Below are 48,381 nucleotides of genomic sequence, written 5' to 3'. Positions count from 1 at the left end.
ACGAATTACCGATTTCTGTCCCACTCTCTTGCGGTTTATTGATTATGTTTCCAATTGCTGTAAATCCCAAAAAGAATGATCCAGATGGTTGCTCCAATCGCTCCAATGTATGTTGATTCTTGCAAGAAGAGACAAACGAATACAAAGAGGAAGAAAACAATGGTCAATGGATTCAACACTTTATAGGCTGGCATGACAAAACCATCTGGCATAAATTCTTTCGATTTACGGTACTTAAGATGGGCAAGCATAGTCAAAATGTAAATAGCAATGTAGACACCAGAAGAAGATGCCGTAATCAAGGCAAAGGCATCTGAGACACCTGGCAAGACATTGATAAAGGCTGAAACAGCAACCACAATCGCAGAAAAAATAATCGCCCGACTTGGAATTCCCATACGAGATAAGCTATTCAGTTTCAAACGATTCATCACTTTACTGTTTGGTGTTTCTTTTGCAATCTGGTACAAGTGACGCCCTGTTGAATAGAGAGTAGAATTCAAGGAAGATGCCGCAGCTGTCAGTACAACAAAATTAATCAATCCTGCTGCCCACTTGATTCCTACCATCTGAAAGACTGTTACAAACGGTGACTTATTGACAGGAAGCTGTTGCCAAGGGAAAATAGCCATAATCGCCAACAAAGCTCCTACATAAAAGATCACAATCCGGATTGGAATTTCTTTAATAGCTTTTGGCAATACTTGTCGGGGATTAGCTGTTTCAGAAGTAGTAATTCCGACAAACTCGATCGCTTGATAAGCAAAGAAGACCATTTGGAAGGCCATGACGAACTTGACCCAACCATTTGGAAACATTTGAAAACCATTGGTAATGTTACTTAAGCTAGCGTGTCCAGCTGGTGTTTCAAAATTCGTCGTCACCATAAAGATTCCTGTTGCGATCAAGGCTAAAATAGTGACAATCTTGATCATTCCAAACCAGAATTCAACCTCTCCAAAAACCTTCACAGCGATCAAGTTTACACAACTTAAGAGCGCTAAAAAGATAATTTGAATCTGCCAGGCTGGCCAATTTGGAAACCAAAGCTGGACATAGTTGGAAACAGCGGTGATCTCTGCCATTCCCAAAAATACCAAGGAGACCCAATAGGACCATCCTGAAAAATAACCCCAACCTTTTCCTAGATACTTGGTGATAAAGTTGATAAAGGTGTGTTGATCAGGATCCATATAGAGCATTTCTCCGATCGCCCGCATCATCAAGTACATGAAGGTGCCAGTCAGCATATAGACTAAAATAATAGAGGGACCTGTCAAAGAAAGGGAACGACCAGCTCCAAGAAAGAGCCCTGTCCCGATGGTTCCTGCAATAGCGATCAGCTGAACATGCCGATTTTGCAGACCACGAACCATCCCATTTTCGGTTTCTTCACCAGGATGATGTTTTTTTGACATATGATTACTCCAATTCTTTTTCTGTACATTTTCAGAAAAGTATACTTCAAATTTTCACACAATCTACTATACCATGTTTTTAAAAATTGGTCAATCTAGTCCAGAATATTCTGAATTTTATAGATTAAAAAGAGTTCTGGAGTCTCTTCCAGCACTCTTTTGCTTATGAATTAGGGTCATCGAGGCTACGGCCATGCAAACCTTTTTCACGTTGCACTTGGCGTAGTTTCTCAGGTGTTACATCGTTACCTTCTTCATCCACAATTTTGATACCTTCAATGTGGTGACGAACCGAACGACGATAACCTTCAATGTATTCTTCACGAAGTTTTGCTTGCTCCACTGTTTCTTCTGGAGTCAAACCTTCTGTTTTTTTCTTTTTAGCAAGCTCATTGATTCGAGCGATTTTTTCAGGTGTCATAATAAAACCTACTTTCTACCCGTCATCAGGTACTTATTTTGTGTTCAATTGGTTGAAGGCTGCAACAGCATTAGCTTTCGCTACAAGGCCTGCAAGAAGGGCCAAACGGTTGTTTTTAACAGCCTCATCTTCTGCCATTACCATAGTATTGTCAAAGAAAGCATCAATGACTGGGCTAAGAGCAAAGAGTTGAGCCAATTTGTCACTTGCTGAACCAGTCAATTCAAGCTCTTCAATCGCTTTAGAAAGGGCTTTTTCTTGATCATTTTCAAAGAGACTAGCGTCGACTTCTACTGAAGCATCTGCTTTTTCTGCCAAGTTGAAAGCACGAGAGAGGGACTCAACAGCCGCCTTGTAACCATCCGTCTTCGCAGCTTCTGAAAGAGCTTCAGCTGCTTCCAGCATATCAGCCACGACAAAGTTTGAACCAGCAAGAACAGCGTCTTTGATATCTTTTGGTGTGCGTCCCATCATCTTGTCCACACGCGCCTTGATGAAGTTGAGCACTTCTGCTTGATTGTCATAAGAAAGACTATCAAACGACAGACCGTAAAGGCTGTCAATCAACTCATCCATAGGGATATGCCAACCAAAGGCATCCAAGATACGAACAATCCCTTGTGTTGCACGACGAAGTGCATAAGGGTCATTGGAACCTGATGGAATCAAGCCAACTGAGAAGAAGGAAAGAAGGGTATCCAATTTATCTGCAAGGGCAAGAATGGCACCAACCTTAGTCTCTGGAAGGGCTCCGTCTGCTGAATCAGGAAGGTAGTGCTCACGGATAGCTGTCGCAACCGCAGCATCTTCACCAGCAAGGAGGGCGTATTTTTCACCCATGATTCCTTGCAATTCATCGAACTCTCCGACCATACCCGTCAAGAGGTCAAATTTGTAGATTTCAGCTGCACGAGCGACGGCTGCCGTTTCTTCAGCAGTCAAACCAGCTTGCTCAGCTAGTGACGCTGCAATGACACCCGCACGCGCCATGTGTTCTGAAAGAGAACCAATTTTTTCATGGAAGGTCACGTTGGCCAATTTAGCAACGAGGTCTTCAATCTTAAGTTTTTGGTCTTCACGCCAGAAGAATTCACCATCTTCGAGACGCGCCACCAATACTTTTTCATTTCCTCGGATAACATTTTCCAAGTGCTCAGCGTTCCCATTACGAACTGAGATGAAGTTTGGTTTCAGCTGACCATCAAGGTCACGTACAACAAAGTAACGTTGGTGCGTTTCCATTGAGGTCACCAAAACTTCTTCTGGAACATCCAAATATTTAGTGTCAAAACTTCCCATAAAGGCAGTTGGGTATTCGACCAAGTTCAAGACTTCATTCAAAAGTCCTTCTTCGATTTGGACTTGAACACCTTGTTCTGCTTCGATGGCTTTGATTTGCTCACGAATCATGTTTTCACGTTCTTTGCTATCCGCAATCACGTAAACGGTACGAAGGTCTTCTTCATAAGAATCCGCATTGGTAATTTCCACTTCATGTCCAAGGAAACGGTGGCCACGACTCACACGACCTGAATGGATATCCAAGAAATCAAGGTCGAGCGCTTCGTCGCCCAAAAGAACGATCAAGGTGTGAACTGGGCGAATGTATTCAAATGTGTTGTTAGCCCAGTGCATGCTGACAGGGAAGGTCAATGAAGCAAGCACTTCTGGAACGCCAGCCAAGACTTCTTTGGCAGGTTTACCAGCTTCGTGTTTCGTGACATAAACGTACTCTTCACCTTTGACTTCACGGAATTCGATATCATCAACCGTCAAGCCTTTCCCACGAACGAATCCTTGAGCCGCTTTTGAGAAGTTTCCATCTGCATCCAAGGCGATTTTCTTAGAAGGTCCTTTAAAATCTTCAGTCAAATCCGATTGTTGATCTGCTAAACCAATCACACGGACAGCCAAACGGCGTGGTGTTGAGAAGGTTTGAATGTCTTCGTATGAAAGTCGGTTGTCATCCAAGAAGGCTGCCATTTTTTCACCGAGTTGTTTTTCACTTGGTGTGACAACGTAGGCTGGTAACTCTTCAAGTCCAAGTTCTACTAATAAGTTTTTTGTCATGTTTTTTCCTTTACAAAATTCTTCTTTTTGATAGGCACCTTAGGTACCGGGGACGTCGCTAACTAACTTTGTGAGGCTGTAGGGAAATCTTCTGTCTTCTTGACATCGATTTCCAACGGTCTCATCAAAGTGGATTTAGCCAACTGATTTTTGAACCTCACGTTTCAAAAATCCCCATATAGCAGTACGGCGGTGCCTATCCCTTTAGCAAGTCTCCGACTTGCCTCTGGGTTCCATATGGGCTCACTTTGTTTGCCCATTTTCCATTCTTGTAACTCTTTTTATTCTTCCTCTTCTGCTAGGAGTTTTGCGCGTGTGGCTTCGTCGAGAAGTGGGTAACCAAGTTTTTTACGTTCTGCGACGAAGGTTTTGGCTACGACACGAGCCAAGTTACGGATGCGGGCAATATAGCCGGCACGTTCTGTAACGGATACAGCTCCACGTGCATCAAGCAAGTTGAAGGTGTGTGAACATTTCAAAACGTAGTCATAGGCTGGGTGAACAAGGCCCAATTCCAAAGCACGTCCTGCTTCTTTTTCAAATTTTTCGAAGTTTTCAAGAAGCATATCTTGGTCAGAAACTTCAAAGCTGTATTTTGAGTGTTCATATTCTGGTTGAAGGAAGATTTCTCCGTATTTAACGCCTGGAGCCCACTCAATATCGTAAACAGAATCGACTTCTTGGATGTAAGAAGCCAAACGTTCCAATCCGTAAGTGACCTCAGAAGTTACCGGACCAGTTGCCAATCCACCAACTTGTTGGAAGTAGGTGAACTGAGTGATTTCCATACCGTCAAGCCAAACTTCCCAACCTAGACCAGCTGAACCAGTCGATGGGTTTTCCCAGTTATCTTCAACGAAACGGATATCGTGCTCCAAAGGATTGATCCCCAATTTTTCCAATGACTCAAGGTAGAGTTCTTGGATGTTTGATGGTGATGGTTTCATGACCACTTGGAATTGGTGGTGTTGGTAAAGACGGTTTGGGTTTTCCCCGTAACGACCGTCCGCTGGACGACGAGATGGCTCTACATAAGCCGCATTCCATGGCTCAGGACCAATGGCACGGAGGAAAGTATATGGACTCATTGTTCCCGCACCTTTTTCATTATCATAAGCCTGCATGAGCATACAACCCTGGTCATTCCAGTATTGTTGCAAAGTCAAAATAATTTCTTGAAATGTTAATTTCTTAGACATTAAATACTCCTTGATTTAAATGATTTCTTGCGACACGAGTCTGCCTCGTCGATCATACGAGGCAAGACGAGTTAGTACTGCGTTTAGCTCAGGCACCCTAGTGCTGAGCGTGGGGCAGTCCGACTGTATGGAGGTCTCTGCCACTAACGCAGTGAAAGGTTAGTTTTTTAGACATTGCATACTCCTTTTTCATAAAGTTTCTTGTGACTCAGGATACAAAAAGAACCGTGTCTTCGCTCCTAAGTCTGTGACCTAGGGGCGTCAGAAACGCGGTTCCACCCTAATTTATTACTTCATTTTATCTTACTTTACTCAGCTTTTTACTGAGAGAAAGCGCCACTTGCTTACTTTGCTCTACTTGGCTCTCACTATCCCAAGCTCGCTAGAAAAACGCCGTAAGCCCTTCTTTCTTGACTAGTATTATAGCAGATTTTTAGTGACTTGTAAATTAAAATCCGCATGAAACAATCGTTTCATACGGATTTTAGGCTAACAAACAATAATGTTTTTCTTATGGACGTCTTGCAGCTTTTGGTTTTTTACCATGGAGTTTTTTCTTGGCATTTTTCAAGGCTGTCAAAGCATCTTTCACATCTTGTTGGCTTGCTCCTGGATTTGAAAGGATGGTTTGTGCATCCTTGAAGGCTGCTAGGTAAGCTTCTTTTTCTTCATTTCCAGCATAGATGAATTTCGCATTCTTTTCTTGGAACTTCAATTCTTCCTTGATGTATTTTTCAAGGCTTGAAAAATCAGTTGCTTTCCCGTTTAATTTTCCTTCCGCACGGCTAAGCTCAGCAAGTGCTTGATTGATTTGTTCTTGTTTCACAGTTGGATCAACTGCAAGCAAGGCAACTGTTTGGAAAGCACGATCGTAGTCGCGACGTACTTTTTCTTTGGCATTGGCATAACGACCAGTTTTAGTCGTAGCATCGTAAGCCTGCATGGCTTCTTTCAAGGCCGCAACGTTTGAATCTTTCCCATCCAAAGCTTGGCTGGCAGCTTCAAGACTAGCTAGAGCTTGGTTGACTTGCTCTTGACTAACCTTGTTGGTCAAGGCTGCTTGGGCAGCTTGCAAGGCTTGATCATAGGCTTCCTTCTTATCCGCACTGGCATTGAAGTATTGCGCTGTCTTTGTAACATCTGCTTGCTTGTTCAAAGCAGCTAAGAGATCCACTTTTGAGATCACTCCAATACGATAATTGTTGTTGCGCCCTGCGACAACTGAGATCACTGGCGCTTCCTCAGCTAGTTCATAGCCTGTAGGAAGAGTTGCAATCAAGGTATATTGACCAGTTGCTACAGATTTACCAAAGCCATTTTTACCATATTTTTCAGCAGGCAAGACAAAGTTTTCACCATCTGCCCCTTTTAATACGATCGTAGCTGCTTTTGAAACCGGTTGATCAAAGCTGATGCTAACTGGTGCATATTCTAAAGTATTGGCAAGAAAAGCAATCGTTTGGAAACTATTATCCTCTGTCAAATCAAATTCTTGTGTCAAGCTGCTGACAAATTTCACTTCTGTACGATCATACGTAAAGATTTCTGCAGTATAATGACCAAAGTTCAAGAAGTTAATATCTTTTGTCTTATCAACTGACACGTATTGGCCGTTGCTATCTTTGATTCGGTAAACATACATAGTATCCAAATCTTTGTTGGTTTTAGCGTCACGAACTGCAATTTGAACCCGACCACTATTTTGATCCCGAACTAAATCAGCTAGTGAAACATAATCTACGTTCCCCGCAAAGTCTTCTACATAGTAGTAGATATTCTTCTTATCGATGTTTTCAGGAAGATCGAAGCTACCATCTGCATTGGCCTTGATCACATGATAATTTTCAAGCACACGTGTACCATTCTTATCTTCACTGGTTTGGACCATTGTCCCCTGATCATCGAATGGAGTCACGTAGACGAGTTTTTCAGTTAAGATACCACCATCGCCAACATCTTTGGCTTTACGTGCTACAAACTGTTGAGCCCCATCTTTGAAACGGATATATCCAGATGTGATCACTGGTTTTTGAGTATCGACTTGAACCTTGAAGGTCGTTGACTGCTCCTCAGCTCCAGGAACCATTGGTGTGTAACGAATGACATAATCATATACACCATCTGCTACTGCTTTCCCATTTGCATCGGTACCATTCCAAGCAGTATTATCTAACGTGTAGCTACGTGGGTTCTTTTGATCACCGTTGAAGAAGTTCTTACGATGGTCAGATGGAGTTCCTTCCCACAGTGGATTTTTATGTTCCGTATCACTTGCTGCGTAGACGGTTGCACGAAGATTTTCAATATTCCGAAGAGCAACTGTCTTGTATTCGACCAGGTCTTTATTTCCATCTTCATTTGGTGAAATGGCAATGCGAACATTTCCATTCTCATCTAGTTGAAGAGAGTGAGTTCCTTCTGCATTTTCTTCAATACCAAGGACTGTAATGCGACGTCCATCTCGTTTTCCTTGTGTGAGGAGAAGGTCATTTTGAAGGGTGACGAGGGCAGAAACATTGGCACTAGAGGAGATATTCAAATCTTTTGGAACATGATAGTAGAAGCCATCTTTTCCTTCGCGAACCAAATCATAGATTGGTTTTTCAACTGCTGGAAGGTTTTGGAATTCTCCCTTGAATCCCATAAATGGCAAGCTAACCACATCCCCATCATCTGCTGGATCTACAAAACGAACAAATCCTTCAAGGAAATAGCCATTTGGCATTTCTTTGCTCAATTCTTCTGTGAATTTACTTGTATCAACTTTAACCGTTACCGTTTCAGAGCTGTGCGCTTTCACAGTTACTTCAGGCCAAGTAGTTTCTGTTAATTTACGTGGACGTAGGGTAAATTTTCCATCTTTTACTTCATCTGTATCAGTATTCACCAACATTTTCAAGGTACGATCGGTATCTGAAATATTGTGAACCGTCACATCAAAGGTAAAGCTATCTCCAACATTTCCAAGAGTGACACTTGGATAGTTGTTTTCACCAGTTACATACAAGTCTGTTGAAACCGCTGCTGCTGTATCGACAACCCCTGCACCTTGTTGACGTGGAGAAGTATAGACACCGGTTTCTTTGTCAACATGTGGTTTAGCTGTAGACATAATCAAGGCTTTGACAGTTGCAGAAACTTGTTCAGGAGTCAATTCTGGATGGTTCTTCACAAGGTATTCTTTAACCAAGGCTGCAACACCTGCTACGTGAGGTGAGGCCATACTAGTACCACTCATATCCCCGTAGGTATTGTCATTCAAAGAAGAGAAGATATTCCCACCAGGTGCTGTGACATCTGGTTTCAACTGACCATCTGTTGTCACACCCCAGCTTGAGAAATCAGACAATTGGTCTGCTTCTGGAGATGGACGGTTAGCCATGGTATTGTTAAAGACAACTTTGTAAGATCCAGCTTTAAGAGCTTCCCCATAGCGTTTTGAAATGAAGACAGATGGAATTTTCTTAGCATCTCCATCAATTGCCATTCCAAGATTAGATCCTTCTACATTATTGTAAACCATGGCCCCTACTGCACCATGATGGAGGGCATTGGCAATCTTTTCTGAGAATGGAATTTCCCCGCGTTGGATAAGCGCCAATTTACCGGTAAGATCTAGATCTTTGAAATCATCTTCTTTCCCAAGACCAACTGATACATACTCATATTCTTTACCTTTTTCAAAGTCTGTATCTGTTGCAGATTTACTGTAGTCAAACTTCCCGTTATCTACTTCTGCATTACCTTCCAAACCTTTGACTTCGAAAACCTCTGTGGTAATGATTTTATTATTGATTGAAGCAACAGAAATGGAGTCCTCTACCGTTGATGGGTTTCCGACCAAGCCGTAATCTGGATTTTCTGCAGCTGGTCTTGAATAGCCATTCCCAAAAGTATTGCTATTTCCTGCAGAGATTAGGACAGATACACCTTTAGCACGCGCCCGTTTGATGGCGTCAATGATATCTGAACCTGCATTGACCGTAGAACCAGTAGAAGATCCAAGACTCATATTGATGGTATCTGCACCAAGAGCTACAGCATCATCAATTGCTTTTACATAAAGAGCAGAACCCGTTGTTTTTTGACGATCTGAAAAGACACGCATAAACATAACTTGCGCTTCTGGTGCTACACCATAAATCTTTTCTCCGTTTCCTGCTTCTTTATCAGGATTCCCTGTTGCAATCCCTGTAACGTGCATCCCATGAGAATCTCTTTCGGCCTCTTTGATATTGTCGGTCCCATCAAAGTAGTCATAAGCGTAGACAACCTTGTCGTTGTACCATTTACCATAATCGATTCCTGCCGCTTTCTTAGCAGCTTCGATTTCTTCTTGGTTTTTAAACTTAGCTTTTGAAGGATCGGTAATCCGAAGAACCTCGTGGTTCACATCCAAGCCAGAGTCGATGACGGCGACAACCATCCCTTCCCCTTTATAGCCTTGCTTCCAGGTTTGGGGAACAGTAATAATTTCGTCACTTTCGATGCTTTGAGGTTTTTCAGCTGCCTCATGGCGATTCGTTGTTTCAGAACTTGTCGCAGTAGCCACTTCTGCTGCTTTTTCTACAGGTTTTTCCGCTACTTCCGGTTTTGTTTCTGGAACAGTAGCTGCCTCTTTCGGAGCTTCTGTTTTTTCAACAAGAGCTGCTTCTGTTGCATTCGTTGTCTTTTCAGCAACTGTTGCTTCTTTTGCAACTTCTACTTTCTCACTAGCAACTGCTGTACTTGCTTCTGTTGCTTGTGAATGCTCTTCTTCAGCAGGTGCCTGTTGAGTAGTGGCTACAAGCTGTGTTCCAGCACTCGTTTGGCTGGCCGCTTGTTCTTCTGCACTCGCTTGTGCAGATCCAAATACCAAAACAGCCCCTAATAAAACTGAGGCTACACCAAATTTGTATTTTCTTAATGAAAAACGTTCTTGTCTATTCATAGAAACTCCCCTTTTATTTTAATAGTAACTATTATAACGCAAAATTATCTGAAAATTCATTCAAAAAACAAAATGTAACACAAATGTAACATTTACGAATATTACTAACTATTAATTTATTTTCGTTCGGAAAAATGTAAATTAGTATGGGAAAGTATTATAGAACATCTGTTTTTATTGGATTTTTAAAATTATTTAATCATTGAAAGGATCTTAAAAACCGAGAACGAAACTGTCCTCGGTTTTCATTAATAAATAGAAATTCTCTCTTAAAAATCTTTGTTGTCCGGATCTGGTGCACCTGCTTCAACCGGAAGATGGCGAAGGAGTTCCATATCATCTGCCGTCAATTCAAAATCAAAGCAATTTAAATTACTCGCAATCCGCTCAGGCGTAACCGATTTGGGCAATGGAAGGAAACCTTCTTGTAAACTCCAAGCCAGGGCTAGTTGGGCGACGGTCTTTCCATATTTAGTAGCCATTTCTTTTACTTGTTCATTTTGGAACAATTCTCCTTGGCCAAAAGGTCCCCAAGCCTCTAGTAAAATGCCATGCTTGCGACTCGCTGCGATGGCTTCGCTTTGGTAAACCCCAGGTGCTAGACGAATTTGGTTCACAGCCGGAATGACCCGAGCTGTTTCAAGGAGGGCTTCCAAATGATGAGGCAGAAAATTGCTAATACCAATAGCTCGAACCTTGCCAGCAGCTAGCATATCTTCCATTGCCCGCCAAACCTCAGCATTGCGTTGTTTCCAAGCATCATTTTCTCGAAGAGGTTTTGGATTTGGCCAATGAATCAAATAAAGATCTACATAGTCCAAGCCTAGTTTTTCAAGAGACTCTTCCAAAGCAGCTTGAGCGTCTTCATAAGTGTGGTGAGTATTCCAAAGTTTGGTGGTAATAAACAGGTCTTCACGCGCAAGACCACTGTCTTTAATGGCCCGACCCACACTCTCTTCATTTTGATAAATCGCAGCTGTATCGATATGGCGATAACCTGCTTTTAAAGCAGCTAAGACAGCTTGATAGGCTTCTTCTCCATCCGCTGCTTTCCAGGTTCCAAATCCCAATACAGGAATCTCCACCCCATTATTCAAACGATAATTGTTCATTTTTTCTTTCCTTTCTTCGATTTCGGTTTCTTAGGCCCTCGAAGCTTGAGCTCTGGCTTAAAAATATTCTTCTTGGTTGGCTCCATCTTCTTGCTATAAAAACTATAGAGTAAAAATGCCCCACCAACGATCACAATAAAGATATTTTTTCTTACAATCCCATAGAGCAAGAAAAAAATTCCCATCAATAAAAAACGTATATCAATTGCCTTCATAAGCTACCTCACATTTCAATTCCCATTATAGCATGAAAAGACAGCATTCACAAAATTGCACTACCATCGGTAAACAAAAACCTCTCTAGGTATGACCTAGAGAGGAAGTATTCTATCTTCGTTTCTTGAATCTAGTTAGTTGCCTGGTAACGTTTGACCCCATCGAGATAGGTCGCAACCAGATCCAAATTTTGATCAAGCACGATGAAGTCCGCATCATACCCTTCTCGAATTTGACCACAAACATCATCAATATGGACTGATTTTGCCGGATTGAGGCTGGCCATCATCACTGCTTCGTGAGGGTTAGCAATTCCCCACTCTACAACATTTTTTAATCCATCTTTCAATTTCAAGATTGAGCCAGCTAGATTACCAGTTGATTTCAAGCGAGCCGTCCCTTCAGCGACCACAACCGGGAATTCCCCAAGCATGTAGTCCCCGTCTTCTAAGCCCCCAGCTGTCATACAGTCCGTAATCAAGGCAACATTTTCTTTTCCTTTTTGTTTCATCAGGATATCACACGCTAGCGGATCCACGTGATGGCCATCACAGATCAACTCTGCTGTAGTATGAGGCAACTCATACATGGCACCAACCATACCGAGTTCACGGTGCGTCAAACCACGCATACCATTGTAGGCATGTACCCAGACACTCGCACCTGCATCAACCGCTTTTTTAGCTTCTTCAAAAGTAGCATTGGAGTGTCCCAGAGCGACAGTCACCCCTTCTCCTGTAATGGTCCGAACAAATTCTTCTACCCCTTCACGCTCAGGAGCAAGAGCAATCTTATTCAACAGACCATTGGCAGCTTTTTGCCAAGCCCGGAATTCTTCCATACTTGGATCCTTCATATAAGATGGGTTTTGAGCTCCCTTGTATTTTTCTGTAAAATAAGGGCCTTCAAAATAAATCCCGCGAATCTTAGCTCCTGTTGCTTCTTTGTATCGTGCACCGATATTTTCCGTTACTGCCAAAAGTTGTTCATAAGAGGAAGTCAAGGTCGTAGGCAAAAAGCTCGTAACCCCTGTACTCAAGAGACCTTCACTCATGGTATGGAGAGTGCCTTCGATATTATTATCCATCACATCTACCCCACCAAAACCGTGAATATGGGTATCTACGAGGCCAGGCGCAATACTGTAACCTGAATAATCCAACACATCCGCACCTTCTGGTAAGCTTTCCACATGTTTTCCAAACTTGCCATCAACAAGCTCCAAATAGCCTCCGCGGCGAACCCCATGTGGATAATAAAATTGATCTGCTTTAATATATGTAGACATAAAATCGTCCTTTCCATTGTAGGAACTGTGTTCCATTTATATTCATACATATTATAACGCTTTCACTTTCATTTGTAAATGGTCTAGACCTATTTTTGAATAGAATCCAACAAAAAAACAGAGTAAGCTTCCTACTTACTCTGTTTGACGTTCCTTAAATTTGCTCGATTTGTACTTTTTCAGCGAGATTCATGGCATGGTCTGCAACACGTGTATAGTGAGAAATGATATCAATAAAGTTCACTCCAGCTTGAGGTGTACATTCACCATGGTTCAAACGACGAATATGGGTTTTCCGAAGTCTTTTCTCCAACTTTTCAATTGCCTCGTGACGTACTACCAGTTGGTTTGCAAGACTCACATCATTGTTCTCAACAGCTTTCAAAGCATCCTCTACAAATTGATGGGTTTGGTTGTAAATATCTTCCAATTCAGCCAAGGCCGCTTCTGAAAAGACCACTTTCTTACGAATTAAATAATCGGTCAGATTGATCAAGGCTTCCGCGTGATCTCCAATCCGCTCCAAATCTCGTGAGGAATCTAGGATGTTGGTGAGAACTTCACTTTCTCTCGGACTCAAGGCTTCACTTGACAAACGAATCAGGTAGCGAGTCAAATCATCATCAATGGTATTGATGGCTTCTTCTGTCTTATGACCCTTTTCAGCTGTTTTCTCATTTTGATGAACAATATAATCATAAGAAAGATTAAAAGCTTTGTCTGCATATCCACCTAAATGAAGCAACTCTTTTTTCGCATTTCCAAGAGCAATCGAAGGCGCTTGGGTGATCAAGTTTTCATCCAAGTAGAGCGGTTCATATTTGACAACCTCATCCTCACCAGGAATCAGCTTGGTCACAAAGTATGCCAAAGCTCCAATGAATGGGAACTGGATGATGGTATTGGTTATATTAAAGGTTCCGTGAGCAAAGGCTATGGTCATTTCTGGGGATAAATGAAGAGTCGTTTCAAACCATTGAATCAAAGAGGTAAACGGAACAAGGAAGACAAGACAGATAATGGTTCCGATAACATTAAAGGCTACATGGGCACCTGCCACACGTTTGGCCGCAATATTAGCTCCCAAGGAAGCAATGATAGCTGTAATGGTCGTTCCGATATTATCACCAAAGAGAACTGGGAGGGCTCCTTTCAGGTCAATCAAATGACTAGCATAGAGATTTTGCAAGATACCAATGGTTGCAGAAGAGGCCTGAATCAAAAGTGTTAAGCCTGATCCAACAAAGACACCCAAGATAGGACTTTTACTTAACTGCACCATATAGTCACGAAAGACTTGCAAATCTTTAAGAGGTTCCATAGCCCCACTCATCAAGTTGAGGGCAAAGAAGATACCACCGACACCAAAAACGATTCGTCCAACATTATTAACCAAACGATTTTTGGTAAAGAAGAGACAAACCGCTCCGATAAAGAGCATGGGAAGAGCGTAGTCTCCTAATTTAAAACCAATGATAAAGGAGGTAATAGTCGTTCCAATATTGGCCCCCATAACAATACCAATAGCTTGACGGAGGGTTAGAAGTCCTGCACTCACCAGACCGACCGTAATCACTGTAACCCCTGAACTCGACTGAATCAAGGCAGTCATCCCAATCCCTACTAAGACTCCAAGAAAGGGATTGCTGGTATATTTATCAATATAGTAGCGAAGACGGTCCCCTGCAGCTTGTTGCAGTCCTTCTCCCATGGTTTTAATACTATAGAGAAAGAGACCTAACCCTCCCAAAAAGTTAAACAAAATTTCCTGCCAGTTAATGGACATGATCATTCCTCCAAATATGAGATCAGAAATAAAACTCCTCTCCTATTGTAAAGGATAATTTCCAATCACACAAGAGATTTCTGTAAATTTCTATTATTTTTTGAAACCGTTTTTTTCTTTTTGTTTTATTTTCCTCATTTTAAGAGCCAAAAAAGAGGTTGGAAATTTCCAACCCGAGACTGTAGACAAACTATTCTTTTTTATAAATCTAATAAATTCTATAAAAAGAAATGTTACTCGTTAGAGTGATTCAATCATCAACTGAAACTTTTCGTCGTGAGAAAAGTACCTGAAACTTAATAGTTTCAGGTACTCGGAATTATTGAGACCTTAGGCTCAATAATTAGTCATGGAACTTCAAAGAAGTTCGCTGACGTCCGTACTCACCTAAGGAAAGTTTCTAAGAAGACTTTGTCTTTCAATCTGGGCGTGGAAAATTTCCAACCTCTCTAGTCTTTGTTCAAATTGCGCAACATCTCATCGATCTTATTCCCGTATTCGATGGATTCGTCTTTCACAAAAGTAAGATCTGGAATCTTGTACAATTTCAGATTCCGACCTAATTCACGCTTGATGGTTCCTGTTGCTTTTTCAAGGCCTGTCTGAGCCTTTTGATTGTCTGAAGCCAAATCACTCATAATTGAATAATACACTTTGGCCATAGACAAATCACCTAGCATTTGAACATCCGTAATGGTAACGCCTTGAACACGCGGGTCACGGACTTTCTTTTGTAAAATCTCGTTGACTTCACGCTTGATTTCCATCCCTACTCGGTCTGTCCGAAAATGACTTGCCATAGGAACTCCTTTCTGCTCTGTGTTTAAAAACTAGGAAATCAGAGGGAAGCCTCTTTTTTCCTAGTCAACCTCTTATTTTTTAATTTCTTCCATAATGTAGGCTTCGATAGTATCATCTGTCTTGATATCATTGTAACCTTCAATCATCAATCCACCTTCACGACCATTTGTGATCTCTTTGACATCATCTTTGAAGTGTTTCAAGCTTGCAAGAGCTCCGTCATAGATCACGACACCGTCACGAATGACACGGACTTTGGAATCACGTGTAACCTTACCACTGAGGACCATAAATCCACCGATGGTACCCACTTTAGAGACCTTAAAGGTTTCACGAATAACTGCTTCCCCGATGACTTTCTCTTCGAACTCAGGATCCAACATACCCTTCATGGCATCTTCCATTTCTTCAATCACTTTGTAGATAATTGAGTGAAGACGGATTTCCACCTCGTCAGCTTCAGCTTGTTGACGTGCTTGTGGAGTAGGACGGACGTTAAATCCGATGATGAAGGCATTTGAAGCTTCTGCAAGGGTCACGTCTGATTCGTTGATCGCACCAACTGCTGAGTGAACGATGGTCACTTTCACACCTTCTACTTCAATCTTTTGAAGGGAAGCAGAAAGAGCTTCAACCGAACCTTGTACATCGGCTTTAATGATGACATTAACAGATTTCACTTCCCCAGCCTTCAAGGTATCAAAGAGATTTTCAAGGCTGACACGGTTGGTTGCTTGACGTTGTTTCATCAGAGCACGTTTGGCACGTTCTTCACCAGCTGCACGCGCAGATTTTTCATCTTCGTAAACCGCGAAGTGGTCACCCGCCATTGGGGCTTCGTTCAAACCAGTGATAGAAACCGGAGTAGATGGTCCAGCCACCTTCACACGACGGCCAAGGTCATTGGTCATGGCACGGACACGTCCAAAGGTATTTCCGACAACGATTGGGTCTTGAACATTCAAGGTCCCTTGTTGAACAAGGAGGGTTGCCACCGCACCTTTTCCTTTATCCAAACGCGCTTCGATAACCGTACCGATGGCACGAACAGTTGGATCTGCCTTGAGTTCTTGAATTTCAGCCACAAGAAGGACCGTTTCCAAGAGTTCATCGATATTCTGGTTGAACTTAGCTGAGATTTCTACAAACTCAGAATCGCCACCCCAGGCAGTTGACATAACTCCATGCTCTGCTAATTCACCGATGACACGCTCTGGATTAGCTCCTGGTTTATCGATCTTGTTGATGGCCACAATGATTGGAACATTGGCAGCTTTTGAGTGGTTGATGGCTTCGATGGTCTGTGGCATCACCCCGTCATCTGCTGCTACAACCAAGATGGTAATATCGGTAACAGATGCACCACGCGCCCGCATAGAAGTAAAGGCCGCGTGTCCAGGTGTATCCAAGAAGGTAATCTTCTTGCCATTTTCCACGATTTGATAAGCCCCGATGTGCTGAGTGATTCCTCCCGCTTCACCTGTTGCTACACGTGAATTACGAAGGGTATCCAAAAGGGTAGTCTTCCCGTGGTCAACGTGTCCCATGATGGTGACAACTGGTGGACGCTCTACCAACTCATCTGGATTCAAATAACCATCTTCAACGAAGAAGCGTTCGATATCGGCATTGTCCACTTCAACCTTTTTCTTGGCTTCAATTCCATAATCCACCATCAAGAGTTCAATCGTATCTCCATCCAGCGATTGATTTTGAGTCGCCATGACTCCCATCATAAAGAGTTTCTTGACGATTTCAGCCGGTTCACGCTTGATGCGTTTTGCGATTTCGGCAACCGTCATTCCATCCGTATACTCAAATTCACTTGGTAATTCATGGAATTTACGCTCTGTTACTGGTTTTGGAGCATCATTACGGTTGTTCTTTCCTTTTTTATTTTTCTTATTGTTATTCCAGTTACTATTTCTCTGATTTCTCACTTGATTTTGACTATTTCGATTCCTTTGTTGTTTTCTTGGACCATCTTCTTCACGATCAAAATCATCGCGTTTCTTATCTGGTCGCGCTTGTTTCTTCCGACGTGTATCGACTTGAGCTGGAGCAGCAGCAACAGCTGGTTTTGTATGGTTCTCAACAGCTGGCTCCTGTACAGGTGCTTTCACTTCTGGTGCTTCTACCCGTTTCCGGCGCTGTTGACGTTCTTGTTCTGCTTTTGCAGCTTGTTGTTTGTAGCGATCTTCACTTCCACGTGCGTATTCAGCATTTTGTTCAGCTTTCAGTGCTGCTGCACGCGCTTTGAAATCAACTTTTGGTGCCACTTGGGGTTGTGCACTACGTCTTTGATCTGGTCGGTTATTACGACGCTCAGAACCTTGATTTCGCTGTTCATTTCGCTCTTGTGGTCGTTGATTTCGGTTGTCACCATGACGCTGATTATCTTTGCGATCACGTTTTGGACGATTGTCTTGTTGTTTCCTACGTTCAGCCTGTTCTTTTGCACGCGCTTCTCGTTCCGCTTTAAAGTTACGACTCTTTGGTTTAGCAGCTGGCGTTACTGATTTTGTCTCAGTTGCTCCTTCTTTTTTGACAGGCGCTGCTTCTTTTTTCTCTGCGACAGCCGTTGTCTTGGCAGCCACTTCTGCTACTTTCTTTTCGACTGTTTCTTTTTTCGCTGCAAAGCTCTTGATCAGCTTTTCAGCAACATCAGTATCGACACTAGATGCATGACTCTTGACGTCAAAACCTAATTCTTTCGCACGAGTGACGACTTCCTTACTTTCCTTGCCCAATTCTTTGGCAATTTCGTATAATCTTTTCTTAGACAATTGCTGTCCTCCTCTTCTATTCCATAAGAGACCTCATTTTCTTTGAAAATCCAGCATCTACAACAGCGACGACCTTCCGGGCACGTCCAATTGCAGTGCTTAATTCTAGTGTTGAAAACACGGTAGATACTTGAACCTCATAATAGTGACCCTTATCTGTCACCTTTTTTGTCAGGTTACTAGCTGCATCATTTGCCAGAAAAACTAATTTTGCTTTTTCTTCCTGGATTGCTTTGATCACGAGTTCTTCTCCAGAAATGAGTTTTCCTGCTCTTTGCGCCAAGCCTAACAAATTACTTATCTTTTGCTTATTCAAGGCCTAACTCTCTTCTCTTCACCTTATGATCTACATAAGCAATCAATTCATCATAGAAAGCTTCTTCCACTTCCATATTAAAGCTACGATTAAAAACTTTCTTTTTCTTAGCAAGTGCCGCTTCTTCATTGTCTAGCTTGATGTAGGCACCTCGACCATTGGCTTTGCCAGTTGGATCGATAAAGACTTGTCCTTCTTTATTTTTGACAATCCGGAGCAAATCGCGCTTATCAATAATTTCATTTGAAACGACAGATTTTCTTAAAGGGATTTTTCTTGTTTTTACCATTTTCCCTCCCTCTCTTAATCGACTTGCTCTTCGCCACTTTCTACTTGGTCTTCAAAAGTTTCTTGAGCTGCTTCCATTTCTTCAAACTCACTAGCAGATTTGATATCGATGCGGTAACCAGTCAAATGAGCCGCTAAACGAACGTTTTGACCACGACGACCGATGGCAAGAGATAACTTGTTATCAGGGACCACAACGAGAGCATGTTTGCTATCTTCATCATCAAAAATAACTTGGTCCACTTCTGCAGGAGCGATTGCATTGTAGATAAATTCAGCTGGATCTGGAACCCACTCGATGACATCGATATTTTCTTCTGTCGGAACCATACGGTCTAATTTTTGATCGTATCGAGCTGGGTGGAACTTGCTGGTAATCTTTTTAATGTTCGATCCACCACGACCAACGATCGTTCCAATCGCGTCTACGTTTGGATTATGGCTACGAACCGCAACTTTTGTACGATCTCCAGCTTCTCGCGCGACACTCATAATCTCAACAGTACCATCATAAACTTCAGGAATTTCTTGTTCCATCAAACGTTTGATCATTTCAGGATGGCTCCGACTAACAAAGACATTGACGCCACGAGGGTTATCTTCTACCTTGTAGACAAAAACTTCGATCCGGTCATGGGATTGGAAGACTTCTCCTGGAATTTGGTCTTGTTTAGACAATTGTGCTTCAATCGAACCAAGATTGACATAGATAAAACGATTGTCAAAGCGCTCCACCGTTCCACTCATGATTTCATTTTCATGTTCTTTATAAGTGTTATAGGTGATGGTGCGCGTTTGCTTCCGCATTTTTTCCATGATGGTTTGTTTGGCAGATTGAGCTGCTACACGACCAAATTCAGCTGGTGCTTCTTCAAATTTGATCTTGTCACCCAACTCATAAGCAGAGCTAATGGCTAAGGCATCCTTCAAGCTGATTTCTAAACGGCTATCAAAGACTTCATCCACCACTTCACGAACCGTATAAACACGGAAATCTCCAGTTTTTTCATTGAATTCAATCGCTGCACTTTCTGATTGTCCATAACGACGGCGATAGGCTGAACGCAATGATTCTGTGACGGCTTCGATGATATCTTCTTTTTTGATCCCTTTGTCTTCTTCCAAAATGCGGAAGGCTTCTAGCATTTCTTTACTCATGTTTTTCTTGCCTCTTCTATAAAGGCATCCTTTCTTTCATTCTGTTACAATTTTACAGCCAACCTTGCTTTGGACACAAGGTTATAAGGAATATCCACTGTTTTCTTTCGTGTTTTATCCATATATTCAATGGTCAAAACATCCTCTTCAAAACCTACCAGGTTCCCCTCAAAGACCTTTTGCTTTTCAACAGCCTTGTACAAGCTGATATTGACGTACTTACCAACAGCTCCCTCGAGTGCTTCCTTGGTTTTCAATGGTCTCTCCAGGCCAGGACTGGTGACTTCTAAAAAGTACTGTTCTGGAAATGGGTCTGGTTTGATTTGATCCAATAGCGGACTGATGATTTCTGTCAAATCCGCTGTATCATTCAGTGTGATTCCTTCTGGTTTGTCTACGAAAATGCTTAAGACGTAGTCACCACCCATTTTGCCATATTCAACATCAACCAATTCAAATGGTTCCTTTATAGCTGGCTGAATCACTTCTGTTACTAAGTCAACAATCGTTGCGATGGTTGCCACCTCCTCATAGATAAGAGGCGAAGATATTTCCCCGCCTCTCCTTTTCTATTCATTTAATGTATTATAGCACGATTTCCCAATGATTGCAAGGAATATGCTAAAACTGTGCTTCTACACGGTAAATGACCTGGCCTTTACTTGAGAACTTCTTCTCATATTCCGTCATGACATTGCCCTCAAAGTCACTAGCATGAAGGTCTAACCAGACTCCCTTCAAAGTCATTCCATATTGCGAAAAACTCACCAAACTGTATTCAAACAAACCTCGGTTGTCTGTTTTAAAGTGAATCTCCCCATGTTCTGGAAGAATTTGCTTGAAGGTGTCTAGGAAGGTCTTGTAAGTCAAGCGACGCTTCTCATGACGTTTCTTTGGCCATGGATCTGAAAAATTCAGATAGAGCTGATCAATTTCTCCATCTTCAAAATAGTTAGTCAAGCTATCTCCGTCTACCCAAAGCAATTTAATGTTAGGAACATCAGCTTCTAAGACCTTATCTAAAGCATAACTCAAGACCGATTTTTGAATATCAATTCCGATGTAGTTGATCTCTGGATTGGCCTTGGCCATCCCAGTAATAAAGGCCCCTTTTCCGCTACCTACTTCGATATGAATAGGATGGTCATTCCCGAAAATCTCATGCCACTTTCCCTTGGCATCTTCTGGATTTAGGACCACATATTGCGGGTTCGCTTCTAATAATTCAGTCGCTCCCTTGCGATTTCTAACTCTCATATTTCCTTTCCATATTTCAACCGGAAATTGCGCAGAGCATAGATCTCGCGATTGACATTTTCTAAATCATTATTTTCATAGTATTTAGCAATTTGGCACAAGAAAGAGTATTGACCAAACCAATAGAGTTTATCAAATACTTTTTGATTGTACTTGTAGCCATAATAGCCTAACCAATCGCGCCAATTAGAATCTGGGATATAGTGACTCAAGATATGCGCCACATCCAACATCCGGTCTGTCAAACGAACAGAGTCCCAATCGACTAGATAAATCAAGCCGCTCTCTGTCTCAATCCAGTTACTATGACGGACATCCCCATGAACGATCGTCGCATAATCCTCCCGAAAGGCAGGCACTGTCTTACGTAAATTCTTTACGACTGATTGGATATAGTGGTTCTGACGTAGGGCAATTGGCAACCGATTGCTCCAAGAATTGAGCAGTTCTAATGGAGATTCCACAGGATAGCCAAGTTTTTTCAATTGGGTCATCAAAGGTCTAGAACGGTGCAATCTCGTTAAAATATTGACGACTTGTTTTTTCGACATCCCATTAGGCGTGAGAATTTCCCCATTCAACCATTCTTGGGCACTCATCACATTTCCATCTGGCAAACGTCGACTCCATAACAATTGAGGAGCAATCTGTTCTTTTGCTAGACCCGCAAGGATTGGGGTCGTATTCATTTTTACAAAAACGCGCCCACCATCTGGGTAGGTCCCCATGTAGGCCTTCCCACTCTTCCCAGGAATTGGGGTGAGGCTTAGCTCTTTTTCATTCGAGTCCATCTTTTCCTCCGTAAAAAGTTTCCAATCTATTTTACTAATTTTAACGACTTTCGTCAACCAAGCGCGCCATCTTAAATGGAAGATAGAGTAGGATTAAAGCAACTGTATAAGCCAATAAGCCTAACAACAGGACTTTATCTGAAATAAAGACCAGGCCAATTCCCCCTTCTATCACCGTTATCATCCCCATGACCAGCTGAATCGTTTTGTTCGACCCTGCCTTTTTACTGCCCTTTTTCATTGGGAAAAGGAGGGTCAACGGTTGGTAATCAAAAGCACTGTAAAGCCCCAGTAATTGAAAAATAACCAAGTAATTGAGCAAGGCTACAAGGGCAATCACTACGAGGGGTTGGGGAATAAAGATGATAGCGAGAAGGGAAAGAGCCAAGAGTCGGAGAGTCATAGAGAAAAGATCTCCATTCCGTAGGAAGGAGCGCATATATAAGTGAAACCACGTATTGCCATGTGTTTTAGGAAGAAGCCCTAAGAAACCATCCAAGTAAGCTCTTCTTTTGACACTGTTGGAAATACCTTTTACCGTTGTAAACAAGGCAAAGAAACGAAGAATCAATTGTTTCCTTGCATTCTCACGAGCAATGGCCAAGTTCCAATTCAAATTTCCATCCTGGTAGAAGCGCGCTTCCTTCCAGCTAAAAACAGCCCCTTTAGCCACCCCTAAGACAAGGATATAAGCTACAATAGCAAGTTTATCCAGCCCCGTTGCCAGAAGAAGAGGCACAAATAATAGAAGGACAAAACTTTGAATCAAAAACCAAAACACAAAAGACTTCTTGGCCTGCCCTTTGATATAACGTTTCACTTCCTCTTCCTTTACCAAAAGGAATAAAGCATCGGGCTTCTCTAAGTAGGTCGCAATAGAGCCTATCGGAACCAAGAGGAGCAAACTAATCATGAGACTCCAGCGGATCAGGCTTGTATCTTTGGGGAGATCTTGTAAGAATTGGCTGTATTGAACCGCCAAAAATCCTATGAAAATCAGCATAAAGAGGACGAAATGATCATTGAGAACATAGCGGCTATATTTGACACATTGAGTTCGAAACGTTTGTTGCCGTTTTTTCATCAACTCTTTCATGCTGTTTCCTCTTCTGTCAAGGTCATGTAGATATCATTTAGACTTGCTTTCTCATCCCCAAAAGTTGAACGCAGCTCGTCCAAGGTCCCTTTTGCTCGGATCTGACCCTTATGGAGGATTACAAAACCATCACACATCTTTTCAGCCGAATCCAGTACGTGGGTACTCATCAAAATCGATTTTCCTTTTGCTTTCTCATCGGCCAATAACTGAATCAAATCTGCAATTGCAAGAGGATCCAATCCCAAAAAGGGTTCATCGACAATATAAAGACTTGGATCCACTGCATAGGCGCAAATAATCATGACCTTTTGCTTCATCCCTTTTGAAAACTGGGTCGGGAACCAATCTAATTTTTCAGCCAAACGAAATCGTTCCAACAAAGGCTGGACGCGCACCATGACCTGATCCATGTCTAAATCATAGGCCATAGCTACTGTCTCGATATGCTCTCTCAGGGTTAATTCTTCATATAGGCTAGGGGTTTCTGGAATATAGCCGATTTTTTTACGATAGTCAGTTGGAGCTTCTGGAAGACTCAAGCCGTCAATCCGTACTTCCCCAGCATAAGGATGCAGGAGACCAATAATTTCATTAATCGTGGTTGACTTCCCAGCTCCATTTAGTCCAATCAAACCAATCAGTTGGCCATCCGGAACTGAAAAACTCACCTCTTTCAGGACAGGGATGTTGACATAGCCCCCTGTCAACTTGTTGATTTCTAACATATTTTCTCCGATTTCTGGTATAATGTTCTTATATTATAACAAAATTTAGTCTAAATGAGGTGTATTTATGGTTGACGATTGTATTTTTTGTAAGATTATAGCTGGCGACATTCCTTCCTCCAAAGTCTATGAGGACGAGGAAGTCCTCGCATTTTTGGACATCTCTCAGGTTACACCAGGTCATACGTTAGTGGTTCCAAAAAAACATGCTCGCAACCTATTAGAGATGGACGAAACCGCCACAGCTCAACTATTTGCACGTGTCTCTAAAGTTGCTAAAAAAGTAGAAGCTGCTACCCAAGCTAAGGGAATGAATATCATCAGCAACATGGAAGAGGTTTCTGGACAAACCGTTTTTCACACACATGTCCACATTATCCCTCGCTATTCCGATCAAGATGAACTGGCCATTTCATTTACTGAACACGAGCCTAATTTTGAACAACTAGCAGTTCTCGCAGAAACCATCAAAAACAGTTAAAAAGGAGGCCATATGAAACTCAAAAATCTCTTTTGGTTTGCAACAGGAGCTAGCGTTAGCTACCACCTAGTAAAAAACCGCAAAGAAATCAAAACAGAGGTGACTGAATCCAGCCAATTGGTCAAGGGAATTCAAGATAACCTAGCAAAAATCCAACGCAATCTGGATATTATCCAAGACCAAAAGACCAATCTTCAAGAATTGGTAACGGATTTCCAATACAAGACCAAACTATTTAGTCAACAAGCAACAGCCTCTCTAAAAGAAATTCAAGACATCTGGCAACCAAGTAAAAACGATTGAGAAAACTCAATCGTTTTTTTCTTATTCTGAAGGTACCGTAGGTGTCACACTGCTCGACTCTGTAGCTGCAGGAGCAACTGGTGTCACTGGTGCAACAGAACTTTGAGGTGTCACCACTCCCGTATCCTGGGTCGATGGTACAACTGGTAGTTGGTTAAACTCTTGGTAAACAGGTGCTTCCTCAGATGATGCCGCTGGCGTATCATTTTGAGAAGAAGTATTCTTCAACTCTTCATCTCCATCTAATAGGTAAGCATTGGTTTTCAATGTTTTGATTTCTTTCAGCCCCAAAGCTTTGCGGATGATATTTTGAATTTTCAAGAGATGTTTTGAAGTGACAATCTGATAACTTCCGCCATCTGCTAAGGTGGCATCTTCTCCTTTCAGCTGGTACTGATGAATCGTTGAAAGGGCGTCTTTATACCCTAGCAATTGAAGAAGACTATTACTGTCAAGCGCTATGTTGGTTTGCATATTGTCACTAACAGACTCAATGATTCCTTTGTAGTGACTCAAACTATTGAGGCTTAAAACTTTCTCAACAATCTTTTTGATCACTTCACGTTGGCGTTTTTGACGTCCGTAGTCTCCTTCTGGGTCTTGGTAGCGCATGCGTGAATAAACGAGAGCTTGGTCCCCATTAATCTCCTGACGTCCTGGTGCGATCTTAGCCGTATATTCTGGCTCATTTTCCTCGATCGAGATATCGAAGTCAAATGGATTGTTGACCGTGATGCCACCAACCTTATCCACTAATTGAACCAATCCCTTCATATTGATCATGACATAGCGGTCAATATGGATATTCAAAAGATCTTGAATGGTCTTAATGGCTAACTTGGCACCGCCTTGAGCATAAGCCGAATTCAATTTTGCTTGGACCGTTTCGCCATCTGAAGTAATATTGGTTAGGATATCTCTTTCCAAGCTCGTCATGGTTGTTTCTTTTGTTTGAGGATTGACAGTCACCAAAATCATGGTATCACTATTTCCGGCCCAAGGATCTTCCCGAGAACCACTACCTGTATCAACCCCCATCAAAAGGATGGTCATCGGCTTGTTTTCTGCAATGACATTGGTCTCATTTCCAAAGCCCTTATAAGTCTTACTGAGAGTCCCAGTCGTTTGGTTTAGGATGGTAAGGCCATAGGCCCCGATCCCAATCACTGTTACCGTCAATAAGCTCAAAAACATCAAAATAATTTTTTTAACCATATAGAATCTCTCTCTAATCTATCAGTTTGCCCATAAGGTAAACATCTAAGAATTCTCCTTCAGCTGAACAAGCTCCACGAGCTTGGCAACCTTCGATCTCAAAACCTAACTTTTTATACAGGTGAACCGCTCGTTCATTGCGCACTTGGACATTCAAGACTAGTTTGCGAAGAACACCGGTCGAGTGCGCCCACTCGATCCCTTCTTCCAACAGGATCTGTCCAAGCCCTTGATTCCAATAAGCTTTTTGAACCACAATAAAGACATCACCAATATGCCGAATGGACCGTTGAGAAGCTGCAGTGATATTTAACAAAGCTGCCAGTTCCTGATCTAGAAATAGCAAGAGGCAAATCCGGTTTTCCGCCATCTCTTGCACCATCAGAAATTGCTCCATGTCTGCTGGAGACATGCCAATTCCAGCTTCATCTAGTGTCATGTAATCTGACTCTTTCCCAACTTGATTTAAGAAATCAACGACAAGAGCCGCATCTGCACTGTCAGCTTGCCGAATTTCTACTGTCACTTCCTTTTCCTTAGTCATCCGTTTTTTCCACCTGCTCAAAGGATGTCAGTAAAGCTTCTGCACGCGCTCCATGAGCTTCAAAAGCTAACTCTCGCCCATCTTCTAATTTTCGGATAAAAATTTTTAGATAAGCATCCGAAAGACTCGGCTCAATCAGCTCTCCCCATTCAATAATGGTAGCACCATCTCCAAATAGAAAATCATCTAAATCAATAGAATCTGGATCATTCCCAATCCGGTAAACATCCAAATGGTATAAAGGCAAGTGACCTTCGTATTCACGAACAATGGTATAGGTCGGGCTTTTAATCATCTGATCAATCCCTAACCCCTTTGCAATTCCTTTGGTAAAGGTCGTTTTTCCTGCTCCTAGATCACCTGATAAAATGATCACGTCTTGCTTTTCTAAGAGTTTTCCTAGCTGTTTTCCTAGAGCGATCAGCTCCGTTTCATTGTGACTAATCATTTCTCTATTATACCAAACTTTTTAAAAATCTGCTCTTTCTTTTAGAAATTGTTCGACTCAGGTTTGCTTTTTAGATAGATAGACAAACTATTTTAAAGTAAAATAAGTTAAGTGATTCTGCAAAAAAAAAATAAATTTGAGTTCCAATTTTTAAATCGATTTAAGAAAATACTGAAACTTTCCGCTGTGAGAAAAGTGCCTGAAACAATAACGTTTCAGGCACTCGGAATTATTGAGACCTTAGGCTCAATAATTAGTCATGGAACTTCAAAGAAGTTCGCTGACGTCCGTACTCACCTAAGGAATGTTTTTGGTATAACTTTGTCTTCAATCTGAAAGGAATGGGAGACAACTCCCATTCCTTTTTGGCACTTTCCTGATGCTTAATTCAAGGCCATGCTAACGTAGTTTAAAATAAAGAGAACATCTAGGATCCAAATCATGCTGTGCACTTCTTTGGCTTGTCCTTTAACCACTTTCACCAAGCTATAGGTGATAAATCCAGCAGCGATCCCTTGTGTAATCGAGTAGCTGAAGCCCATAAAGATAGAGGTGAAGAAGGCAGGAACTGCTTCTGACATATCTTCCCAATGGATATTTTTTAAGCCACTCAACATCATGATCCCAACAACAATTAAAATTGGTGCTGTAGCAGCGGTCGGTACAATCGCTAACAAAGGACTAAAGAGACTTGAAATAGCAAAACAGATTGCCACAACCAAGGCTGTCAAACCAGTGCGTCCACCAGCTCCAATACCAGCTGCAGATTCAACATAAGTCGTTACGTTTGAAGTTCCTGCAATGGCTCCGACTGAAGTCGCTACAAGGTCTGAATAGAGGGCCTTATCTAATTTCGCTGATTGATGGTTTTCCCCATTTGTCGCAACAATCCCAACTTTTTCACCCGTACCGATTAAAGTTCCAATTGTATCAAAAATATCCGTCAAGGAGAAGGCTAAGATTGCCATTAAGGTCTCAGGCAAACGAGACGTATTGGAAATCAAAGAACCCAATCCTTTTGATCCCAAAGCTTGACCAAAGATCTTGCCTAAATCATTAAAGGCAGCTCCTAGATGATTACTTGCAAAGTCGATTTTAGTGATATCAACCACATGGATGAGAATTCCAAGCACAGTCGTTGCTAAGATAGAAAGGATAATCCCTCCCTTAATCCCTTTGACAACAAAGAAAATAGTAATCGCAAGACCAACAAGAGCCAAGAGGACAGCCGGATTGTTAAAATCAACCAATCCAGGAACAGCAGATGCATTGGCTGAGATCGTTGCATTCGCCTTATCTGCTCCTTCTCCAACCACTGTATAGGTATGAGGGTCAATCGTGAATTTCAAAAATCCCGCATTCTTAATTCCAACATAGGCCAAGAAAATCCCGATCCCAGCTGAAATAGCAGAGCGAAGAGCGGTCGGAATCGATTCGATGATCATCTTCCGAACATTTGTCAATGTGATAATCAATGAGATCACACCACAAATGAAGACCATTCCCAAAGCTTCCTGCCATGAGTAGCCCATACCAAATACAACGGTAAAGGTAAAGAAGGCATTCAAGCCCATCCCAGGTGCTTGTGCATAAGGTAAATTGGCATAAAAAGCCATCATCAAGGTTCCGACAACGGATCCAATAATCGTTGCAAGGAAGACTCCTTGAGCTGGCATACCTGTTTGTGACAACATTTGAGGGTTTACGAAGAGGATATAACTCATCGCAAAAAAGGTTGTCAAACCAGCAAGAACCTCTGTTCGAACAGTGGTTCCATGTTCTGAAAGTTTAAAAAACTTATCCATTTCAGAATAAACTCCTTTTTCATCATTCTCGCTCCCAATCAATTTGCGAACGTTATTTCTATTTTACCAAAAGATCTTTCGCCTTTCAAGAAATCCTACTTCTCTTCTCGATTTTTGAGCGCTTTTCCGATTTTTCTGATATAATGGTCTCATTCTTCTCGAAAGGAACTGAAATATGCATAAAAAGATGATCGCTCTAGATCTAGACGGCACTCTCTTAAATTCCGAAAGCAAATTGAGCGACTTTACCATTGATACGATAAAAAAAATTAGTGCTCTTGGCCATAAAGTCATTATTACAACAGGCCGCCCCTACCGCATGGCACATACCTATTACAAACAACTAGAGCTAGATACTCCGATGATCAATTTTAACGGCTCCCTTACGCATCTACCTGAGAAAAAATGGGGGGATGAACAATGTTTGACTTTAGATAAAAAATACCTGCTAGATATGGTCGCTAACCGGGATACCATCCAAGCGGACTTTATAGCAGGCGAATACCGCAATAAATTCTTTATTACCGATCCAAATGAGCACGTTGCAGACCCTAAATTATTCGGTATTGAATCTTTCCAACCAGAAAATCAATTCAATCCCGAGCGGGTAACGAGCGACCCAAACTGTATCCTCTTTCAAACGAAAGCGGAAGACAAATATGCTCTGGCAGATGAAATGAATCGGCATTATGACTACAATCTGTCTATCAATACTTGGGGTGGTCCCTTAAATATTTTGGAATGCAATCCAAAAAATGTGACCAAAGCATCCGCTCTAACCTACCTTCTGGATAAACTCAATATGGATCAGAAGGATTTGATTGCCTTTGGAGATGAGCACAATGATACTGAGATGCTAGCTCTTGCTGGTTATGGATACGCCATGAAAAATGCCAGCTCCATCCTTCTCCCCTATGCAGACTCCATCACTGATTTCACCAATAATGAAGATGGTGTCGCGCGCCAACTCATTCAATTATTCTTATAAAACTAACAGACATGAGTTATCCCCTCATGTCTTTTTCTGCGCCAAATCCTTAATCGGTTAATCAATACCGCCCCTTTTTTCCATTTTTTTCATTGCCTCGTCATCTGGTTTGTGATATTATTAACATAGTTATTAAAGAAGCGCTTTCAAAAATTTTAAACCGCTTCTCGTTCACTTAAGGAGGAACAAAATGAAAGCTGTTGTTGTAAATCCAGAAGGTACTGGTGTTGAAATCGTTGCAAACAAAGACATGCGTCCACTTGAAACAGGGGAAGCTCTTGTTCAAATCGAATACTGTGGTGTCTGCCACACTGACTTGCACGTTGCTCACGGAGACTTCGGTAAAGTTCCAGGCCGTGTTCTTGGACACGAAGGAATCGGTATTGTTAAAGAAGTTGCTCCAGATGTCAAGAGCCTAAAAGTTGGGGATCGTGTCAGTGTCGCATGGTTCTTCGAAGGATGTGGAACTTGTGAATACTGTACAACTGGTCGTGAAACTCTTTGCCGTACTGTAAAAAATGCTGGTTACTCTGTTGATGGAGGGATGGCTGAACAATGTATCGTTACTGCAGATTACGCAGTGAAAGTACCTGAAGGATTAGATCCAGCCCAAGCATCTTCTATTACGTGTGCAGGTGTTACCACTTATAAAGCCATCAAAGAAGCCAAAGCTGAACCAGGACAATGGATTGTTATCTATGGAGCTGGTGGACTAGGAAACTTGGCTGTTCAATATGCTAAGAAAGTCTTCAACGCACATGTCATCGCTGTCGATATCAACAATGATAAACTAGAATTGGCGAAAGAAGTTGGTGCAGACTTTGTCATCAACGGTCGCGAAGTTGAAGATGTCCCAGGATTGATTAAAGAAAAAACAAATGGTGGAGCTCACTCTGCTGTCGTAACAGCTGTTTCTAAAGTAGCTTTCAACCAAGCAGTAGATTCTGTTCGTGCAGGCGGCCGCGTGGTTGCAGTTGGTCTTCCTTCTGAAATGATGGATCTCAGCATTGTGAAAACTGTATTAGATGGTATCCAAGTCATTGGTTCTCTTGTAGGAACTCGTAAAGACTTGGAAGAAGCCTTCCAATTTGGTGCAGAAGGCTTGGTAGTCCCTGTCGTTCAAAAACGTCCAGTAGAAGATGCTGTCAAAGTCTTTGACGAAATGGAAGCCGGAACCATTCAAGGACGTATGGTACTTGACTTTACAAACTAAACAACTGAACCTACAGGACTAGCCCAACTGGGCTAGTCTTTTTGAGTGCTCTCAATCACTCTCATATACAATTTGTTATATATTTATTTTTGTTTTCGAGAATATCGTTTGATTCTCGGAAACTTTTCATTGAGAACAAAATCCTATAAAACATATCTATTATTGATTTTTTAAGCATCAACAAGTAATAAACAAAATTCATTCAAGAGCATTCTTTTTCTATCTAACGATGATTTAATATAATAAATCAATGTTTTTACATCGAGATTTTGATAGAAAAATTGACTTAAGTGTGGAAACGATTTATAATAAAGTAGCTTAAAGTTTTCTTAAACTGAAAGTCAAACAAATTTTATAAGGAGGAATGTCAATAATGAGTATTGGTATCATTATTGCTAGCCACGGTGAATTTGCAGCTGGAATCCACCAATCCGGCTCGATGATCTTTGGGGATCAAGAGAAAGTTCAAGTGGTTACGTTCATGCCAAGTGAAGGCCCGGATGATCTCTATGCTAAATTCAATGCAGCTGTTGCCGCATTTGATGCAGAAGATGAAGTCTTGGTTTTGGCTGACCTTTGGAGTGGTTCTCCATTTAACCAAGCAAGTCGCGTCATGGGAGAAAATCCAGATCGTAAATTTGCGATCATTACAGGATTAAACCTTCCGATGTTGATTCAAGCTTATACAGAACGTTTGATGGATGCAAATGCCGGCGTTGATCAAGTCGCTGCAAACATCATTAAGGAAGCAAAAGACGGTGTCAAAGCTCTTCCAGAAGAATTGAATCCTGTTGAAGAAGCTAGTACAGCCGCTGCTGCTCCTGTAGCCCAAGCTGCTATTCCAGAAGGAACGGTTATCGGAGATGGAAAACTCAAGATCAACCTTGCCCGCTTAGATACACGTCTTCTTCATGGACAAGTCGCAACTGCTTGGACACCTGATTCAAAAGCCGATCGGATCATTGTTGCTTCAGATTCTGTTGCCAAAGATGAACTCCGTAAGGAATTGATCAAACAAGCGGCACCAAATGGTGTGAAAGCAAACGTTGTCCCAATTCAAAAATTGATCGACGTTGCAAAAGATCCACGTTTTGGAAATACCCATGCTTTGATCTTATTTGAAACACCTCAAGATGCTCTTCGCGCCATCGAAGGTGGTGTTCCGATTAAAACCTTGAACGTTGGTTCAATGGCCCACTCAACTGGTAAAACCATGGTTAACAATGTGTTATCAATGGATAAAGATGATGTGGCTACATTTGAAAAAATGCGTGATCTTGGAGTTGAATTTGACGTCCGTAAAGTGCCAAATGACTCTAAGAAAGATTTGTTTGACTTAATTAACAAAGCTAACGTTCAATAATCGATTACTTACGAAAGGATTTTAAACATGTCTATTATTTCTATGGTATTAGTGGTCGTTGTTGCCTTCTTAGCAGGTCTTGAAGGTATCCTTGACCAATTCCAATTCCACCAACCCCTTGTTGCTTGTACCTTAATCGGTTTGGTAACAGGTAATTTGACTGCTGGCATTATGCTTGGTGGTTCACTTCAATTTATTGCACTTGGCTGGGCAAACATTGGTGCCGCAGTTGCACCCGATGCTGCCCTTGCATCTGTCGCTGCTGCCATCATCATGGTACTTGGGGGAGACTTCAGTACAAAAGGAATCGCTGTCGCTCAAAGTGTCGCTATTCCACTTGCAGTTGCTGGTCTTTTCTTGACCATGATCGTCCGTACCCTTTCCGTTGGTTTGGTTCACACTGCCGACGCTGCTGCTAGAAAAGGGGATATCAAAGGTGTAGAACGCGCTCACTTTGTGGCCCTTCTTCTTCAAGGTCTTCGTATCGCCATTCCTGCAGCCCTCTTGTTGATGATTCCTGCTGAAACTGTCAAAACTGCTCTTGAACAAATGCCAAAATGGCTCTCTGATGGAATGCAAATCGGTGGTGGTATGGTTGTAGCCGTTGGTTATGCCATGGTTATCAACATGATGGCGAGCCGTGAAGTATGGCCATTCTTTGCCATCGGTTTTGCTCTTGCAGCTGTTAGCCAATTGACCTTGATTGCCCTTGGAGCAATTGGTGTTGCCCTTGCCTTGATCTACCTTACTCTTTCTAAGAAAGGTGGCAATGGAGGTGGCGGTGCCGCTACTTCTAACGATCCAATTGGCGACATTCTCGAAGACTATTAAGAAAGGTGTGACACTATCATGACTGAAAAATTACAATTATCTAAATCAGATCGTCAAAAAGTTTGGTGGCGTTCAACCTTCTTGCAAGGTTCTTGGAACTATGAACGGATGCAAAACTTGGGTTGGGCTTACTCATTGATCCCAGCTATCAAAAAACTCTACACAAAGAAAGAAGACCAAGCGGCTGCTCTTGAACGTCACATGGAATTCTTTAACACTCACCCATACGTTGCCGCTCCTATCATCGGGGTAACACTTGCTCTTGAAGAAGAAAGAGCAAACGGTGCTGCGATTGACGATGCTGCCATCCAAGGGGTTAAAATTGGTATGATGGGTCCTTTGGCGGGTATCGGAGATCCAGTCTTCTGGTTTACAGTACGTCCTATCCTTGGTGCCCTTGGTGCATCACTTGCTGCGTCTGGTAATATCCTTGGTCCACTTATCTTCTTTATCGCATGGAATGCAATTCGTATGGCCTTCTTGTGGTACACGCAAGAACTTGGCTACAAAGCAGGTTCTGAAATTACCAAAGATATGTCTGGTGGGATCTTGCAAGACATCACTAAAGGGGCTTCTATCCTTGGGATGTTCATCCTCGCTGTTTTGGTAGAACGTTGGGTATCTATTAAATTCGTCTTCAATGTTTCTTCTGTCAAATTAGCCGATAAAGCTTATATCCACTGGGATAAACTTCCTGAAGGATACAAGGGTATCCAAGAAGCCTTCGCTCAAGTTGGTTCAGGCCTATCTCAAACACCTGAAAAAGTTACAACTTTCCAACAAAACTTGGATTCATTGATTCCTGGTTTGATGGGATTGCTTCTTACTTTTGCTTGTATGTGGTTGTTGAAGAAAAAAGTATCTCCAATCACTATCATCATCGCTCTCTTTGTAATCGGTGTATTAGCACACGTTGCTGGCTTGATGTAAGCAAAGATCAACAAAAAAGAAGGTTTCGGCCTTCTTTTTATTATGATATAATGGAGTGAACAGCAATACAGGAGGATCTCATGGCTCAATCATTGAATAAAACCGTTGAATTCCATACTACAGGGGTTTCTTACCTTGGAGTGGGGGGAAAGGTTGGAAAAATCCTAGTCGGGAATGCCGCTTTTGAATTTTATGCGGATGCTAATGTTGAAGACTACATCCAAATTCCCTGGCAAGAAATCGATCAAATCGGAGCCAATGTATCCGGACGTAAAATTAGCCGCCATTTTGAAATCTATACTAGAGAATCAAAATTTCTCTTTGCTTCAAAAGACTCTGGAAAAATTTTAAAGATTGCTCGGGAACATCTAGGAAATGATAAAATTGTCAAACTTCCTACATTGATCCAAACCATCACGGCTAAAATTAAAAATCTATTTGCAAAATAGGATCTTTTCTTGTATAATAGACGCAAACGGATAAGTAAGTTAAGAGGCTCTTTCAGAAAGTCTGCGGTTGCTGCGAGCAGATAGAAATCTTAATTGAAATTCTACCGTTTCTTTAAAATACAATATTGAATCAAGTGCACACCTGTGAAGTTGGATGGAACCGTGGCTCTGCCACTCCAACACTCTAACAGGTGTGTTTTTTGTTAAAGGAGAAGCTATGTTAGATATTAAACGGATTCGTACAGACTTTGATGCGGTTGCTAAAAAATTGGCAACACGTGGCGTAGATGCAGCTATTTTGAATGAAATGAAAGAAATCGATGCCAAACGTCGAGATATCTTAGTCAAAGTAGAAAATCTCAAAGCAGAGCGTAACACTGTATCTGCTGAAATCGCACAAGCTAAACGCAACAAGGAAAATGCAGATGATAAGATTGCTGCCATGCAAACCCTCTCTGCTGAAGTCAAAGCCCTGGATACAGAATTGGCTGAAATCGATGCAAAATTAACTGAATTCACTACTACCCTTCCAAACATCCCTGCTGATAGTGTCCCTGTTGGAGCAGATGAGGATGACAATGTTGAGGTTCGTCGTTGGGGAACACCGCGCGAATTTGGCTTTGAACCAAAAGCTCACTGGGATTTAGGTGAAGACCTTGGTATCCTTGACTGGGAACGCGGGGCTAAAGTCACTGGTGCTCGTTTCCTCTTCTACAAAGGACTTGGAGCTCGCTTAGAACGTGCTATCTACAACTTCATGTTGGATGAACATGGCAAGGAAGGCTACACTGAAGTCATCCCTCCTTACATGGTCAACCATGATTCTATGTTTGGTACTGGTCAATATCCAAAATTCAAGGAAGATACTTTTGAACTTAGCGATACCAATTATGTCCTCATTCCAACAGCTGAAGTTCCTTTGACAAACTACTATCGCGATGAAATTCTTGATGGGAAAGATCTTCCAATCTACTTCACCGCTATGAGTCCATCTTTCCGTTCAGAAGCTGGTTCAGCCGGTCGTGATACCCGTGGCTTGATCCGTTTGCACCAATTCCATAAGGTTGAAATGGTGAAATTTGCCAAACCAGAAGAATCATATGATGAATTGGAAAAAATGGTTGTCAATGCTGAAAATATCCTTCAAAAACTCAACCTTCCATACCGTGTGGTAGCTCTCTCAACGGGAGACATGGGCTTCTCAGCTGCCAAGACTTATGACTTGGAAGTATGGATTCCAGCGCAAAACACCTACCGTGAAATCTCAAGCTGTTCTAATACAGAAGATTTCCAAGCTCGCCGTGCGCAAATCCGCTACCGTGATGAAGCAGATGGCAAGGTAAAACTCCTTCACACTTTGAACGGTTCAGGGTTAGCTGTCGGACGTACCGTCGCTGCTATTCTTGAAAACTACCAAAACGAAGACGGTTCTGTGACCATTCCAGAAGTCCTTCGCCCATACATGGGTGGCGCAGAAGTCATCGCACCAAAATAAAGTTTAAAAAAACTGAGTCTTGCAAATTGCAAGCTCAGTTTTTTAATATTTACGAAAACGTTGGTAGCGTTGCTCCAGAAGCTCTTCGAGAGGTAAAGCTTGTAAAACCTTTAACTCTTCCTGTAATTCCTTCTTCACTTGAGCCAGTAGTTCTCCATTTGAAAATCCATGCTCGGGAATCACCTTATCGACAATTTCCATATTTAACAATTCGTGAGAAGTAATCTTCATCAACTCTGCTGCTTCCATAGCACGACTTCCATCTTTCCAAAGAATAGAGGCAAAACCTTCTGGACTCAAGACTGCATAGATGGAGTTCTCAAGCATCCAGACCTTATCTGCCACAGCAAGAGCCAAGGCACCACCAGAGCCACCTTCTCCGATGATAATCGCGATAATTGGAACTTTTAGATCACTCATTTCCATGAGGTTACGGGCAATGGCTTCACCTTGTCCTCGTTCTTCAGCACCAACACCAGGATAAGCACCCGCTGTATTGATAAAGGTCACAACTGGACGACCAAATTTCTCCGCTTGCTTCATGAGGCGCAAAGCTTTTCGATAGCCTTCTGGATGGGGTTGCCCAAAATTACGTTTTAGATTATCTTGAAGATTTTTTCCTTTTTGGATTCCAACGACTGTAACCGTTTGATCGCCTAAGCGTCCAATCCCACCAATCACCGCACCATCATCACGGAAGTTTCGATCTCCATGTAATTCGATAAAATCATCAAAAATTCCTTGAGCAAAATCAAGCGCAGTCAATCTTCCTTGGTCACGTGCTTCTTTAATAATCTGTGTTATTTTACTCATGTTTACCTCCATGAAGGGCTAATAATTGTCCAACTGTCGCTCGGATTTGACTTCTCTCCACGATCAAGTCTACAAATCCATGTTCTTGTAGAAATTCTGCTTTTTGGAAATCATCAGGCAATTTTTCACGCACAGTTGATTCGATCACGCGTCGACCAGCAAACCCGACCAAGGCTTGACTCTCTGCCATGATAATATCACCTTCCATAGCAAATGAGGCTGTCACCCCACCAGTTGTCGGATCTGTCAATACCGTCAAATAGAATAATTTTTCTTTGGAATGGCGTTGAACAGCCGCAGAAATTTTTGCCATTTGCATCAAACTCACGATTCCTTCTTGCATCCGAGCACCACCGGAAGCGGTAAAAAGAACAACTGGCAATTTTTCTTTTGTCGCAAATTCAAATAAACGAGTAATTTTTTCGCCTACTACAGAACCCATTGAAGCCATGATAAAGTTGGAATCCATGATCCCAAGCGCAACTTTTTGACCTTTAATCAAGGCAGTTCCAGTCAGGACAGCTTCATCCAGTCCTGTCATTTCCCGCACTGCTGCTAGTTTCTTCTTATAATTTGGGAAATTCAAAGGATCTGTCGTTTCGATTCCTGTAAACATTTCTTCAAAGCTAGCTGGATCCACTGTCAGCGCCAAGCGTTCTTTAGCAGAAATACGGAAGGTATAGCCACAATTCGGGCAGACACGCTCACTACCTAAATCCTTTTGGTAAATGGTATGTTTACAACCTGGGCATTGTGAAAATAGTTCATCAGGAACTTCAGGTTTTGGCTGAGGCTCCTTCCAGGCTGACCTATTCGGATTGATCCGAATATATTTATCTTTTTTAGAAAATAATGCCATTACTTACTCCTTATAATATGCTACAGTATCTGAAGCATTACTATAAAAGCCTGAAACTGTGAAGATGATGTTCATACTTCCCTCACAAGTCCAGGCTTTTTCATCATTCCTTATTATAATTTGGAAGGAATTGTTCCATCAAAAATGCAGTGTCATAATCACCAGCGATCACATGTGAATCTGAAATCAAATCCAACTGGAAACTGCTATTGGTGGTGACACCATCGATTTCCAACTCATAAAGAGCACGCTGCATTTTCATCAGTGCATCAAAGCGATTTTCCCCATGGACAATGATTTTGGCAATCATACTATCATAGTATGGCGGAATCGTATAACCAGGATACACAGCAGAATCCACACGCAAGCCAACCCCACCACTTGGAAGATAGAGATTAGTGATCTTACCAGGGCTAGGTGCAAAGTTGAAGGAAGGATTTTCCGCATTGATCCGGCATTCAATCGCATGGCCTTTAATGACAATATCCTCTTGAGTAACGGATAATTCTTGGCCAGCTGCGATTTTAATCTGTTCCTTAACGATATCAACTCCTGTTACAAATTCCGTGACAGGATGCTCTACTTGGACACGGGTATTCATTTCCATAAAGTAGAACTCACCCTTGCCTTCATCATACAAGAATTCAATCGTTCCAGCATTCTCGTACCCAACTGATTCAGCTGCACGAACAGCTGCAGAACCAATCCGATCACGAAGCGTTTTTCCAATAGCAATCGAAGGGGATTCTTCTAGAACTTTTTGGTTATTTCGTTGAAGAGAACAATCGCGTTCACCTAAGTGAATAACATGTCCATGCTGATCCGCTAAAATCTGTACTTCAATGTGGCGTGCCGGATAAATCACCCGTTCCATATACATGGCACCATTTCCAAAAGCAGCTTGAGCTTCTGAGGAAGCAGATTCAAAAGCAGCAACCAAATCTTCTGGTTTTTCAACCTTCCGAATTCCTTTACCACCGCCTCCTGCAGATGCTTTCAACATCACAGGGTAACCAATACGCTCTGCAATCTCGAGGGCTTCTTCAGCAGTATACACTTCACCATCTGATCCAGGAATAACAGGTACTCCTGCTTTGATCATCTGTTTACGAGCATTAATCTTATCCCCCATCAAATCCATGACTTTAGCAGAAGGACCAATAAATTTAATGCCCACTTCCTCACACATGGTCGCAAATTTTGAGTTTTCACTTAAAAATCCAAAACCAGGATGGATAGCTTCTGCTCCTGTTAGAACAGCTGCAGACAAGACAGCACTCATATTCAAATAAGACTCTGTTGATTTAGCAGGTCCAATACAGACTGCTTCATCCGCTAGTAAGGTATGCAAGGCTTCTTTATCAGCAGTAGAATACACTGCAACCGTCTCGATGCCAAGTTCACGAGCCGCACGAATAATACGAACTGCAATCTCACCACGATTGGCGATTAAGATCTTACGAAACATAGATAGGCCTTTCTTAATTTCCAATTGCAAACGTAAGCGTTCCTGAAGCTGCAAGCTTACCGTCTACTTCTGCTTTCGCTTCAACAACAGCAATTGTTCCACGACGTTTGACAAAAGTAGCTGTCATCACCAGTTGATCTCCTGGAACGACTTGTTTTTTAAACTTCACCTTGTCCATCCCTGCATAAAAGACTAATTTTCCTTTATTTTCAGGTTTTGACAACTCTAGTACACCTGCTGTTTGTGCCAAAGCTTCCATGATGAGAACACCTGGCATAACAGGATATTGTGGAAAATGTCCATTAAAAAATGGTTCATTAATTGTCACGTTTTTAATGGCAACAATCGTATCTTCGCTTGTTTCTAAAACGCGATCCACCAAAAGCATTGGGTAACGATGCGGCAAAGCCTCACGAATAGCATTAATATCAATTGTCATTTGATTCGAACCAATCCTTTTCCAAATTCAACCATTTCTTCATTCGTTACCAAAATTTCAGTGACTACCCCATCTTTTGGTGCTGGGACTTCATTCATCACTTTCATGGCTTCGATAATCAAGAGTGTTTGACCCTTAGTAACTTTGTCTCCTACAGATACAAAGGCTGGTTTATCCGGAGCTGGCGACAAGTAAGCCACCCCAACCAATGGACTTTCAACCACATCACCTTCTGCAGCCTGAGCTGGAGCAGCAACTGGTTCAGCCGCTACAGCTGGAGTTGCTGGTGCTTCAACAACAGGGGCTACTACAGGAGTTTGAGGAGTTGCTACCACTTCAACTGCAGGAGAAACCGGTGTAGTCGCAACTGAACTCGTTTGGTTTTTACTCAAATTCAATTCTTCGCCATTATTTTTATATGAGAATTCACGCAAAGTTGACGCATCAAATTGAGCCAACAAATCTTTGATTTCAGAAATATTCATGAATTAACCCTCCCAACGTTTAAAGGCCAGAACAGCATTGTGTCCTCCAAAACCAAAGGTATTTGAGATAGCATACTGAATATCCGCTTCTTGACCTTCACCATAAACAACGTTTGCTTCGATATAGTCAGACAATTCTTTGGTACCAGCAGTTTTTGGTACAAAGCTGTGACGAATCGCTTCGATAGTAGCAATCGCTTCAACTGCACCAGCAGCACCAAGCAAGTGCCCTGTAAATGATTTCGTAGATGATACTGGAACTTCTTTACCAAGTACAGAAACAATGGCACCACTTTCACCTTTTTCATTGGCAGGTGTTGATGTCCCGTGAGCATTAACATAATCAACATCTTCAGGTTTGATACCAGCTTCATTAATAGCCAATTTAATCGCTTTAGCCGCACCTGAACCATCTGGTGTAGGTGTTGTCATATGGTAGGCATCACAGTTTGAACCGTAACCAACAATCTCAGCTAAAATATTAGCACCACGTTTTTGGGCATGTTCCAAGCTTTCGATGACAAGAACCCCTGCACCTTCACCCATCACAAAACCATTGCGGTCTTTGTCAAATGGAATAGAGGAACGTTCTGGGTCTTCCGTTGTTGAAAGAGCCGTAAGGGCATTGAAACCACCGATACCAATCTTAGTAATCGAAGCTTCAGCACCACCTGCCAAAACAACATCATGCATACCAAATTTAATTTCACGGAAAGCTTCACCAATTGCATCATTGGCAGAAGCACAAGCTGTTGTCACGGATTTACATACCCCTTGAGCCCCAATCTTAAGTGCGATGTTTCCAGCACCCATGTTTGAAAGAGCTTTTGGAATAAACATTGGTTGGATTCTCTTCATCCCACGTTCATGCATCCGGATAATTTGATCTTCCAATTCTTGCAAACCACCGATACCAGATGATACAATCACACCTACACGATCGCGGTCTTCTTCTTCCATGTTCAAGCCTGAATTTTCAATAGCTTCCATCGCAGCATAGATTGCATACAATGAGTAAGTATCCATACGATTTTGATCTTTTTTCACGAAATATTTATCGAATGGGAAATCTTGAATTTCACCAGCATTAAAGACTGGAATTTCAGAAGCATCAAATTTTGTAATGGGCTTGATCCCAATTTTTCCTTCATGAAGGCTATTCCAGAACTCCTCTGGTGTATTTCCGATTGGTGAGGTTACACCGTAACCTGTAACAACAACACGATTTGTAGACATATATATTCTCCTTTTGTCGGATGGATATTTAAGTAAGTGATTTTCGATCAGTGAGCATTCATTATTGCATAGTCATGCCGCCATCAATGGCAATTGTTTGACCAGTTAAATATTCTTGACCTGCCAAGAAAGCCGCAACTTCTGCCACTTCTTCAGCTTGACCAATTCGTTTCATTGGCACTTGAGCTAGCATGGCATCTTTCATTTTCTCTGGAATAGCGTCAGTCATATCCGATTCAATGAAACCAGGTGCAATGGCATTCACACGAACGCCACGAGCCGCAACTTCACGCGCTACTGATTTAGTGAAACCAATCAAACCAGCTTTTGAAGCCGCATAGTTAGCTTGACCGATATTCCCCATTAGACCAACAACAGAGGACATGTTGATAATGGCCCCTTGACGAGCTTTAGACATAGGTTTCAAGACAGCTTGTGTCATATTAAAGGCACCGGTCAAGTTGATTTTCAAGACCCGTTCAAAATCTTCTTCAGTCATTTTCAACATCAACTTGTCGTTTGTGATCCCAGCGTTATTGACCAAAACATCAACACTTCCAAGCTTTTCAATTGCCTCAGCCACCATACGTTGCGCATCTTCGCCATTAGAAATATCCCCAGAAATACCAACAACAGTCACACCATAGTCAGCAAACTGTGCAAGCAAGTCCTCAGAAATTTCAGAACGTCCATTTAGGACAACATTGGCACCGAGACTCGCAAATTTATGAGCCACAGCCAATCCAATTCCGCGTGTTGAACCTGTTACAAAAACATTTTTATTTTTAAGTTCCATTTTTACCTCGTTTTAAGCATTCAGAAGTGCATCTAGACTAGCCTGATCTTCGACGTTATGAGTTGGAAGAGTTTTATCAATTTTCTTCAAGAATCCTGACAAGACTTTTCCAGGTCCGATCTCGATGACCTCATCTACACCAAAGTCTTGAATCGTAGCAATTGAATCATAGAAACGAACCGGTTCTTTTACTTGACGGGCCAAAAGTGCATTCACATCTTCTGACTTCATGATAGTAGCTTCTGTATTCCCAACTAAAGGAAGATCAAAATCATTAAATGATACTGTTTCTAGTTCAGCCGCCAATTTTTGACTAGCAGATTCCAGTAAGGCTGTGTGGAATGGACCTGACACATTCAAAGGGATCAAGCGTTTGGCACCTGCTTCCTGCAATAGTTCCACAGCATAGTCCACAGCCGCAACCTCACCACCAATCACAATTTGTGCTGGCGTATTGTAGTTAGCTGGTGTTACTACACCCTTTTCGGATGCTTGTTGACAAATCTCTTCGATCAAACTTGGATCTGTATTCATAACAGCAACCATTTTACCACTTCCAGCAGGAGCTGCTGTTTCCATGAATTCACCACGTTTCGCAACCAAAGCTACTGCATCTTCAAACGAAAGAGCTCCAGCCGCAACTAAGGCAGAATATTCCCCCAAAGAGAGGCCGGCAACAATATCAGGAGTGATACCATTTTCTGCTAAGAGACGATAAATGGCTACTGACGTTGTCAAAATAGCTGGTTGAGTATAGCGTGTCTGATTCAGTTTTTCTTCGTTAGAATCAATCAATTCACGCAAATCATAACCTAGAATACGACTAGCCGTATCAAATGTCTCTTTAACAACGGGATAAGCCGCATACAAATCGCTCGCCATGCCCAATTTCTGAGCCCCTTGACCAGCAAATAAGAACGCACGTTTTGTCACTATCCTAATCCTTTCGACGTTTTTAGACGTTTACATCTGCCCAACGAGCAGCCTCTCTTTGAATCACCTTGGCTGCACCATAATAGATATCTTCTAGAATTTCAGCACAAGTTTCTTCCTTGCTGACAAGTCCAGCAATTTGACCTGCCATTACAGATCCATTGTCAACATCTCCATCAACAACGGCATTGCGAAGGGCACCTGCTCCTAATTCTTCAATTTCTTCTTGAGTCTTCTTACCTGCCAAGAAATCTTTTTCAGCTTGGTTATAGGCAGAAGCCAATTTATTCTTGATCGCACGAACAGGGTGTCCAACAACTGATGCTGAAACTACCGTATCAATATCTTTCGCTTTCAAGATTTTATTCTTAAAGTTTTGGTGAGCATTAGATTCTTTAGCAACCACGAAACGAGTTCCCACCTGAACAGCTTCGGCACCTAACATAAAGACAGCTGCAGCACCGGCACCATCAGCGACACCTCCAGCACCAATTACTGGAATAGAAACAGCTTCAACCACTTGACGAACCAAGGTCATAGTCGTCAATTTACCAATGTGACCTCCAGCTTCCATTCCTTCTGCAATCACTGCATCGGCACCCAATTTTTCCATCCGTTTTGCAAGGGCAACAGATGGAACAACAGGAATGACAGTGATCCCTGCTTCATGGAAACGATCCATGTATTTCCCAGGATTTCCAGCACCAGTTGTAACAACTTTTACACCTTCTTCAATCACCAGGTCAACAATGTCATCCGCGAATGGGGACAAGAGCATGATATTTACACCAAAAGGTTTATCTGTAATAGACTTCACTTTATCAATGTTAGCCTTTACAACTTCTTTTGGAGCGTTCCCGCCACCAATGATTCCAAGACCACCGGCATTTGATACTGCTCCAGCCAAGTCACCATCAGCGACCCATGCCATCCCACCTTGGAAGATTGGATATTTAATATTCAATAGTTCAGTAATTCGTGTTTGCATTATACCTACCTCTTTTTTCGCTTAAGTAATAGTTTGAGTTTAAAAGATTGTTTCTTTGAGCCTCAAACTATTACCTAAACAAGAGAGAATATCTTTCGATACTCTCATCTATCATTATTTTGTTTTTTCTTCTACGTAAGCGACAAGGTCACCAACTGTAGACAATCCTTCTTCAGTTTCGATTTGGATGTCAAAAGCATCTTCAATTTCAGAGATAACTTGGAACAAATCCAATGAATCTGCTTCTAAATCTTCGAATGTAGATTCAAGAGTTACTTCTGATGGTTCTTTACCAAGTTCTTCAACGATAATTTCTTGTACTTTTTCAAATACTGCCATGACAGGCCTCCTTAAAAAATAATATATAAATTTTTAAAATGTGTTTCCACATGTTTAACTAGATTGTAACAAGAAGTGTGCCCCATGTCAAACCTCCACCGAATCCTGTAAGAAGAATTTTTTGACTTCCATCCATCTTGATTCGATGATTCTCGACACACTCCGATAATAGAATGGGGATACTAGCAGCACTAGTGTTCCCATATTCCATCATATTTGCTGGGATCTTCTCTCTAGAGACACCCAGTTTTTTTGACATCTTATCTAACATTCGGTCATTCGCCTGATGTAAAAGAAAATAGTCAATCTCTTCTGCTTCTATAGAGGCGTCTGCTATAATTTTTTGAATACTTTTCGTGACATCACGAATGGCAAAATCAAAAACTGCCCGTCCATCCATTGTCAGATATCTTCGATCGGAAACTTCCTCTGAATAAGGGGAAGACAGACCCAAATAGCAAGACTCAAGACTAGCACCTCGGCTACCATCTGTAAAAAGATTCTCAGCAAAAAACGATTTTTGATCGCTTGCTTCAAGCAAGACACCACCAGCTCCATCTCCAAAAAGGACTGAAGTGGAACGGTCTGACCAGTCTAATACTTTTGAAAGCGTCTCACTACCGATCACAATTCCTCGCCGGTACATACCTGAAGAAATGTATTTTTCAGCAGTGGCTAATGCAAATACAAATCCACTGCATGCTGCAGTCAGATCAAAGGCAAAAGCTCGAGAAGCTCCAATATTAGCTTGTACCCGGGCTGCAGTTGATGGCATTAAGCTGTCTGGAGTAATCGTAGCAACAACGATGAAATCAATTTCCTCAGCATCTAAGTTTGCTTTTGCTAATAATCTTTGTGCAACAATTGTTGCTAGATCACTTGTCGTCTCATCTTTTGAAATGTGACGCCGAAGGATACCTGTCCGACTACTGATCCATTCATCACTTGTATCCATGATCTCAGCCAAATCATCATTTGATACGACTTGGTCAGGTGCATAATGAGCAACTTGACTAATTTTAGCAAAGACCATTATTTAATTTCCTCCAAGAAACGATACAGATTTTGCAATCCTTTTTGCATCACTTTCTTCTCTTCGGGACTCATATCTCCAATAATCTGGTTGACCATCCGTTTATGGAATTGCTGATGAAGACGATAAAGTAGACGACCGTTCTTTGTTAAACTCAAGTGTACAACCCGGCGATCAACTTCCGATCTTCTTCTTTCGATATACCCTTTGCGCTCAAGATTATTCAAACTTGTCGTGACAGTCCCCAAAGTCACCATCAACTCCCGTGAAATATCACTCGGGGTTGCATTCGGTGTCGAACCAATCACATCGATCGTATGCATTTCTTTAATAGAAACATCTTTGAATCGACTTGCTCTTAGGCTCGACTCCTCAATAACCAAAACATTATTAAAGATGGATGTTAAATAGTCGTTAACTAATTGGTAATTCAAAACTCCACCTCCTAATTTTACTTTGATAGTCAAATTTTATCAAAAATGAAAATAATTTGCAAGTATTTTTTCACAAAACATAGAAAAATTACAAATTTATTTTCCTTTAAATTGTGGCCGACGTTTCTCAGAGTAGGCAATAACCCCTTCCTTGAAATCTTCTGTAAATGCTAGTTTCTTTTGCAAATCCAATTCAAGACCCGCATATTGGTCCCATTCTTTCAAGAATGCTTCCCAAACCATTTCTTTCATGGCAGCATAAGAATTTGAAGATCCTCTTCTTAATTTTTTAAGCAATTGCTCAACTGTTTTATCGAGTCTTTCAGATTCACAAAGACGATAAGCTAGGCCATAATCAAATGCCTTTTCAGCAGTCAAAGCTTCACCCGTCATTACTAAATGAGTAGCCCGAGACATGCCAATAGCTTTTCCTAATAAGAATAACCCACCCGCATCTGGTGCTAAACCAACCCCAACAAAGGCTTGAATAAATTTAGTACGATCACTAATAATACAAAAATCAACAGCTACTGCTATGTTGGCCGCCGCTCCTGCGACCGCTCCATCAGCTACCATAATAACCGGCTTAGGTAATTGCTTAATCTTCTTAGAAATAGTATTAACTAATTCAGCAATTAAAACAAGAGACTCGATGTCATCTGCATCGACTGCGCGTTTCATTTCACTCAAATCTCCACCAACTGAAAAGATTTTCCCTTCTGCTGATAGAATAATGAATTTTACTTCCTCATTTTTTTCTGCATCTTCCAAGGCAGCTAAAATTTCCTGACACATTGGAATGTTAAAACCATTGGAAACTTCAGGACGATTTAAAGAAATTGACGCGAGATCGTTTTCGACAGAATACAAAATTGTTTCAAACATCACAGACTCCTTTTGTTTAAATATAAAATATTTTGATATTAAAACTTTTTAAGTATAACATATCATACCATAAAAAATAAGAATAGTAAAATATATCTATAAGATGTAACAAAATTGTAAAATTTGAATTATGACAATTTCTAGCCTCATAAGATCCACCTATTCTATGCCCTATTTATAAATACATTGTATCAACAACTGAAGTTTGGTATAATGTACTAATGAAACTATTAAGGAGAAAATATGAAAGTAACTAAATTCGGTGGAAGTTCTCTAGCATCAGCTCCACAATTAAAAAAAGTACTTAATATCATTAAAGATGATCCAGAAAGAAGATTTGTAGTTGTATCAGCTCCTGGTAAGCGAAATGCAGAAGATACAAAAGTAACAGATGCACTGATCCGTTATTATAAAGAATTCACTTCAGATAAAGATGTTACGCAAACACAACAGTGGATTATTGAGCGTTATCGTGCCATTACAGAAGAATTGGGTCTCAAAGATTCTATCATTCAAGAAATTGCTGAAGATATCTATGATCTGACAAATTTGCCTAAAAAAGGAAATCCATTTACATACGATGCATTTTTGGCAGCCGGTGAAAACAACAACGCTAAACTCATAGCTGCCTATTTTAATCAAAATGGATTAGAAGCAAAATATATCCATCCAAAAGAAGCAGGAATTACAGTCACCGCAGAACCTTCCAACGCTCGTATTTTACCTTCTAGTTACGATAAAATTGAAGAACTAAAAGATGCAAGTGAAGTAATTGTCATTCCAGGTTTTTTTGGTGTTACCCAAGATGGGGACATTTGTACATTTTCTCGTGGTGGATCTGACATTACAGGATCTATCATTGCAGCTGGCGTAAAAGCAGACTTATACGAAAACTATACAGATGTAAATGGTATCTTTGCAGCACATCCAGGTATTATTAAACACCCACATTCAATTCCTGAATTAACTTACAAGGAAATGCGTGAATTAGCCTATGCAGGTTTTTCAGTCTTACATGATGAAGCACTCGTTCCAGCATACAGAGGTAAAATTCCATTAGTCATTAAAAATACAAATAATCCAGACCATCCAGGAACCCGAATTGTTTTGGAACATTCAAATGATCATGTGACTGTTGTAGGGATTGCAGGTGATTCAGGATTCGTTAGTATCAACACTACCAAATACCTCATGAACCGAGAAGTCGGTTTTGGTCGAAAAGTCCTTCAAATTTTAGAAGATCTCAATATTAGTTGGGAACATATGCCAACTGGAATCGATGACTTGTCTATCATTTTGCGTTCACGTGAACTGACTCCGATCAAAGAACAAGAAATTCTGAAACAATTAACACAAAAACTCGAAGTTGACACAGCTGAAATTGAACATGATCTTTCAATCATTATGATTGTTGGTGAAAAAATGAAGAGCCAAGTAGGGGTTACCGCAACTGCAGCTAAGGCACTGTCAGAAAATGAAATTAATATTCAAATGATCTCACAAGGATCTAGTGAGGTTTCTATTATGTTCGTTGTAAGTAAAGATCAAGAAGAAAAAGCCATTAAAGCCTTATATAATGCATTTTTCCCAAATAACTAAAAGTATAAAAGCTCCGTTATAAAAACGGAGCTTTTATATTCCCAATTTGTAAAATTAAGCAAGACCAAAAAAGCTATTTATGTTAGGCTCAGATAAACACCACATTTGTCTGAAAGGAACTAACATAAATGACCCATACTCATCTTACCACAAACGAGCTTGTAATGATAGAGGCATACTATCAAGAAAACCTAAAAGTTTCAGATATTGTGACATCACTTGGCAGATCAAAATGAAAATAAAAAAGACCAGCCCGCTGATCTAATTCTTATACTCCGCCAGTAGGACTCGAACCTACGACATCATGATTAACAGTCATGCGCTACTACCAACTGAGCTATGGCGGAA

45 protein-coding genes, 1 tRNA gene and 3 pseudogenes are annotated in these 48,381 nt (G+C 41.5%); 11 read left to right on the top strand and 38 right to left on the bottom strand.

Annotation, left to right across the window (positions count from 1 at the left end; translation table 11 throughout):
* Positions 1-35: 35 nt before the first annotated feature.
* The 20 genes and pseudogenes from HMPREF2926_RS02065 to HMPREF2926_RS01975 all read right to left on the bottom strand — a co-directional run bounded on the left by HMPREF2926_RS02065 (position 36) and on the right by HMPREF2926_RS01975 (position 23,661).
* Positions 36-1,418, bottom strand: a complete 1,383-nt coding sequence (locus HMPREF2926_RS02065; protein ID WP_070586285.1) for an amino acid permease — start codon at positions 1,416-1,418, stop codon at positions 36-38.
* Positions 1,419-1,581: 163 nt separating this feature from the next.
* Positions 1,582-1,839: a DUF896 family protein gene (locus HMPREF2926_RS02060; protein ID WP_003010384.1), complete on the bottom strand. Its 258-nt coding sequence runs from the start codon at positions 1,837-1,839 to the stop codon at positions 1,582-1,584.
* Positions 1,840-1,872: 33 nt separating this feature from the next.
* Positions 1,873-3,909, bottom strand: a complete 2,037-nt coding sequence (gene glyS, locus HMPREF2926_RS02055) for a glycine--tRNA ligase subunit beta (protein WP_070586284.1) — start codon at positions 3,907-3,909, stop codon at positions 1,873-1,875.
* A 281-nt stretch (positions 3,910-4,190) separates the two neighbouring features.
* The gene (gene glyQ / locus HMPREF2926_RS02050) at positions 4,191-5,108 is read right to left on the bottom strand and encodes a glycine--tRNA ligase subunit alpha (protein WP_002886077.1); all 918 of its coding nucleotides are present in this window, start codon (positions 5,106-5,108) and stop codon (positions 4,191-4,193) included.
* Between the two features lie 511 nt (positions 5,109-5,619).
* On the bottom strand, positions 5,620-10,038 hold the full coding sequence (locus tag HMPREF2926_RS02045; protein ID WP_070586283.1) for a S8 family serine peptidase: 4,419 nt from the start codon (positions 10,036-10,038) through the stop codon (positions 5,620-5,622).
* Positions 10,039-10,307: 269 nt separating this feature from the next.
* Complete coding sequence (locus HMPREF2926_RS02040) at positions 10,308-11,150, bottom strand: aldo/keto reductase (RefSeq protein ID WP_021154526.1); 843 nt, start codon at positions 11,148-11,150, stop codon at positions 10,308-10,310.
* Positions 11,147-11,365: a hypothetical protein gene (locus tag HMPREF2926_RS02035; protein ID WP_003018530.1), complete on the bottom strand. Its 219-nt coding sequence runs from the start codon at positions 11,363-11,365 to the stop codon at positions 11,147-11,149. The genes HMPREF2926_RS02040 and HMPREF2926_RS02035 overlap by 4 nt, the downstream gene beginning before the upstream one ends.
* 131 nt (positions 11,366-11,496) lie before the next feature.
* On the bottom strand, positions 11,497-12,654 hold the full coding sequence (gene nagA / locus HMPREF2926_RS02030; RefSeq protein WP_042760248.1) for an N-acetylglucosamine-6-phosphate deacetylase: 1,158 nt from the start codon (positions 12,652-12,654) through the stop codon (positions 11,497-11,499).
* Positions 12,655-12,808: 154 nt separating this feature from the next.
* Complete coding sequence (locus HMPREF2926_RS02025) at positions 12,809-14,440, bottom strand: Na/Pi cotransporter family protein (protein ID WP_070586282.1); 1,632 nt, start codon at positions 14,438-14,440, stop codon at positions 12,809-12,811.
* Between the two features lie 449 nt (positions 14,441-14,889).
* Complete coding sequence (rbfA, locus tag HMPREF2926_RS02020) at positions 14,890-15,240, bottom strand: 30S ribosome-binding factor RbfA (RefSeq protein WP_003003976.1); 351 nt, start codon at positions 15,238-15,240, stop codon at positions 14,890-14,892.
* 72 nt (positions 15,241-15,312) lie between these two features.
* Positions 15,313-17,808: pseudogene (infB, locus tag HMPREF2926_RS02015) on the bottom strand (translation initiation factor IF-2); the annotation flags it as partial.
* Positions 17,809-17,903: 95 nt separating this feature from the next.
* Positions 17,904-18,027 (bottom strand): annotated as a pseudogene (locus HMPREF2926_RS11410) (translation initiation factor IF-2 N-terminal domain-containing protein); the annotation flags it as partial.
* Positions 18,028-18,043: 16 nt separating this feature from the next.
* The gene (locus HMPREF2926_RS02010; protein ID WP_003010399.1) at positions 18,044-18,343 is read right to left on the bottom strand and encodes a YlxQ-related RNA-binding protein; all 300 of its coding nucleotides are present in this window, start codon (positions 18,341-18,343) and stop codon (positions 18,044-18,046) included.
* The gene (gene rnpM / locus HMPREF2926_RS02005) at positions 18,336-18,632 is read right to left on the bottom strand and encodes an RNase P modulator RnpM (protein ID WP_003010401.1); all 297 of its coding nucleotides are present in this window, start codon (positions 18,630-18,632) and stop codon (positions 18,336-18,338) included. Before rnpM ends, HMPREF2926_RS02010 begins: the two co-directional genes overlap by 8 nt.
* A gap of 14 nt (positions 18,633-18,646) precedes the next feature.
* Complete coding sequence (gene nusA, locus HMPREF2926_RS02000; protein ID WP_003010402.1) at positions 18,647-19,789, bottom strand: transcription termination factor NusA; 1,143 nt, start codon at positions 19,787-19,789, stop codon at positions 18,647-18,649.
* A gap of 44 nt (positions 19,790-19,833) precedes the next feature.
* Complete coding sequence (gene rimP / locus HMPREF2926_RS01995; protein ID WP_003003953.1) at positions 19,834-20,313, bottom strand: ribosome maturation factor RimP; 480 nt, start codon at positions 20,311-20,313, stop codon at positions 19,834-19,836.
* A gap of 97 nt (positions 20,314-20,410) precedes the next feature.
* Positions 20,411-21,046 (bottom strand): tRNA (guanosine(46)-N7)-methyltransferase TrmB, encoded by a 636-nt coding sequence (gene trmB / locus HMPREF2926_RS01990; protein ID WP_024056398.1) that lies wholly within the window; start codon positions 21,044-21,046, stop codon positions 20,411-20,413.
* Positions 21,043-21,837, bottom strand: coding sequence for a cell cycle regulator CcrZ (gene ccrZ / locus HMPREF2926_RS01985; RefSeq protein WP_003003852.1), 795 nt, complete (start codon positions 21,835-21,837; stop codon positions 21,043-21,045). Before ccrZ ends, trmB begins: the two co-directional genes overlap by 4 nt.
* Positions 21,838-21,877: 40 nt before the next feature.
* Positions 21,878-22,933 carry an ABC transporter permease gene (locus tag HMPREF2926_RS01980; RefSeq protein ID WP_070586280.1) on the bottom strand — a complete coding sequence of 352 codons (1,056 nt, stop codon included), beginning with the start codon at positions 22,931-22,933 and terminating at the stop codon, positions 21,878-21,880.
* The gene (locus HMPREF2926_RS01975) at positions 22,930-23,661 is read right to left on the bottom strand and encodes an ABC transporter ATP-binding protein (protein WP_070586279.1); all 732 of its coding nucleotides are present in this window, start codon (positions 23,659-23,661) and stop codon (positions 22,930-22,932) included. Before HMPREF2926_RS01975 ends, HMPREF2926_RS01980 begins: the two co-directional genes overlap by 4 nt.
* A gap of 67 nt (positions 23,662-23,728) precedes the next feature.
* Between HMPREF2926_RS01975 and HMPREF2926_RS01970 the strand changes: the two genes are divergently transcribed.
* Positions 23,729-24,142: an HIT family protein gene (locus HMPREF2926_RS01970; RefSeq protein WP_003012582.1), complete on the top strand. Its 414-nt coding sequence runs from the start codon at positions 23,729-23,731 to the stop codon at positions 24,140-24,142.
* A gap of 12 nt (positions 24,143-24,154) precedes the next feature.
* Positions 24,155-24,445: a hypothetical protein gene (locus HMPREF2926_RS01965; RefSeq protein ID WP_070586278.1), complete on the top strand. Its 291-nt coding sequence runs from the start codon at positions 24,155-24,157 to the stop codon at positions 24,443-24,445.
* Positions 24,446-24,466: 21 nt separating this feature from the next.
* Here the strand turns inward: HMPREF2926_RS01965 and HMPREF2926_RS01960 are convergent, their stop codons facing one another.
* The 4 genes from HMPREF2926_RS01960 to HMPREF2926_RS01945 form a co-directional block, all read right to left on the bottom strand.
* Positions 24,467-25,660 (bottom strand): glycopolymer--peptidoglycan transferase LytR, encoded by a 1,194-nt coding sequence (locus tag HMPREF2926_RS01960; RefSeq protein ID WP_031575211.1) that lies wholly within the window; start codon positions 25,658-25,660, stop codon positions 24,467-24,469.
* Positions 25,661-25,673: 13 nt separating this feature from the next.
* Positions 25,674-26,204 carry a GNAT family N-acetyltransferase gene (locus tag HMPREF2926_RS01955; RefSeq protein WP_049472478.1) on the bottom strand — a complete coding sequence of 177 codons (531 nt, stop codon included), beginning with the start codon at positions 26,202-26,204 and terminating at the stop codon, positions 25,674-25,676.
* Positions 26,197-26,652, bottom strand: coding sequence for a tRNA (adenosine(37)-N6)-threonylcarbamoyltransferase complex ATPase subunit type 1 TsaE (gene tsaE / locus HMPREF2926_RS01950; protein ID WP_070586277.1), 456 nt, complete (start codon positions 26,650-26,652; stop codon positions 26,197-26,199). Before tsaE ends, HMPREF2926_RS01955 begins: the two co-directional genes overlap by 8 nt.
* A gap of 383 nt (positions 26,653-27,035) precedes the next feature.
* Complete coding sequence (locus tag HMPREF2926_RS01945; protein WP_070586276.1) at positions 27,036-28,457, bottom strand: NCS2 family permease; 1,422 nt, start codon at positions 28,455-28,457, stop codon at positions 27,036-27,038.
* A gap of 175 nt (positions 28,458-28,632) precedes the next feature.
* Between HMPREF2926_RS01945 and HMPREF2926_RS01940 the strand changes: the two genes are divergently transcribed.
* The 7 genes from HMPREF2926_RS01940 to serS all read left to right on the top strand — a co-directional run bounded on the left by HMPREF2926_RS01940 (position 28,633) and on the right by serS (position 35,726).
* Positions 28,633-29,445: a Cof-type HAD-IIB family hydrolase gene (locus HMPREF2926_RS01940; RefSeq protein ID WP_070586275.1), complete on the top strand. Its 813-nt coding sequence runs from the start codon at positions 28,633-28,635 to the stop codon at positions 29,443-29,445.
* A 190-nt stretch (positions 29,446-29,635) separates the two neighbouring features.
* Positions 29,636-30,658, top strand: a complete 1,023-nt coding sequence (gene adhP, locus HMPREF2926_RS01935; RefSeq protein WP_003003874.1) for an alcohol dehydrogenase AdhP — start codon at positions 29,636-29,638, stop codon at positions 30,656-30,658.
* 373 nt (positions 30,659-31,031) lie between these two features.
* Positions 31,032-32,021, top strand: a complete 990-nt coding sequence (locus tag HMPREF2926_RS01930; protein WP_003010431.1) for a PTS sugar transporter subunit IIB — start codon at positions 31,032-31,034, stop codon at positions 32,019-32,021.
* 27 nt (positions 32,022-32,048) lie between these two features.
* Positions 32,049-32,852, top strand: a complete 804-nt coding sequence (locus HMPREF2926_RS01925; RefSeq protein WP_003003888.1) for a PTS mannose/fructose/sorbose transporter subunit IIC — start codon at positions 32,049-32,051, stop codon at positions 32,850-32,852.
* A gap of 18 nt (positions 32,853-32,870) precedes the next feature.
* The gene (locus HMPREF2926_RS01920) at positions 32,871-33,782 is read left to right on the top strand and encodes a PTS system mannose/fructose/sorbose family transporter subunit IID (RefSeq protein WP_070586274.1); all 912 of its coding nucleotides are present in this window, start codon (positions 32,871-32,873) and stop codon (positions 33,780-33,782) included.
* Positions 33,783-33,862: 80 nt separating this feature from the next.
* The gene (locus HMPREF2926_RS01915; RefSeq protein ID WP_013904724.1) at positions 33,863-34,231 is read left to right on the top strand and encodes a DUF956 family protein; all 369 of its coding nucleotides are present in this window, start codon (positions 33,863-33,865) and stop codon (positions 34,229-34,231) included.
* A 217-nt stretch (positions 34,232-34,448) separates the two neighbouring features.
* Complete coding sequence (gene serS / locus HMPREF2926_RS01910) at positions 34,449-35,726, top strand: serine--tRNA ligase (protein WP_070586273.1); 1,278 nt, start codon at positions 34,449-34,451, stop codon at positions 35,724-35,726.
* A 42-nt stretch (positions 35,727-35,768) separates the two neighbouring features.
* Here serS and HMPREF2926_RS01905 read toward each other — a convergent pair whose 3' ends face one another.
* From HMPREF2926_RS01905 to HMPREF2926_RS01845, 13 genes are all read right to left on the bottom strand, one after another.
* Positions 35,769-36,539 carry an acetyl-CoA carboxylase carboxyl transferase subunit alpha gene (locus HMPREF2926_RS01905; RefSeq protein WP_021154504.1) on the bottom strand — a complete coding sequence of 257 codons (771 nt, stop codon included), beginning with the start codon at positions 36,537-36,539 and terminating at the stop codon, positions 35,769-35,771.
* Complete coding sequence (gene accD / locus HMPREF2926_RS01900) at positions 36,532-37,398, bottom strand: acetyl-CoA carboxylase, carboxyltransferase subunit beta (protein ID WP_003003810.1); 867 nt, start codon at positions 37,396-37,398, stop codon at positions 36,532-36,534. Before accD ends, HMPREF2926_RS01905 begins: the two co-directional genes overlap by 8 nt.
* 103 nt (positions 37,399-37,501) lie before the next feature.
* Positions 37,502-38,866: an acetyl-CoA carboxylase biotin carboxylase subunit gene (locus HMPREF2926_RS01895; RefSeq protein ID WP_045760281.1), complete on the bottom strand. Its 1,365-nt coding sequence runs from the start codon at positions 38,864-38,866 to the stop codon at positions 37,502-37,504.
* A gap of 13 nt (positions 38,867-38,879) precedes the next feature.
* Entirely contained in the window at positions 38,880-39,305 is a 426-nt protein-coding gene (gene fabZ, locus HMPREF2926_RS01890) for a 3-hydroxyacyl-ACP dehydratase FabZ (RefSeq protein ID WP_003004019.1), read from the bottom strand.
* Positions 39,302-39,790, bottom strand: coding sequence for an acetyl-CoA carboxylase biotin carboxyl carrier protein (accB, locus tag HMPREF2926_RS01885; protein ID WP_070586272.1), 489 nt, complete (start codon positions 39,788-39,790; stop codon positions 39,302-39,304). Before accB ends, fabZ begins: the two co-directional genes overlap by 4 nt.
* Positions 39,791-39,793: 3 nt before the next feature.
* On the bottom strand, positions 39,794-41,026 hold the full coding sequence (fabF, locus tag HMPREF2926_RS01880) for a beta-ketoacyl-ACP synthase II (RefSeq protein ID WP_003010454.1): 1,233 nt from the start codon (positions 41,024-41,026) through the stop codon (positions 39,794-39,796).
* A 61-nt stretch (positions 41,027-41,087) separates the two neighbouring features.
* Positions 41,088-41,822 carry a 3-oxoacyl-[acyl-carrier-protein] reductase gene (gene fabG / locus HMPREF2926_RS01875; protein ID WP_003010456.1) on the bottom strand — a complete coding sequence of 245 codons (735 nt, stop codon included), beginning with the start codon at positions 41,820-41,822 and terminating at the stop codon, positions 41,088-41,090.
* Positions 41,823-41,834: 12 nt separating this feature from the next.
* Positions 41,835-42,755, bottom strand: coding sequence for an ACP S-malonyltransferase (gene fabD, locus HMPREF2926_RS01870; protein ID WP_070586271.1), 921 nt, complete (start codon positions 42,753-42,755; stop codon positions 41,835-41,837).
* A gap of 22 nt (positions 42,756-42,777) precedes the next feature.
* Entirely contained in the window at positions 42,778-43,743 is a 966-nt protein-coding gene (gene fabK / locus HMPREF2926_RS01865; protein WP_049522748.1) for an enoyl-[acyl-carrier-protein] reductase FabK, read from the bottom strand.
* Between the two features lie 114 nt (positions 43,744-43,857).
* On the bottom strand, positions 43,858-44,082 hold the full coding sequence (locus HMPREF2926_RS01860; protein WP_003003892.1) for an acyl carrier protein: 225 nt from the start codon (positions 44,080-44,082) through the stop codon (positions 43,858-43,860).
* 58 nt (positions 44,083-44,140) lie between these two features.
* Entirely contained in the window at positions 44,141-45,115 is a 975-nt protein-coding gene (locus HMPREF2926_RS01855; RefSeq protein ID WP_070586270.1) for a beta-ketoacyl-ACP synthase III, read from the bottom strand.
* Positions 45,115-45,549: a fatty acid biosynthesis transcriptional regulator FabT gene (locus HMPREF2926_RS01850; protein ID WP_003003993.1), complete on the bottom strand. Its 435-nt coding sequence runs from the start codon at positions 45,547-45,549 to the stop codon at positions 45,115-45,117. The genes HMPREF2926_RS01855 and HMPREF2926_RS01850 overlap by 1 nt, the downstream gene beginning before the upstream one ends.
* A gap of 96 nt (positions 45,550-45,645) precedes the next feature.
* On the bottom strand, positions 45,646-46,437 hold the full coding sequence (locus HMPREF2926_RS01845) for a trans-2-decenoyl-ACP isomerase (protein WP_070586269.1): 792 nt from the start codon (positions 46,435-46,437) through the stop codon (positions 45,646-45,648).
* A 240-nt stretch (positions 46,438-46,677) separates the two neighbouring features.
* Here HMPREF2926_RS01845 and HMPREF2926_RS01840 point away from each other — a divergent pair, with 240 nt between their 5' ends.
* Positions 46,678-48,033 (top strand): aspartate kinase, encoded by a 1,356-nt coding sequence (locus HMPREF2926_RS01840; RefSeq protein WP_070586268.1) that lies wholly within the window; start codon positions 46,678-46,680, stop codon positions 48,031-48,033.
* 128 nt (positions 48,034-48,161) lie between these two features.
* Positions 48,162-48,266 (top strand): annotated as a pseudogene (locus HMPREF2926_RS11405) (IS30 family transposase); the annotation flags it as partial.
* Between the two features lie 40 nt (positions 48,267-48,306).
* Here HMPREF2926_RS11405 and HMPREF2926_RS01835 read toward each other — a convergent pair.
* Positions 48,307-48,380 (bottom strand) — tRNA-Asn (locus HMPREF2926_RS01835).
* Position 48,381: the final 1 nt, after the last annotated feature.

Source organism: Streptococcus sp. HMSC078D09 (assembly GCF_001813675.1).
GTDB lineage: Bacteria > Bacillota > Bacilli > Lactobacillales > Streptococcaceae > Streptococcus.
This window is presented reverse-complemented; position numbering and strand designations above follow the sequence as displayed.

Bases quoted from the DNA above. Each gene is read 5' to 3' on its own strand.
- HMPREF2926_RS02065 (WP_070586285.1), bottom strand. From the start codon at position 1,418: ATGTCAAAAAAACATCATCCTGGTGAAGAAACCGAAAATGGGATGGTT.
- HMPREF2926_RS02060 (WP_003010384.1), bottom strand. From the start codon at position 1,839: ATGACACCTGAAAAAATCGCTCGAATCAATGAGCTTGCTAAAAAGAAA.
- glyS (WP_070586284.1), bottom strand. From the start codon at position 3,909: ATGACAAAAAACTTATTAGTAGAACTTGGACTTGAAGAGTTACCAGCC.
- glyQ (WP_002886077.1), bottom strand. From the start codon at position 5,108: ATGTCTAAGAAATTAACATTTCAAGAAATTATTTTGACTTTGCAACAA.
- HMPREF2926_RS02045 (WP_070586283.1), bottom strand. From the start codon at position 10,038: ATGAATAGACAAGAACGTTTTTCATTAAGAAAATACAAATTTGGTGTA.
- HMPREF2926_RS02040 (WP_021154526.1), bottom strand. From the start codon at position 11,150: ATGAACAATTATCGTTTGAATAATGGGGTGGAGATTCCTGTATTGGGA.
- HMPREF2926_RS02035 (WP_003018530.1), bottom strand. From the start codon at position 11,365: ATGAAGGCAATTGATATACGTTTTTTATTGATGGGAATTTTTTTCTTG.
- nagA (WP_042760248.1), bottom strand. From the start codon at position 12,654: ATGTCTACATATATTAAAGCAGATCAATTTTATTATCCACATGGGGTT.
- HMPREF2926_RS02025 (WP_070586282.1), bottom strand. From the start codon at position 14,440: ATGTCCATTAACTGGCAGGAAATTTTGTTTAACTTTTTGGGAGGGTTA.
- rbfA (WP_003003976.1), bottom strand. From the start codon at position 15,240: ATGGCAAGTCATTTTCGGACAGACCGAGTAGGGATGGAAATCAAGCGT.
- rnpM (WP_003010401.1), bottom strand. From the start codon at position 18,632: ATGGTAAAAACAAGAAAAATCCCTTTAAGAAAATCTGTCGTTTCAAAT.
- nusA (WP_003010402.1), bottom strand. From the start codon at position 19,789: ATGAGTAAAGAAATGCTAGAAGCCTTCCGCATTTTGGAAGAAGACAAA.
- trmB (WP_024056398.1), bottom strand. From the start codon at position 21,046: ATGAGAGTTAGAAATCGCAAGGGAGCGACTGAATTATTAGAAGCGAAC.
- ccrZ (WP_003003852.1), bottom strand. From the start codon at position 21,837: ATGGACTCGAATGAAAAAGAGCTAAGCCTCACCCCAATTCCTGGGAAG.
- HMPREF2926_RS01980 (WP_070586280.1), bottom strand. From the start codon at position 22,933: ATGAAAGAGTTGATGAAAAAACGGCAACAAACGTTTCGAACTCAATGT.
- HMPREF2926_RS01975 (WP_070586279.1), bottom strand. From the start codon at position 23,661: ATGTTAGAAATCAACAAGTTGACAGGGGGCTATGTCAACATCCCTGTC.
- HMPREF2926_RS01970 (WP_003012582.1), top strand. From the start codon at position 23,729: ATGGTTGACGATTGTATTTTTTGTAAGATTATAGCTGGCGACATTCCT.
- HMPREF2926_RS01965 (WP_070586278.1), top strand. From the start codon at position 24,155: ATGAAACTCAAAAATCTCTTTTGGTTTGCAACAGGAGCTAGCGTTAGC.
- HMPREF2926_RS01960 (WP_031575211.1), bottom strand. From the start codon at position 25,660: ATGGTTAAAAAAATTATTTTGATGTTTTTGAGCTTATTGACGGTAACA.
- HMPREF2926_RS01955 (WP_049472478.1), bottom strand. From the start codon at position 26,204: ATGACTAAGGAAAAGGAAGTGACAGTAGAAATTCGGCAAGCTGACAGT.
- tsaE (WP_070586277.1), bottom strand. From the start codon at position 26,652: ATGATTAGTCACAATGAAACGGAGCTGATCGCTCTAGGAAAACAGCTA.
- HMPREF2926_RS01945 (WP_070586276.1), bottom strand. From the start codon at position 28,457: ATGGATAAGTTTTTTAAACTTTCAGAACATGGAACCACTGTTCGAACA.
- HMPREF2926_RS01940 (WP_070586275.1), top strand. From the start codon at position 28,633: ATGCATAAAAAGATGATCGCTCTAGATCTAGACGGCACTCTCTTAAAT.
- adhP (WP_003003874.1), top strand. From the start codon at position 29,636: ATGAAAGCTGTTGTTGTAAATCCAGAAGGTACTGGTGTTGAAATCGTT.
- HMPREF2926_RS01930 (WP_003010431.1), top strand. From the start codon at position 31,032: ATGAGTATTGGTATCATTATTGCTAGCCACGGTGAATTTGCAGCTGGA.
- HMPREF2926_RS01925 (WP_003003888.1), top strand. From the start codon at position 32,049: ATGTCTATTATTTCTATGGTATTAGTGGTCGTTGTTGCCTTCTTAGCA.
- HMPREF2926_RS01920 (WP_070586274.1), top strand. From the start codon at position 32,871: ATGACTGAAAAATTACAATTATCTAAATCAGATCGTCAAAAAGTTTGG.
- HMPREF2926_RS01915 (WP_013904724.1), top strand. From the start codon at position 33,863: ATGGCTCAATCATTGAATAAAACCGTTGAATTCCATACTACAGGGGTT.
- serS (WP_070586273.1), top strand. From the start codon at position 34,449: ATGTTAGATATTAAACGGATTCGTACAGACTTTGATGCGGTTGCTAAA.
- HMPREF2926_RS01905 (WP_021154504.1), bottom strand. From the start codon at position 36,539: ATGAGTAAAATAACACAGATTATTAAAGAAGCACGTGACCAAGGAAGA.
- accD (WP_003003810.1), bottom strand. From the start codon at position 37,398: ATGGCATTATTTTCTAAAAAAGATAAATATATTCGGATCAATCCGAAT.
- HMPREF2926_RS01895 (WP_045760281.1), bottom strand. From the start codon at position 38,866: ATGTTTCGTAAGATCTTAATCGCCAATCGTGGTGAGATTGCAGTTCGT.
- fabZ (WP_003004019.1), bottom strand. From the start codon at position 39,305: ATGACAATTGATATTAATGCTATTCGTGAGGCTTTGCCGCATCGTTAC.
- accB (WP_070586272.1), bottom strand. From the start codon at position 39,790: ATGAATATTTCTGAAATCAAAGATTTGTTGGCTCAATTTGATGCGTCA.
- fabF (WP_003010454.1), bottom strand. From the start codon at position 41,026: ATGTCTACAAATCGTGTTGTTGTTACAGGTTACGGTGTAACCTCACCA.
- fabG (WP_003010456.1), bottom strand. From the start codon at position 41,822: ATGGAACTTAAAAATAAAAATGTTTTTGTAACAGGTTCAACACGCGGA.
- fabK (WP_049522748.1), bottom strand. From the start codon at position 43,743: ATGCAAACACGAATTACTGAACTATTGAATATTAAATATCCAATCTTC.
- HMPREF2926_RS01860 (WP_003003892.1), bottom strand. From the start codon at position 44,082: ATGGCAGTATTTGAAAAAGTACAAGAAATTATCGTTGAAGAACTTGGT.
- HMPREF2926_RS01855 (WP_070586270.1), bottom strand. From the start codon at position 45,115: ATGGTCTTTGCTAAAATTAGTCAAGTTGCTCATTATGCACCTGACCAA.
- HMPREF2926_RS01840 (WP_070586268.1), top strand. From the start codon at position 46,678: ATGAAAGTAACTAAATTCGGTGGAAGTTCTCTAGCATCAGCTCCACAA.